Origin of the sequence: Salegentibacter tibetensis (assembly GCF_020164485.1) — a bacterium.
Classification (GTDB): Bacteria; Bacteroidota; Bacteroidia; order Flavobacteriales; family Flavobacteriaceae; genus Salegentibacter; species Salegentibacter tibetensis.
On record NZ_JAIQZA010000016.1, the window covers coordinates 1 to 57,671 of the forward strand.

The window sequence follows — 57,671 nt, forward strand, 5'->3', positions numbered from 1 at the left end:
TCCGGAATAGCTGTCCGCTTTGAAACGGAATCACTGTCCGTTTTGCCCCGGAATGGGTGTCCGCTTTAGTCCGGAATCACTGTCCGCTTTCCAGCGGAATGGGTGTCCGTTTTCACCGGATTGTGCAAATTAGAACTTGTGGGTGGGAATATGAGCCATAAACCATGGTAGCTATATAGCATCCTCCCGATTTTTTTGCGTGTTCACTGTCTAATATACTTTCATATTTTGCAACTTCCACTTTATTTTCTTCCGTTAAGGGTAAAGTATTCAAGTGAGAAAAAACTGATTTGATGGCATCGTAACGGGAATTGAAATCATTTGTTTGTGGTCTATTATTAAGCCAATCTTCATCCATTTTCAAAAAATGATGTGCCTGATTAGTCAGTTCTTTAGCAAAAAACACAGCATTTTGATTTATATACGTATCATAAACTTCATTCGAAACGCTGGGTTTTAGTTCTTTTGCTTTTTTAAAGACTTCTAACGCAATAAAATGATTATCATTTCCGCTTAGTTTCAATGTATCTATATGATTATTAATATTTTCTGAAAATTCATTATAATCCATACTTTTTATTTTAAGGTTAGCTGAATATAGAATTCAAATGTTCATTAAAAATTTTATCCATTAAGATTTCAAACTCAAAATTTGATAATCCTGCACTGTTCGCAATTCCTGCTAAATTCCCTTTTAATTTTACTTTATAATCTAAGAGCCCTTTTTTTATAAGCATTCCAAATATTGGAGAATTTTCACTATAACCTAAAGATTTAGCATCACTTACAATTAAAACTGTATACTCTTTAAAAGAAGTTTTTATTTGATTTTCCAAACGTTTAATTTTCAATTTTTTAAACATTACTCAATTTTTTTATTCAGGTTACTAATAAATACATCTAATCGCCTCCTTATTAATCTCTGAATGAATGGAAAAGGTTTTAAAATATTAATTAGACGAGGTGCTATTAAATAATAAATTCGAACACCTACAACACCGTATTTACTCCTCATTAGAACTTCATCCCTGTATTCCCTAAGTCGATTAACTTTGGGATGATATATATCGTTATAAACCAAAGTTGCTACATAACAATTATCATTACCTTCTGGATTTTTAGTTAAAGTTTCGAAACTTAATTTTTCCTGATATCCCGTTACAGAAAGGCAATTTTTATATACTTGAGTCAATCTTTGCCCCCTTCTAGTAAGGCTCACATTTACTTTAATTTCGGAATCTGTAATTGTAATTTTTTCACCAGCAATGGGATCCGCCCCTAATACTATAAACTTATCTATAACAAACTGGTCTTGATTCGCAAACGGCATATAGCCATCATCCACCACAAGAGCAAAAACAAACTTTGGCCCATCCCTAAAATAAAAACTTACATTTCCAATATAATTTTTCTGAATAAAGACTTTCCAAAATGATCTTTTACTAGGAAGATTCTTCATTTGAAAATTATCACCAATAAGAGTTGTTGTAAGTACCGAGAATTCTAATTCAAATGTTCTTAAATCAGGATTATTTAAAAAATCTATCAGGGAATTTAATACAGGAGGATTCATAAGAGGTCTAGCTAAAAATTATTATAAGTAGAGCAAAAACTGCTACTATATTTATGATATTATGGAGGATTTTCGCTGTATCAGAATCCCCTCTTTGGCTTGGAGGGGTATCAGAATATGCAATAAGATTTATCAACCCACCTAAAAGAAACCAACCTACTACAACTCCAATTATTGAAACAATCATATATTTAATTTGTAAGTTCTTCAACTTTTTTATCTGCTACCGAAGCCTCCATAAAAACCGAACCAACCTCCTTATACACCATCCTATCCCCACAAACATCTAGCGAATATGTAGCACCATGCAAACCCTTTACACTATCAATAATTTCAATATTCTCTTTTTCACATCCTTGTTCAACTGAAACTGTTTTAATTAAAGTTTTTTCAGTAGTTCCGAACATTGTTCTTTTAACTGATCCACAGGAAATAAAAAATAAGCCCACAAAAGCGGAAATAATAAGTTTTCTCATAATGATTTAGTTTATAATTATTGCTTGATTAAAATTGAATTCGCTACTTGATTCCAAGTTATCTCGTTATTGGAAATCTTTGTGAAGTCTAAATTTACCGTCTGTCCATAGGCTAATTCAAGGCGCAACGAATAACTATCATTAGATTTATTTTCCGTCACCACTACTTCTTGCCCTAATTCACGGCTATGATTAATTAAATCTCTTTGGCTAGTTTCTGCAAAACCCTGAATTAACACTAAATCATTTGATGTAAACTTTACACCACTATTCCCAGTTGTAGAGCCTTCAACTAACCAAGTACTTTGTATCCAATCTGGAGGGTTGATATCGTTAGATTTATTTTCATCATTAGTAGAACAGGATAAGAAAACAGCTATAATAAAAATTAGATATATCGGATATTTCATAAAAACAGGTGTATTCTCAAAGTTAGCATTACTGGATATATTAAAAATGTGGTTTTCCTCATATAAATTAAAATAGCGCATATATGCGTTGATTTTAAAATCTTGCATTTTTCACCTTTATCGGGTGCAAAAAATAAAAAATAAATCCTTCATTAATTCATTCGGCAATAAGCTTCGAGAAACAAGAAAACTCAAGAACTTTTCTCAAGAGCAACTTGCATTTGAAGCCGATATTCCCATTTCGCAGGTAGGGCGTATTGAAAGAGGGGAAGTAAATACTACAATAAGCACAGTTTCAGCCATAGCGAGAGCCTTAAAAGTATCTCCCAAAACCTTATTTGATTTTGAGTAAAATTTGAAATAATTTTTGGAATAAAAAAATAAAATTGTTCAAAGACATAAAAAAAGCCCCTTCCAAAATCTGAAAGAGGCGAATTTGTCAATAGTATTATAGCTTACATTTTCTCCTAAGCAGCTACCAGAATTTCTTTTAAAGAAGGATTATCAATGGTTATATTTGCGTTTAGTCCCTTATTCCGAAAAACATAATCAATAATATCCAGAACCATAGCAGAATCTTCCTCTCTACAAATAACTGAATCATGTATTGTTGTATGGGAAATACCATGATCCTTAAGAATCGGTTTAATTCCATCGATAAAGATATAAGATTCTTCTCTCTGAAGTTTTATAGAGAAAGCATTATCCCCGTATTGCCTTTTATACTTAGAAATATACTCAGCAACCGTAGGGAATAGCTTTTCAAATTTCGTTTTATTTTCAGATTTAAAGCCGTCAGAAGAAAAAAGCATTCTAAACATCACCTGTTTAGCTTCTCCTCTATTTTCTAAATTAAGCTCTGCCTGAATAAACTCATATAGATTTCCCTCTTCACTAGCTTTATAGAAATTCAAAGCATCTAAAGAATCAAATCCATCTTTTCTCATAACCATAGAAAGGATAGCAAACTGGCTGTTTGATAAATCTATATTTATAAGACCGTTATCTTTCATTACAACCTCTCTAAGCTCTTTAGGTAAGTTGGTTAGGTTAGTATCTAATCTGTAGTTAGTTTTGTTCCTGTAGGCTCTGAAATTACCTTCAGCAAGGTTATCAATACTAGAAGACCAGGAGGACTTTAGGCGGTTTTTCTTTAGCTCCTTATATTTGTCCTCGGTCATATAGTAATAGTCTAAACCATCTTGAATAAGAGAGCTATCTGTAGAAAATGACTGTTCTACTAACTTCCATATTTTAGCAGGAAAAGTTTTAGTTCCGTCATTCACTAAGATTACATCTTGCTCGTTAGCATCTACATTATAGTTATACTTATAGCTTTCTGAATCAACCAAATCTAAACAGTTGTTCATAGTAATATCAAGACTGTTTTTATTGATCTCCAAACCATTTACAAATAGCTCAAAATCCTCTGAGTGCTGTTTGTTTTCCTCCCCTAAATCTCTGGTCAAATCCATTTTGTAGAAAAATTTCCTACGCTCTAATTCTATCTGTCCTTTGAAATACTCAGGGTTAATTCTATAGTAGTGACATTTGGCAGTATCAGGACTGTAAAGACCGTCACACTCAATAATTCCTGCATTCTGAAGTGGAAGAATTACCTTAGTACTATAATAGGTAGTAAAAACCTTCTTTAAATACTTAGAAGAAACAAAAGTGTAATGACAAGAGATACCAAATCTTTTCTCACTCCCATTCTTTAGGAGGCTGAGAAGGTGCAGAAATTTATTATACATAATATTAGTACCCTCTAAAGCATCAACATCTGTAAAGATCTCACGAGGTAGTGAAATATTGCTATAAAATTTTTGTTTCCCGTCCTTTCCTGACTTCATTGGTATTTTAACTTTTATTTAACTTTTTATAGTTTGGTTTTTGTTTTTTATATTTGTATTTTTGCGATTCTAATTTTTTGCGAAATTAATAATAATTCTCCTGTTACGCAAATTTATTACCTGATTTTTTATTCATCTAAATACTAATGATCATAAGTATCTGAAACTAAATAAGTTTAGTAGGGTATTGATGCTGGGAATTCAAGGCGGAAGGAAGCTCAAACGCCCAAAACATCATTAGTTTATCTCTATTATACCAATCTTTTAGAAAATATTAATTTATCTAAAAATTAAAATAAAGACAAGAATACATTATGTGTTCAACTATTGGAAGGAGGGTAAGTATCAAATTCTGGTAGAAAACCAAAAATTCTGCGGATTGCTTTTCTAATAACTAAATTACAAAAGTAACTATATGTGATGTGATGTTTTCAACCTGTATTTAAGACTGTAAGAGCTTCTTTAGTCTGTGGTTTACATTAGCTACTGTGTCTTCTGAAATTGTATGATGAGGACTTCTAAATGGCCTCTGTGACATCAAACCCACGTGTTCCTTTACCCGCCCAACTACACTGTGAATTTTGGTAGTTTCCAGAGCTTCGTGCAGGGTCATTGGTGGTAAAATACTTGGCAGGCGTTTGGCCAACATCGTTTTCCCGGCTCCCGGCGGACCGATTAGAATAATATTATGACCGCCCGCTGCGGCAATTTCCATACAGCGTTTTATAGATTCCTGTCCCTTTACATCGGCAAAATCATGCTCGGGGTGGTCCAGGTTTTTGTAGAATTCTTCGCGGGTATTAATAATGGTAGGCTCTAAAGTTTCATTTTTATCAAAAAAATTGATCACTTCAGTAATGTTTTCAACTCCATAAACTTCAAGGCCGCTTACGATAGCGGCTTCTTTCGCATTTTGCTTCGAAAGAATAAATCCCTTAAAACCTTCTTCTTTAGCTTTAATGGCAATAGGCAAGGCACCTTTTATGGGTTGTAAGCTTCCGTCTAGCGAAAGCTCACCCATAATAAGATATTCTGAAATATTTTCTGCTTTAATTTGACCTGAAGCGGCCAGAATTCCCAGGCTTAAGCTAAGATCGTAAGCCGAACCTTCCTTTCTAAGATCGGCCGGCGCCATATTGACAATGATCTTTTTACCGGGAAATTTATAGCCGTTATTTTGAAGGGCGGCGGCAATTCTAAAACTACTTTCCCTTACCGCATTATCGGGAAGACCTACCAGATGATAACCAATGCCGGTTGCTACATTTACCTCAATAGTAATTGTAGTTGCCTCTACCCCAAATACGGCACTTCCATAAACTTTTGTTAACATCTAAGCGTTTAATTTCTTAAATGTACTAAAATTTATGAAAAATTGTAATTAATTATTGATAAGCACTTCTTTTCTATAGTATTCTATCAATGCATCAATTGGTCTACGTACAATATTGCCAATTTCTATTCCATAAGGCTGGGCAACTGCACGAATAATATCTTCGCTAAAATAAGCGATAGTACCAATAAAATGTACAGGTGTATTTTGCGCTTGTTTATAGCACATTACTCGGGAATGCATAAAATCTGTAATTCCCTCGTGTACCAATTTGTAGAAATAGCCATTGCGTTCGTTTGCAAAAATAAATTCAGCGAAAGAAGCGAGGTAAGTATTTGGATTCTCTTTGCGATAGAGATTTTTCTTAATCTCATCAGATTCCATATTGTATTTTTCACCAAATTCCTCGGCAAGTTCCGGGGGCATTCTTTTGTAGTAATAATCTCTTATTAATCTTTTTCCGAAGTAATTTCCACTAGCTTCATCCATTAGGATATACCCCAGGGAATGAACAGCCTGGTGTATGTTTTCACCATCAAAATAACAACTGTTAGAACCTGTACCAAGAATACAAACAATTCCGGGCTCTGTGGTAGCGGCATAAACTGCGGCAACCATATCTTCCAGAATCACTACTTCATCTACGTTGGTGAAGAAATTCGTAAAAATTCCTTCCAGTAATTTTTTAGGCGTTTCGGTACCACAACCTGCGCCATAAAAATGCACTCGTTCTACTTTGTCCTTTACTTCCTTTAAATCGGCGTTTTCTTCAATGCGTTGTTCCAGTACTACTTCAGGAAATACTGCTGGATTTAATCCTTTAGTGCGGGTTCTAAGTAATTCTTCTCCCGTTGCACTAAGTAAAATCCAATCACATTTTGTTGATCCACCGTCCGCTATTAATATCATTGTGTGTGAATATGGTTTAAATTTAAAAAGCCTGAGGAAAGCGCTAAAAGATTAAAATAATCCAAGCGTAACTTTCATCAGGCTCTAAAATAAAATATTAAATTGAATTAACGTGTACTGCCAATTTTATTATTGAGGCAGAATAACCATATTCGTTATCATACCACGCGATTAATTTGAAAAAATTATCGTTTAGTGCGATTCCAGCCTCAGCATCAAAATTACACGTATGTGCATCTGATACAAAATCCTGAGAAACCACTCCATCTTCCGTATAAGAGACTACCCCTTTGTAAGAACCTTCAGAAGCTTTTTTAAATGCAGCCTTAACCTGATCGTAACTTACAGACTTTTCAGTCCTAACCGTAAGGTCTACTACAGATACATCGGCAGTTGGCACTCTAAAAGCCATCCCGGTAAGTTTTCCGTCAAGTTTAGGAATTACTTTCCCAACAGCTACAGCTGCTCCGGTTGAAGATGGGATAATATTAAGAAGCGCACTTCTGCCGCCTCTAAAATCTTTTGCCGATGGGCCATCTACTGTAAGTTGAGTAGCCGTGGTTGCGTGAACAGTTGTCATTAAACCTTCAACAAGACCAAATTCATCGTCTACCACTTTAGCAAGTGGAGCAAGACAGTTTGTTGTACAGGAAGCATTAGAAACAATAGTGTCTTCCGGCTTAACATCCTCATGGTTAACACCCATTACAAACATAGGCACAGATTTAGATGGTGCTGAAACTACTACTTTTTTAGCCCCTGCTTTAATGTGTCCGTTTGCATCGTCTTTTTCTTTGAAAATTCCGGTACATTCCAATACAACATCTACTCCAACGTCTCCCCATTTGAGATCTGCCGGATTTTTTTCTGCAGTAATACGAATAGATTTTCCGTTAACCACAAGATTTCCGTCTTTTACATCAACATCTCCTTTAAATTTACCGTGAACAGAATCATATTTTAGCAAATATGCTAAATGATCCACGTCCAGTAAATCGTTGATTGCGACTACTTCTACGTCATTATTTTCAGCCGCAATTCTAAACGCGATACGTCCAATTCGGCCAAAACCATTAATTCCAATTTTTGTACTCATAATTTAAATTTTAAAAATTTACACTGAAGTGATGTTCGCCACCCTTCTTAATTCTTGATCAAATTCCCTGTCTTCTTTTAAAGCAGTTTCCAAAGGCACGTGTACCACTTTTTGATGGTGTACACCTACCATGATATTGGTTTTACCATCGGTTAATGCTTCAACCGCACCAACACCAAGTTTACTGGCCAGAACACGATCAAAACAACTTGGAGAACCTCCTCTTTGAATATGACCCAGCACAGAGACTCTAATGTCATATTCTTCGTGGCTTTGCGAAATAAATTCAGCTAACTGAAAAATGTTCTTTCCGCTCTTTTCACCTTCAGCCACCACGATAATGCTGGAGGTTTTTCCGGATTTTTTACTTTTTTCCAAAGAATCCATCATACGTTGAATTCCCTGGTCTTCTTCCGGAAGCAATATCTCTTCGGCTCCTGCACCAATACCGCTATTTAAAGCGATATCACCTGCATCCCGACCCATAACCTCGATTAAAAATAAGCGGTTATGAGAACTTGCGGTATCCCGAATCTTATCTATGGCTTCTACCACTGTGTTTAAAGCAGTGTCGTAACCTAAGGTATAATCGGTACCGTTAATGTCATTATCTATAGTTGCGGGAATTCCCACAATAGGAAAATCAAATTCTCTATTAAAATAAAGGCCACCGGTAAAGGTTCCATCTCCACCAATCACTACCAAAGCATCTACACCGGCATCGGTCAGATTCTTATGAGCTTTTGCCCTTCCTTCTTTGGTCTTAAATTCTTCAGAACGGGAAGATTTTAGAAAAGTCCCTCCTTTATTAATGATGTTTCTTACAGACCTTGCGGTAAGTGCTTCAAAATCTGCTTCTATAAGTCCCTGGTAGCCGCGGTAAACACCAACGCACTCCAGATTATAATATGAACAGGATCTTACAACCGCTCTTATAGCGGCATTCATTCCGGGTGCATCACCCCCCGATGTTAAAACTGCAATCTTATTAATTTTTTTCGCCATTAGGCCAAATCTATTTTAATTCTACAATATAACCTAATTTCCTAATAAACTAAAACGTTTTCGGTTAATAACTAACAAAAACAGCCCTCCGGGAGGGCTGTTTTTAGTTTTTTAGTAAATTTATTACTTATTTATTAAGATAAAGTACTGCCAGGGATCCAAATTCATATTTTTATCTTCGGAAATTTCTATCGTTTCACCCGATAAATAGTCTTCAAAATCCCCTTCTATTTTTATGCTGAAACTGGTACTCTCATCGCTCATATTCCCAATGTAAATTAACTCAGCTCCATCTTTTTCCCTTTTGAAAGCCAGAATTTTTTCTTCTTCTGATGTTTCAATATTCTCATAAGACGCTGCTTCTTTAGCGCCGTGCAGGGCTTTATTCTCGTTTTTCAACTTACCAAGTTTCTCCAGCAATGGCCAAACTTTACCTTTTTCTTTTGGGATAGTGTCTTTTTCGAAAAACAACAGCCTTTTATCCATATCATATTCCTGCCCACTATAAATAAGCGGCATTCCGGGTAAAGTATAAGTAAGTGCAAGCATAGTTTCTGAAGCATCACCCATTCTCTCCTTTACCGTCCCGTTCCAGGAATTCTCATCGTGGTTGGTTATAAAGCTCATCAAATAATCATCTTCCTGATAAGTGGTATCGATCTTCTGCATATAAGCATCCCAATCTTTGGCGGTTTTCTTGCCCTGAGCCATTTCATTCATAATATGGTGACCTTCCCAGTTGTATCCCATATCAAAAGCATTTTCAAAAAGGTCTTTGTCTTCTGATTCGGCCAGCATGAAAACTGGTTTTATTTCTTTTAATTGAGGAACAATGCTTTCCCAGAATTCGGTTGGCACTTCTCCTGCGACATCGGCTCTAAAACCGTCCACATCGTATTTTTCTACCCAAAACTTCATTTCTTCACCCATAGCTTCGTGAAGCTCTTCGTTTTCAAAGTTTAGATGAGCAACATCTGTCCATCCCCAGGATTCGCCGGTTGCAGGGTTTATAGGATCTGTAACTTGGCCTTCTTCATTCTTATGATAAAATTCAGGCTTCTCTTCAATCCACTTATGGTCCCATCCGGTATGGTTAGCCACCCAATCCAAAATTACATACATTCCGTTTTCGTGGGCGGTTTCTACCAGGTTTTCAAAATCTTCAAAATCCCCGAATTCAGGATTAATATCAGTATAATCTGAAATTGCGTAATAGCTACCCAGGTATTTTTTTCTTTCTTCCGGGTCTTCAATATCTTCCACTGAAAGATCTCCGGTGGCTTTTCTATTTTTCATCGAAATCGGATAAATAGGCATTAGCCAAATCACTTTTACACCAAGTTCCTTTAATTGCGGAATATCTTCTGTAAAAGCATCAAAAGTTCCTTCAGGGGAATACTGGCGAATATTCGCTTCGTAAATCACCGCCGATTCCAACGCATCGTTAGATACAGGCGCTATGGTTCGTTCTTCTTCTTGTTCCAGCTGCTCTTGCTTTTCGTTGTCTTTACAGGAAAACAAAGCCGTAAAGGCCAGCAGCATTATTAATGTTTTTTTCATTTGTTTTTATTTAGTTGATATTTCAAAGTTCATTTTTAAGCGTCATTCTGAATTTATTTCAGAGCCTGCTCCGAAAATTATTCGGAGATCTAACATGATTAAAACTACTCTCATATTAGAAGCTGAACCAGGTTCAGCTTGACGTAACCAGAAATTTCCCTTTTAATCCATTTTCGTAGTAAAGAAGTAAACGCCTTCTTCCGGTAACTCTAAAGAATCCTCCCACTTAAAGGTTTCTTCTGAAATTAAATTCTTAAAGCTTTTTCCTTCTAAATTTAATTCACTGAAACGTTCCAGATCCAGTGTTACAGATTTCTCATTTTTATTTAGAATTAGCACAATAATCTCATCGCCGGCTTTTCGGGTGATTAAATAAGTAGCATCTTCAGGTGCGAAATGTTTGGTTTCCCCAGAGTGGATAGCCTCACTGTTTTTACGATAATTCATTACTTTTTTAACGAATTCCTGCATATCTGATTTTTCTTCTGACAGACCTTCGCCGGTAAAAGCATTCACCTCACTATCGTCCCAACCACCCGGGAATTCGGTTCTAATTAGTCCGTGGTCGCCGGGATTTTCAGTATCATCCATTAAGATTTCGGTTCCGTAGTACATTTGGAAAATCCTTGGTAATACCGCCATGTAAGCAATCGTCATTTTAGTTTTGACAACATCTTCTCCAAGTTGCGTGTAAATTCGGCTTTTATCGTGATTATCAGGGAAGATCATAATATTTTCAGGATTGGCATAAGCGAAATCGTTAGCCAGAGCCTCATAGATTTCAACCAGGCCTGTGCCCCAGGTTTCTTCAGATTTTAAACCGGTTACAATTTTTTCCTGCATCGCGAAATCCATCGTAGATTTCAGGTTGGAGTCATAACCGTTATCCACACCATCCTGCCAGTAGCGAATAAGCAACGGATTCACACTCCACTCCTCACCTACTATATTGAAATTTGGGTATTCAGTCATAATCGCGCCGGCCCAGTCACTCATAAATTCCTTATCGGGATAAGGATAAGTATCCTGGCGAATTCCGCCCAAACCAAGGGTTTCAATCCACCAAATACTATTCTGAATAAGGTATTTGGCCATAAATGGATTTTCCTGATTTAAATCGGGCATGGTTTCTACAAACCAACCTTCTGTCAATCCTTTTTTATCGGTTTCTGAAGCATATAAATCCTGATTGGTAGTACGACGGTGATTCGAGTACACCAGGTCTTCTTCATTTTCAAATTTCTCCTGATAGTTGATCCAGTCTTCAAAAGGCAAATCGTCCATCCACCAGTGCTCTACCCCGGCGTGGTTCGCTACCTGGTCCATAACCAGTTTTATGCCGCGATCTGCTGCTTTATCGGCCAGCTCCCTGTAATCTTCCAGAGTTCCAAACCGCGGATCTACCCGGTAAAAATCGGTCATTGCATATCCGTGGTAAGAACCCGATTTCATATCGTTAATTACCAAAGGCGAAGGCCAAATTGCAGTGAAGCCCATTTCGTCTATATAATCCAGATGATCTATAATCCCACGAATATCTCCTCCGTGGCGCCCATAATCGTCTTCGCGATCTTTAACCTTTTCATTTAAAAAATCAAAGCTATCATTAGACTTGTCGCCGTTGGCAAATCGATCTGGAGTGATTAAATAAATAGCATCAGAATTATCAAAACCTACATATTCCGAAGCAGGTTTTTCGCGGTCTTTCAACTGGTATTCATACGCTTCTTCTGAACCGTCTTCAAGTTCAAAAGTAATATCAAAAGTCCCCGCCTTAGCCTGCTCAATTTGTAAATCTATAAACAGGTAATTCGGACTTTTAGCTTCTGTTACATTTTCAACGCTTACTCCGGGATAATCGATCTTTGGAGTGGCATTTCCAATATTTTCGCCGTAAACCATTAACTGGAGTCCGGTTTCTTCAAAACCTATCCACCAGTTTGGTGGCTCTACGCGTTCAATTTGCGCGAAACCGGTAAAACCGGTAAAGAGCATTAATGTGATTAGTATTTTTTTCATGATTCTTTATTTAAATAATGATCTGGTTGAACATTGTTCGTCGAGCTGAATTCGTTTCAGCTTCTAACATGGTTCAATAATTAACATCTTAGATTCTGAAACAAGTTCAGAATGACGATTAAAATTCAACAAATTAGATCTCCGAATATTTTTCGGAGCAGGCTCTGAAATAAATTCAGGATGACGTAATTACACAGCAAATTCCTGATTCGGATTTACCTCAACAGATTTTCCGTTTACATTGATTTCAATTGCATTTTCCCCTTCAAGTTGAAAAACCGTTTTTTCCGCAGAAACTTTTACTTTTAAAACCTGGTCTCTAAAATTCACTTTAAAGGAATAGGATTCCCAGTCTTCGGGGATTGTTGGATTAAAAGAAAGCTTATCATTTTTCACCCGCATTCCGCCAAAACCTTCTACAATGCTCATCCAGGTCCCGGCCATACTGGTAATATGGCAGCCTTGTTCTACTTCTTTATTATAATCGTCCAGATCCAATCTGGAAGTTCTTAGATAAAATTCATAAGCCTGCTTAGTTCTACCTAAAAGTGCCGCCTGGATACTGTGCACGCAAGGTGAAAGCGAAGATTCGTGAACGGTTATTGGCTCATAATAATCAAAATGCTTTTCCAGTTCGTTTTTGCTAAAATGATCTTCAAAAAAGTAGAATCCCTGCAAAACATCGGCCTGCTTAATGTAGCAGGAACGTAAAATCCTATCCCAACTCCACTTCTGGTTGATTGGACGCTGAGTTTTATCCAGTTCAGCGATTGGAAGGATTTCTTTGTCTAAAAATCCGTCTTGTTGAAGGAAAACTCCGTTCTCTTCAGAATATGGAAAATACATATTATCTGCAACTTCTTTCCATTTCGCCAATTCTCCTTCATTGAGTTTGGTTTTACCCATTACACGTTCGTAATCTTCAGGATAAGCGTCTTTAACCTTATCTATTGATTCCAAACAATACTCAATACACCATTTTGCGATATAATTAGTGTACCAGTTGTTATGCACGTTATTTTCGTATTCGTTTGGCCCGGTTACGCCCAGCATTACATATTTATTCTTGTTTTTGCTGAAATTCACTCGCTGTTGCCAGAATCTCGCAATAGCGATCATTACTTCCAGGCCTTTTTCAGGGATATATGTGAAATCGCCGGTATAACGGACGTAATTATAAATAGCATAAACCATCGCCCCGTTTCTATGAATTTCCTCGAAAGTAATTTCCCATTCGTTATGACTTTCTTCCCCATTCATAGTTACCATAGGGTAAAGCGCCGCACCATTGATAAAACCAAGTTTTTCGGCATTTTCTATGGCTTTATCCAAGTGGTTGTAACGGTAGGTCAGTAAATTCCTGGCTACCTGATGGTCTTTGGTCGCCATATAAAAAGGAATGCAATACGCCTCGGTATCCCAATAAGTACTTCCACCGTATTTTTCACCGGTAAAGCCTTTTGGGCCAATATTTAAACGCTCGTCTTTTCCTAAATAAGTTTGATTTAGCTGAAAAATATTAAAACGGATTCCCTGCTGGGCTTTTACATCTCCTTCAATAGTGATATCGGCCATTTCCCAGATTTTCGCCCAGGCTTCTTTTTGCTCCTGAAGCAATTTTGAAAATCCTGAATTTGTCGCATAATCCAAAACCTTACTCGCCGCAGTTACCAGATCTGAACGTTTATGGTTCATATCGGTTACGTAACCGGCGTATTTCCTCAGGCTTAGTTTTTGTCCTTTTTCAGCTTTAACTGAATACGAAAAAGTAAGCTTATCTTCGGTTTTGGTTTCAGTGAATTCAACATCCTGTTTTTCACCATTCAGCAAAACTTCAGATTGCATAAAGGTATTTACATGGAATTCGGTTTTTAGGGTTTTAGAAAGTACAAAACCTTTATTTCCTTCAGATTTCACTTCTAAAGTTTTCCAAAATCGCTCTTCCCAGTTGGCATCTGTATTGGTAATTCCCCCATCTAGATAAGGTTCAAAGCGAACTTCAACATCGCTGTTTAAAACTTCAATTTCAAAATCTATCGCGCCCAGTTCATCTTCTACTATAGAAAGAAAACGGGTAGCTGTTACCGAAATTTCAACATCGTTTGGCAGGGTTGCCACAAAACTACGGCGATGAAAACCTGCTTTCATATTAAGCTCACGCGTAAAATCTTCAACTTTTTTACAGGTAAAAAGATCTAAAGCTTCATCGTTTACAAATACATTTATCCCAATCCAATTGGGCGCGTTAAGTACTTTTGCAAAATATTCTGGATAGCCGTTTTTCCACCAGCCTACTTTGGTTTTATCGGGATAATAAACCCCGCCAATATAGCTTCCCTGGAAACTTGGCCCGGAATAATGTTCCTCAAAATTGGCTCGCTGACCCATCACGCCGTTACCGATGCTAAAAAGGCTTTCAGACGATTTTACGCGTTCTACATCAAATCCTTCTTCCAGAATGGACCACTCGTTAGGTTGTATATAATCTTGGTTCATTGCTTTATTTCTGTCTAGTTTCTTATTAATTTACCCCGGGATCAGCCCTGAAGGTTAAGTTGTAATAATTCAAAAATCTCACTTAGTGAGCAATTTCTTTATAAAATCTATGTCTATTTCAGTAAAGTCGTTAAACACATAATCGGCTTCGCCCAGTGTTTTTTCTTCGCCTATTCCAATGCTTATCATATTTGCATTATTGGCGGCCTGCACGCCGGCAACGGAATCTTCAAAAACAATACTGTTTTCTGGCTTGACATTTAATTTTTCGGCAGCTATTAGAAATACCTCGGGATCGGGTTTTGCTTTACTAACATCGGTACCGTCTACAATGGCATCAAACTCATCCAGTAAATTGATCTTTTTCAAAATAGTTCGCGCATTTTTACTCGCAGAACCCAGGGCAAACGGAATATTATTTTCAATTAAATAATCAATGACTTTTTGTACGCCGGGAAGAATTTCACTCTTATCCATTTTGGCTACATAAGAGAGGTAATTTTCATTTTTAAGCGCCATTTGCCGTTTAAATTCTGTTTTAGAAAGTTCCAGTTCCCCCCACTCCAGTATTTTCCTAAGGGATTCTACCCGGCTAACGCCTTTAAGTTGTTCATTTTGTTCTTTGGTGAAGTCGAAACCCAAATCGTTGGCCAGTTTTCTCCAGGCCAAAAAATGGAATTTAGCGGTATCTACAATAACCCCGTCTAGATCGAATATTATTCCTTTGTTTGTCTCCATAATTTTAAATTATCTCTCAATCTGTTTTTCTTAAAAACCTTATGCTTTTACGGGTTCATCTACATCGTCTATCCTAAAAGTTAGTATAGCCGCAATTAAAAAGGCTATTCCGCTAGTAACTAACGCGTAAATCGGGTTTCCATCGTAAAGATATTTCACCATCAATCCGCCAATAAGTGCATTTACAATTTGCGGAATCACGATGAAAAAATTAAAAATCCCCATATAAACCCCCATTTTTTTCGGTGGAATAGAGCCTGCAAGAATCGCATAAGGCATTGCTAGAATGCTGGCCCAGCCAATTCCAATCCCGAACATAGAAAGTAACAGCCAGTATTCGTTTGGCATTATATAAATGGAAAGCATACCTAAGGCACCAATAAATAAGGAAACGATATGTGTGCTTTTTCTTCCAATTTTTAAGGCAATAGCCGGAAGGAAAAATGCAAATACCGCTGAAACAGCATTATAAACTCCGAAAAGAACACCAACCCAATCACCTGCATCCTGATAGGTTTCACTGCTATTATCTGAAAGTGGTAGGCCATAAATATGATGGGCAATTGCGGGAGTAGAAAACACCCACATTCCAAAGAGCCCGAACCAGGAAAAGAATTGTACCCAACTAAGCTGCCGCATCGTATGGGGCATTTTGGCAAAATCTGAAAAGATATCCATCAAACTGGATTTTTCCTTTTCATCGACCGGTTCTTCAACGTGGTCGTCCATCTTTTCCAGTTCTTCAGGAGAATATTCTTTGGTAGTAATTACTGTTACCAGAATACTCCCCACTAAAATAATGGCCCCAATTACAAAAGAAAGCAACAGGTTAAGTGGAACTTCGCCCACAACCGTTCTATTACTAATATCAAACCAGTTGGTAAGTACATAAGGCAACCAGGAACCAATTACGGCCCCAATCCCAATTAAAACTGTTTGCACACTAAAACCAAGGGTTCTTTGATCGGATGGTAATTTATCGGCCACCAAAGCGCGGAAGGGTTCCATCGCTACATTAAAGGAAGCATCCATAATAAAGAGCATCCCGGCACCAACCCAAAGGGAAGGTAGAATAGCGATAAACCAATCGGCATTAGGCATTAAAATCAAGCCTATCGCAGCTAAAATAGCTCCCGTAAGAAAGAAAGGACGCCTACGGCCAAGACTGGTCCAGGTTTTATCGCTATAGTAGCCAATTATTGGCTGAACGATTAAACCGGTAACCGGCGCAACCAGCCAAAACCATGAAAGTTCATGAATATCGGCTCCAAAAATTTGTAAAATTCTACTTGCGTTGGCATTTTGGAGAGCAAACCCCATTTGAATTCCAAGAAAGCCGAAACTCATGTTCCAGATTTCCCAAAAACTTAATCTACGTTTTTGCATATCGTACAATTAACGTTTACGATAAGCGTAAGGCTTATCAAAACTTATTTTAGGTAGGAAGTAAAAATATAAGTTCTGATAATTAATTAAGCTGGGGTAAATATATATAAAATTTTAAAGATGAGCCTTAAAATTACGATTTGGTAGAATTTCTTTCTACCAAACTCGTTTCTACGATCACTGTTTTATAAGATTCTTCTTCTTCCGGTTTTCTTTCCAGTTTATCTATAAGTAAACGAGCGGCTTCAGCTCCCATCCTTTCCCCGTGCTGACTTACCGTGGTAAGACTCGGGATAAATCGTTTGGAAAGCTCACCATCGGTAAAGCCGATTACGGAGACATCTTCAGGAACTTTTAAACCTTTTTCCTGGAGGGCTTTTATGGCGTGAATTGCAAAGTGCTCATTTACAGCAAATACGGCATCAACGTCATTTTTATCAATAAATTCCTTTATCTCGGTTTCGCTATTATCCATATCCTCTATCTTAAGGATAAGATTTTCCTGTACTTCCACATTATTATTTCTAAGAACTTCAAGATAACCGCGGGTTCTTAGTTTACCTACACTAACATAATCTACGGTAGAAACAAGTCCGATTTTCTTTGCTCCATTATCAATTAAATACTGTACCGCTTTTTTAGCTCCAATTACATCATCTATAATCACTTTATCACAATGAATTTCATCTACAACCCTGTCAAACAAAACCACCGGCATTCCCTGGTTTATTACTTCTATAAGATGATGATAATCTTCTTTTTGCATAGTTTCTTTAGCTATAGAAAGAATAAAACCATCGGTACTACCGTTGGCCAGCAACTCAAGGTTTAATACTTCTTTATCAAAAGAATTGTTAGATAGGCATACAATTACATTATAACCCTTTTCATTGGCGACCTGCTCTACTCCACTAATTACGGTAGTAAAGAAATAATGAACTATTTCAGGAATGATTATTCCTATTGTTTTCGTCTTTCTATTTTTAAGGCTTAAAGCGATATTATTAGGCCGGTAGTTATATAATTTCGCAAAAGCCTTGATTTTCTTTCGGGTTTCCTCTCCAATTTCGGGACTGTCTCGTAAAGCTTTTGAAACAGTGGAAATTGATACATCCAATTCTCTCGCAATTTGTTTTAAAGTCAATTTTGGCCTCATAGAAATCTTTTATTTAGAAATAACCACAGCATTATTTTTAAGATATCGTAAAAATACTACAAAAATTAAGCTACACCCTTAAAATACAAAAGTTTTCAACACTCAAACGTTTTCGCAAAATAGTGCTAAGCGAGTTCCTATTTCTTCACATTCTATTTACATATATTTAACCTCAGGAAGTAGAAATATAAGCTTAATTTTTAGTAAAAATCAATAGAAAAATTTATGAAAACACTATTTAAAAGCACGTTGATGTTGCTCTTTATGCTGCCAATGAGCTTTTTTGCACAGGAAACCGTGAGCGGGGTTGTTAGCGAAAGCGCAACCGGTCTTCCGATTCCGGGCGCAAACGTTATTGTTAAAGGAACATCAAATGGTGCCGTTACAGACTTTGATGGTAATTATACCATTCAGGACGTAAGTGAAGGTGATATTCTTGTCTTCTCTTTCCTTGGTTTTGCCAGTACAGAGATTCCTTATGAAGGGCAGGCTACTCTTGATGTACAGTTAGACGAAGACCAGGCTACTTTAGAAGAAGTAGTTCTTATTGGTTACGGTAGTACCTCAGAGCAAGATGCAACCGGATCTGTAGAAAAGATTTCTTCAGAAAGTTTTAACCAGGGAGCTGTAGTTTCACCAGAACAATTAATTGCAGGTAAATCGGCCGGAGTTAGAATTACTCCCGGAAGCGGTGAACCAGGTGGCGGATCTGAAATCAGGATTCGTGGTGGTTCTTCCCTTTCTGGAAATAACTCTCCCCTTATTGTTGTTGATGGTATTCCATTAGATCAACGTGGAGTTCAGGGGGTAAGAAACCAGTTAAACTCTATTAACCCGAATGAAATTGAAGATTTCGTGATATTAAAAGATGCAGCTGCAACCTCTATTTATGGTTCCAGAGCTTCTAACGGGGTAATTTTAATTACTACTAAATCTGGTAAAAAAGATTCTCCTTTAGCTTTAACTTACGACCTTAAAGTTTCTGCTGGTAGAATTATAGATAAAGTAGATGTTCTGGATGCCGGTCAATTTCGAACTTTAATTGAAGAAACACCGGGTACAGACCCGTCTTTACTTGGAGATGTTAATACAGATTGGCAGGACCAAATTTATCAAACTTCTGTAGGGGCAATTCATAACTTCACGGCAACGCAAGGTTTCGAGAACTTTACTTACCGTATAAACTATAATCACACTTCACAAACAGGGGTTTTAAAAACCGATGTTTATGAAAGAAACGCGCTTAACATCTCGCTTAACCAGGATTTGTTTGACAATCACTTAAAGTTGAGCCTTTCATCTAAAAATATTGTAGATGAAAACCGCTTTGCAGACCAGGGTGCTATTGGATCAGCGGTAGCTTTTGACCCTACTCAACCCGTTTTTGATGAAGGAAGCTATTTTGACGGGTATTATGAACACACCCTTTCGCCACAACAACAACAAATTCAGGCAACTCGTAATCCGTTAGCACTTTTAAGACAATTAGATGCGCGTGGTACTACTAAGAGAAATATTACTAACCTGAATGCAGAATATAAGTTTCATTTTCTTCCGGAATTGAAATTTAATGTAAATGCTGGTATTGATTATTCAGAAAATGATGGTTACAACAGAAGGCCTTTAACTTCTGCAGCAAACAACCAGGATATTCCTTTTGCTGAAGATTATGGCGGATTAAATAGAAACACTTTGCTGGATTTCTACTTTAATTATAAAAACGATATCGATTTTTTAGACACTGAAGTAGATTTAACTGCCGGACATTCTTTCCAGGAATTTTATATCTCCAGCCAGAGAACAGCGACAGTAACTAATAATGTACAGGAATTCCCTAGAAATATTAATAGAAACGCACTGGAATCTTATTTTGCCAGAGCAAGTTTTGATATTGCCGATAAGTATTTAATTTCAGGAAGTATACGTAGAGATGGATCTTCAAGATTTGGAGGAGATAATAAATGGAGTTATTTCCCATCAGTCTCTGCAGGTTGGAAGTTACATAATGAAGCATTTTTATCAGATTCTAATGTTTTAAATCAATTAAAACTTAGGGCAGGTTTCGGTATTACCGGTAACCAGGAAATTGGGCCAAACTACGGCTACTTTGGAATTTACAGCCCAAGTGTTGGCGGTGCCAGGTATCAATTTGGAAACCAATTCTTTAATACCCTGAGACCCGAAGCTTTTGATTCTAACCTAAAATGGGAGGAATTAAAAACTTATAATGTTGGTATCGATTACGGATTCTTTAATAACAGAATTTCAGGTACTATAGAAGCTTATTATCGTGAAACTCAGGATCTTTTGGCTACAGTGCCTGTACCGGCAGGTGCTAACCTAACAGACCTTTTAGTAACTAACGTAGGTAATACGGTTAGTAAAGGACTGGAATTTGGAATTAACGGTGCTATTATCCAGCAAGAAGATTTTAACTGGGATGTAAACTACAATTTAACCTTCCAGGACCTGGAGATCACTAACCTTACTTTAGGGGATGATCCGGATTTTGAAATTCCACAAGGAGGAATTAGCGGTGGTGTTGGTAACAACATTCAACTATGGAAAGAAGGTTACGATCCTACAACCTTCAATGTTTTCCGCCAGGTATACAACGAAGCCGGCCAACCAATAGAAGGTGCTTATGTAGATGTAAATGGAGATAATGAAATCACAGAGGATGACAGGGTTCCTTATAAAAAAGCCACCCCGGATTACTTTATGGGATTAACCAATACTATGAGGTATAAAAATCTGGATTTTAGCTTTACTTTTAGAGGTAACTTCGGTCATTATATGTATAATAATACACAATCAAGTAATGGGTTTGTTGGAGCCGGTACAGTTACCCCACAACCTTACTATTCTAATTTTAACAGCAATGTTTTAGAAAGTAATTTTAGAAACAACCAGTTGTTTTCAGACTACTATATCCAGAGTGCCGATTTTGTAAAACTGGATAATATTTCTGTAGGATATTTATTTCCGGGAGAAGACATGGATATCAGAACTTCACTAACCGCTACCAATGTATGGACCATAACCAATTATGAAGGTTTGGATCCTGAAATTGCAGGTGGAATAGACAATAATTTTTATCCAAGATCTACAACAATTGTACTTGGTTTAAATCTTTCATTTTAAGAAATAATATTATAATAAATTTATTATGTTAAAAACACTAAAACCATTCTTAATCCTTTTTATAAGTGCCAGTTTCTTCTGGGCTTGTGAAGACGATTTAGATTTGCAGCCTGAAGATAACAGGCTCACGGCTGAAACCACTTTTGAAGATCCTGAATCTTACAAACAGTTTTTGGCTAAACTTTATGCCGGTCTTGCGGTGAGTGGCCAACAAGGTCCAGCCGGAGATCCTGACCTTATAGGGCTTGATGAGGGCTTCTCCCAGTATTTGAGATTGTACTGGTCCATGCAGGAACTTACCACAGATGAAGCAGTGATTGGTTGGAACGATGGAACTATAAAAGATCTGCACTCTCAAAACTGGACTGCAGGGAATGAATTTATAAGAACTATGTATTCCCGGATTATGTATCAGGTGGCCTTAACTAACGAGTTTCTTAGACAAAGTACTCCAGAACTTTTAGAATCCAGAGGAATTGCATCTGCAGAAAGAGAAAATATAGCCCGTTACCGTGCTGAAGCGAGGTTTCTAAGAGCTTTGCATTATTACCATGCTATAGATTTGTTTGGCAATGTTCCATTTGTGACCGAAGAAGATGCCATAGGAGCTTTTCTTCCGCAGCAAATTCAAAGACCTGAACTATTTGAATATGTAGAAAGCGAATTGTTAGCCATAGAAAGCGAGATTGTTAGCGCAAACTCTAATGAATATGGTCGTGCCGACCAGGCTGCAGTTTGGATGTTACTTTCAAAACTATATTTAAACGCTGAAGTCTATATAGATGAAGCCCATTATACTGAAGCCTTAGATTATACTGAAAGAATAATTAACGCTAACTATAGTTTAGCAGATGATTACCAAAAATTATTCCTTGCAGATAACAACTCTAACGGAGCACAATCTGAGGTTATTTTCCCTATCACTTTTGACGGGCTACAAACCCAATCTTATGGTGGGATGGCATTTATAATTCATGCATCAATTGGGGGCGATATGGAGCCTGCCGACTTTGGTGTAAGCAGTGGTTGGGCCGGTTTAAGAACCACCTCGGCACTGGTAGATAAATTCCCAGATGGAGCAGACTCTGAAGACCAAAGAGCGCTATTCTTTACAGAAGGACAAACAAAAGAAATTGATGATATTTCGAGCTTTAATGACGGGTTTGCTATCACTAAGTTTAAGAATATTACAGTAGATGGCGAATGGGGATCTGATGATACCGGTGAATTTCCAGATACAGATTTTCCAATGTTTAGACTTGCAGATGCTTATCTAATGTACGCTGAGGCACACTTAAGAGGTGGCGGTGGAAGCCAATCGGCAGCTTTAGGTTATGTTAACCAATTAAGAGAACGGGTAAATGCAGACCAGATTGGAGGTTCAGACCTAAATCTTAATTTCATCTTAGATGAACGTGCCCGTGAATTATATTGGGAAGCACATAGAAGAACAGATCTTATACGTTTTAATCAGTTTACTGAAAACGGAGTTTGGCCATGGAAAGGTGGCGTTCCTCAGGGAGCCACTACCCAAAGTTTTAGAGATCTAATGCCTATACCGGCTGCAGATTTAGGAACAAATACCAACTTAGAACAAAATCCAGGATATTAATTTTATAAAAGAATTAAAATGAAGAAATTTTCAATTTTATTTTTAGCATTTATCGCGTTACTTAGTTTTAACGCATGTACACAGGACGACGATATTGTTTTCGTTGCCCAACCAGATCCGGAAGGAATTCAATTTAGTAATTCCTTTCAAAGCACTTATGTGTTACCAGCCGGAAATCCAGGCAGTCTTGCCGAAAGATTTGTTTGGAACGAAGTAGATTTTGATGCTCCTACTACTATTACTTATGAACTTCAGGGTTCAGCAAATGAAACTTTTGATAGTTATATGGTAATAGGAAATACCGGTAGCAACAATCTTGGTGTAACTGTAGGCCAAATGAGAGAACTTGCTGAAGAGGCAGGTCTTGATAATGATCCTGAAACCGAAATGCCTAACACAGGTACGATCTATTTTAAAGTTCGTGCTTTCGCAGGTGAAGGAGAAGGAAATGCTTTAGAAGAATTTTCTGAGCCCGTAAGCATTAATGTGGAACTGCCGGAAGCTGAAGAAGAAGAAGAAGAAGGAGTAGAAACTAAAAGAAATCTTTACCTGGTTGGAGATGCTACTGAAGCTGGTTGGAATCCAGACAATAATAACACGCCAATGTTCCGTGATCCAGAAAATGACAATGTATTCTATTTTACAGGATATTTCGCTGCAGGATTTTTTAAATTTCTTGAAGGTCAAGCCTGGGCTCCACAATATGGTAGTGAAGATGGCAGCAACCTAATTTTTAGAGAAACCGAAGCTGACCCAGACCCACCAGCAATTGAAATTACCAGTGAAGGTTATTATTCGGTAACAGTAGACCTCGAAGCCATGACTTTTTCTTTTGAACCTTATGATGCCAGCGGAGCTGATACTTTTGAAACTATTGGTGTGATTGGTACTGCGACCACGGGTACTGATGAAGGATGGAACGCCGATATGGATTTAACACAATCTTCATTTAATCCTCATATCTGGTATAGTTCAGAAATGCAGTTATTTGATGGGGAAATGAAATTCAGAGCTAATGACGCTTGGGATGTAAATTGGGGTGGGGATACTGCCTTTAGTGGAGAAGCCACTACAGACGGTCCAAACATTCCTGTATCAGAAGGTACTTATCAAATATGGTTCAACGATCTTGATGGAAAATACATTCTTATTCCTGTTAGTGAGGAGTAAGAGACTTAATTAATTTTAAGGGCTGCCTGAAAAGTTATAAGATCGTCATTCTGAATTTACCTGCCCGTTCCGTTCGGGCGGGTTTCAGAGTCTAAGCTTTTGATAATCAAAACAAATTAGAAGCTGTAACCAGTTTAGCTTGACGCAATTAGACTTCTTAGACAGCCCTTTTTAATTCTAATAATATGAAAAAAACTAAATTTTTATTTCCATTTATCTTTAGCTTCCTGTTAGTGTTTTCGGGATGCTCTAAAGACGACGATGAAGTTGTTGATCCTACAGACGATATTACCGGTGGTGAAGAGGAAGAACCAACTCCACGAGAACCTGAAGCATTAGATCTATCTCAATATTCCAGCGGTCAAAAAGTAATGATGCAAACTTTTTACTGGGATGTGGAACCACGATTTGAGTGGTGGAACAACCTTTCAGATAAAGTTGAAGGCTGGGCAGATGCCGGGATAGACAGGTTATGGCTTCCGGTAGCTACAAAGGGACAATCGGGAGGTTATTCTATGGGTTATGACCCTTCAGATTATTTCGATTTTGGAGAATATGATCAGCACGGGACCGTACCAACCCGTTTTGGAACACGTGAAGAACTGGAAAACCTTATTGCCAAATCTCACGATTTAGGACTTGAGGTAATCGCAGATATCGTTCTAAACCACAATTCAGGTGGCGGATTACAATATAATCCTTATCGGGATAAAGAAACCTACACCCTTTTTAATGAGGAAAATGGGAATGCCTCAGGGATGTTTAATAGAAACTACGAGCATTTTCATCCAAATGATATAAGTCAAAGTGACGAAGGAGATCTTTTCTTTTCTGAACAGGATTTAGACCACGATGTTCCTTATGTACAGGATTGGTTTTGGAAAAAAGATAATTCCGTAGCAAAATATTATAAAAACGAAATGGGCTTTGACGGTTGGCGTTTTGATTATGTAAAAGGTTTTGGAACCTGGGTAATTGAAGCCTGGATGGATGAAGTTGGCGGATTTGCCGTTGGCGAAAATTTTGATGGCAATGCAGATGTCCTGGTAGATTGGGTTGACGCTACAGGAGTTTCAGCTTTCGATTTTGCCGCATTCTATAAAATGGAAGAAGCTTTTGATCGTTTTGAGGACTTAAATTATTTAGACGGAAACATGCTCCGGAAGGTTTATCCTGACAAAGCAGTGACATTTGTTGCCAATCATGACACAGAAAAGGACGAAAATGAGGACAACAGGATTGCTACTGAAAATAAAATGAAGGCCTATGCCTATATTTTAACACACGACGGATACCCAACAATTTTCTATTCCGACTACGAAAACGAAGCTTTTAACGAAGAAATCAAGCAGTTAATCGATATTCATAACAGTCTGGCGCTTGGAGATGTAGAAGTACTTCACGTAGACAGAGACGAATATGTTATGAAAAGAGAAGGTAATGCTGAAAACCCCGGATTAATTCTATATATTAGCACCGGAAGCACTACCAAGCGTAGAAACGTTCAAACTAATTGGAATAACGTTACCTTATTAGATTATAGTGGTAACACAACATACACCCCTACCTCCGATGAAAACGGAATGGTAACAATTGAAGCTCCGGCGAATGGATATTCAATATATTCCATCACGAAATAGGTTTTATTTTGAATTTTCATAGGTGTTAATTCAAAGACTGGCTGGTTGTTAATTCAACCAGCCTCTTTTTTTTCTACCAACCAGCTTTTATTCCTCAAGACAAATTTGTTAGTATCAAATAAATACTCCCTTCACACTTAATAAGCACTGCGATTTTTTGCCAGTTTTAATTGAAAATATTCGGGTATTCGTCGCTCAAATCAACAAAAACTTCTTCCTTCTCTTCACTTTCAGCTATTTACTCCTGCACAAACTTTAATTATCTTTTTTTACAAATTTGTCAACTTTTCATTGTTAATAAATTTATAGAATATTGATTGCTAGATTATTAACAATTTTTGTTTGATAACTTTTTTTAACAGGATTTTAAATTCTTGTTCTTCTTTGTCTATATTTACATTCCGCTTGAAACAATAACTAATCCAAATCTAAAATTAATATGGGTGTGAACACTACTACCGCCGCTCCTAAGACTTATAGCCAGGATGAGGCTTTTAAAGCTTCGCTGGACTATTTTAAAGGAGATGATTTAGCCGCACGGGTGTGGGTAAACAAGTATGCGCTTAAAGATTCCCAGGGGAATATTTATGAGCTTACGCCAAACGATATGCATCGTAGAATTGCAAAAGAAATTGCCCGTGTAGAACAACGCTACCCAAACCCAATGAGTGAAAATGAGGTTTTTGACCTTATTAAGGACTTTAAATATATCGTCCCTCAAGGTAGCCCAATGGCCGGTATTGGTAACCCCTACCAAATTGCTTCCCTTTCTAACTGTTTTGTTATTGGTAACGATGGCGATTCAGATTCCTATGGAGGGATTATGAAAATAGACCAGGAACAGGTACAGTTAATGAAACGCCGTGGCGGTGTTGGTCACGATCTTTCACACATTCGTCCAAAAGGTTCGCCGGTAAAAAACTCTGCCCTTACCTCTACCGGAATTGTTCCTTTTATGGAGCGTTACTCCAACTCTACTCGCGAAGTTGCGCAGGATGGCCGTCGTGGTGCGCTAATGCTTTCGGTTTCTATAAATCACCCAGATTCTGAAGATTTTATAGATGCTAAAATGGAGCAGGGAAAAGTGACCGGCGCTAATGTTTCAGTGAGGATAGACGACGAATTTATGCGTGCGGTGAAAGAAGATCGGAATTACGTTCAAAAATATCCGGTTTTTAGCGAAAACCCTAAGAACTCCAAGGAAATTGAAGCTAATAAGCTTTGGAAAAAAATAGTACACAACGCCTGGAAATCTGCAGAACCGGGAATTCTTTTCTGGGATACGGTGATAAACGAGTCGGTACCAGATTGTTATGCAGATCTTGGTTATAAAACCGTTTCTACCAATCCTTGTGGTGAGATTCCGCTTTGCCCTTACGATTCCTGTAGACTTCTGGCTATTAACTTATTTTCTTATGTTGAAGATCCTTTTACTGAAAATGCTTCTTTCAATTTTGAACTTTTCAAAAAACATATCGCTGCTGCACAGCGCATAATGGACGATATTATCGATCTTGAATTAGAAAAAATTGATGCGATCCTGGCTAAAATTGAAGCAGATCCTGAAGGTTCTGAAATTAAAGGTGTTGAATATAACCTTTGGAAAAATATTCAAACCAAAGCAAAAGAAGGAAGAAGAACTGGAATTGGCATCACTGCAGAAGGTGATATGCTCGCTGCTTTAGGTATTAAATACGGTAGCGATGAAGGTGTTGACTTTTCAGTAAAAATCCATAAGACCATCGCTTTAGAAGCTTATAGGGCTTCGGTTTATGCAGCCAAAGAAAGAGGCGCTTTCGGAATCTTTGATTCTGAAAGAGAAAAAGAAAACCCGTTTATCCTTCGACTTAAAGAAGCAGATGAGAAATTGTATTACGATATGCTGGAATACGGCCGCCGTAATATCGCTTTGCTAACCATTGCCCCAACAGGAACTACCAGTTTAATGACGCAGACCAGTTCTGGAATAGAGCCGGTGTTTATGCCGGTTTATAAGAGAAGAAGAAAAGTAAATCCTAACGATAAGGATTCCCGAGTAGACTTTGTAGATGAAGTTGGCGATTCCTGGGAAGAATACGTGGTTTTCCACCATCGCTTTAAAGAATGGATGAAGGTTAACGGCCACGAGATAACCGATGATTATACGCAGGCCGAATTAGATAAGCTTGTAAAAGCTTCTCCTTATTACAAAGCCACTTCCAACGATGTTGACTGGTTAAGTAAGGTAAGGATGCAGGGAGCAGTACAGAAATGGGTAGATCACTCTATTAGTGTGACCATAAACCTGCCTAACGATGCTACCGAAGATTTGGTAGGCCAGCTTTATTTGGAAGCCTGGCAAGCCGGTTGTAAAGGAGTTACCGTGTATCGTGATGGTTCTCGTTCCGGGGTTTTAATTTCTAATGAAGAGAAGAAAGAAGAAACCGAAGAAGAGAACAATACCCCATTCCCAACAACCCGACCACAAAGCTTAACCGCAGATGTGGTGCGTTTTCAAAATAACAAGGACAAATGGATCGCTTTTATAGGTTTAATAGATGACAGGCCTTATGAGATCTTTACCGGTTTTGCCGATGATGAAGAGGGAATTTTGCTTCCGCGTTGGGTTACCGAAGGAACAATTATAAAAGCCCGCAATGAAGATGGCACTTCCCGTTACGATTTTCAATATGAGAATAAACGAGGCTACAAAACCACTATTGAAGGCTTATCGCATAAATTCAACCCAGAATACTGGAATTATGCCAAACTGATTTCTACCACGCTTAGGCACGGGATGCCTATTGAAAAGGTAGTAGATTTAATAAGCAGTCTGCAATTAGACAGCGAATCTATAAACACCTGGAAAAACGGAGTTGCCAGGGCGCTAAAACGCTTTATCGCCGATGGTACCGTTGCCAAAAAACAAAAATGTAGCAATTGTAACTCATCTAATCTTATCTATCAGGAAGGCTGCCTTACCTGTCAGGATTGCGGCTCTTCCAAATGTGGATAGAATAGCTCTTGTTAGATTAGATAAAAAAGGTCTTTCGGTATATCCGAAAGACCTTTTTGTTTTTGTAGAGTTTTTAATGAAAGTGCCGCTCCGATGGAGCTCTGGCTTTTTATTATTAACTATGTGCTATAGATATGTAGCCTCTACGAGGCTGAATATTTTTTTTGTCATTATTCTTTAAATGAGATTCACATATTCCAGAGAAACCTACAAGGTTTTAAAAACCTTGCAGGAGAAACTAATTTTTAAATTGCTTTGGAGCTCCGTAGGAGCGTAATATTTTATAGGAAATGGAAAACGATAATTCAAAGAGCTTCAGCGGATCGGCATCCCATCTATCAAAAAAACCCACAGGTTTTTAAAACCTGTGGGTTTTAAACTTTAATCTATATTTTTTCTACTCCAAACTCACTGAAATAATCCCAACTCCGTGTGGGTTCTCCAGTTCGCTATCTTCTACTCCCGGGCCGATTGAAAACTGCAGGGCTTCTGCATTTTCGAACTTAAAATCCCCTTTGTAGGAATGCTCGAAATAATACGGTAAAAATGACGGATAAGGTCTTGGAAGACTCACCGTTTTAACCGGTTTTAATGAAGAAAGTTCAATCTCGTAAATTTCAGTTTCTGAATCTAAATCGATCATAGTTCCAAAAGCTGCACCGTTTTTCATTACGAAGGCAATTTGAAGTTTGTCGGTGCTTTCGGTTAACGCTCTGGCCTTGATTACAATTTTATCTTTAGAATTCAATTCTTTTTGACGTCCTTCAATTTTTCTGCTGAAATTATACCTAAATGAATAATCGTAAACAGGAGTTGCTTCAGGGTTTTCAACATCTTCTTCAAAGAGTTTTTTAACTTTTACCTGGTATTCTGCCTCGCCGGGCTTATTGGTTGGCACCAGCTTATTTTGCGGACTCCACTCCCCTACTATATAATCTTCATCTTCGGCAGCATTAAAAATATAAAGCGGTTTCTCTTCTTCTACCACGCGAGTCGTATACTTTTCTTCAGAATAAAAATCCCAATCTTCAGGGCTTCCGGAAACTTCCCCGGGAAATGTTTCTTTTTCTTTATCTGTAGTTACAATGATTCTATACTCCAAAAAGCCATTTTTCAGCATTTTTTCAGAAATTTGAGCTGAATAATTATAAGCACTGCTATTTTTTAGCTCAACAACTTCATAATTATTCCCGTTTTGCAACCAGGCTTCTACTTTTTCTATTTCTTTATTGGAAACAATTTCCGCTTTAATTTCGGCTAATGAATTTTCGGTAACCTCTTTAACTGGTTCGTGCAATACATAGGTTTTCTCTACAGTGGTTTCAGGAGCAGTAAATTCAGCTAAGTCAAAGCTTAAATCCAAATTCGAATTTTCATCAAATGCAGCACCATCATTTTTCAAAAGATAAGTTCCGGGGCGAATTTCAAAGGATTTTCCTTCAGTTTCGGGGTTAAATGAATTGCCTTCATTTAAAGCTTCCAGGCTAAAATTATCAGCTATTCCGGGAAGGTTTAAATCCATTTTCCACTCCTCCCAATTGATCACTCCTACAATTTTCTTGAGACTGTTGCTTCCAAAGGGATTATCGACCAAGACAGCATCAGGCATTACTTCTAAGCGCCAAACACCATCCCCTAATTTATCCAGAAAATAAGCGCCTTTTCCTTCATAGTTTACCACTTCTGAATTGCCAAATCCGGCAATATGTTTGAGTTTGTCTAACGATTTTGGCTGAATTTCGTTAGCGTTCGTATAAATAAATTTCTCTTCAGAATTTAATACCGCCAGGTCTTTTTCATAATCGATCGTAAAATCCTGAAATTCCAGGTTTTCGGGATAAACCCCAAAATCGCTGTTTACAGGAACCTGATGAAAAACCTCACCGGCAATCATTAAAGCCAGGGCTTTTTGCGGGGTGTAGGCAAGGTTCATATAATGCGTGTTGTACTCGGTATTTACGTGCGCCAAATAGATAGGCTCGTAAGCAAAGTGGGTTCCAATCTGAATCCCAGCTTCCCTAAAGCTTCTAGCCATTGCGGGATAAATATAAGATTTCATCACATCGGCCGCATCGAATTCGTAAACCAGTTTTGCTGCATTATTTTCTTCAATCACATCATCAAAAGGAATTTCATAATCGTTCACATTTGGCAATAAATTTCCCTCCAGTTCTTTTTGAAATCCGAGTCCGGTTGGATACCATTGGAATGTTCCGCCGTCTATTCCTGCATCAAAATAAGTCTCGGCAAGGTGAATGCTATGGCTTACATTATAGAAAATAGGTTTTTTAGTACCTGTACTTTTCATTGATCTCACCATTTTTTCAATAAACTCCTGCACTTCCTCCGGCTCTCCTTTATGGTGAGGCTCGTTGCTAATTTCAAAAGCTATCAGGTTTGGTTCATCTTTATAAGCCACACCCGTATGCGGATTCACGTGATTTAAAAATTGCGCCAAATAATTTTCCTGTGCTTTTATCGCACCGGGTTCGGTAAGACTTCCGGCTTTTCCATATTTATTGGAGAATCCGGGGGTATCCTCATCTGGCTCCGGCCAACCATTCCCCCAGTAAGCAATGGGGGTTATCACGAAATTTATATCGCGTTCCTTGAGCTTTTTCAGCAAATAATCAAACAATTCCAAATGTTCATTTTCGAGAAGGTTTCCTTCTTCATCGCTTATCTCTGTGTCCCAAACGTGAATTCTATAAAGGTCAAAACCCAATCGAGAAAAATGATAAACATCCTTATCTATAGCATCTTTTAAATCTACATCCAGTTTCTGGCCGCTACGATAGCCGTGTGCAAAAGGCACCGAATAATTTACCCCAAAGCCTTTGACCTCTTCATCATTATGCCCCCAACGCATCAAACCTTCATCGTCTACGTAAACATCTTGTTTTTCCTGGGCAAACCCTATAAAAGTTAAAAGACTAATTACAAAACTTAAAAAAATTCTCTTCTTCATAAGTTCATTTTAAACATCACAAATTTCAATGGCCTTTTTCAGAGATTCAATTCCATTAGGATTGGTAGGAATAAACTCCTGGGCAACGAAACCGTCAAAACCAGTTTCTACAATTGCTCGCATAATCGCAGGATAAAAAAGCTCCTGAGAATCGTCTATTTCGTTTCTTCCCGGCACCCCCGCGGTATGGTAATGATTTATGTACTTGTGGTGTTTTTTAATAGTGGCGATAATATCTCCTTCCATCACCTGCATATGGTAAATATCGTAGAGCAGTTTAAAGTTTCCGGCTCCCATTTCTTCAGCCAGGGCAACACCCCACTCGGTATGATCTGCCATATAATCTGGATGGTTTACTTTACTGTTGAGCAATTCCATAACCAGGGTGACATTTTTCTTTTTTGCGTATTTAAGGAGCGGCTTTAAACCTTTGGAACAATTTTTAATTCCGGTTTGCTCATCCATCCCGCGCCGATTTCCGGAAAATACAATCACATTTTTAATCCCATGCTCTGAAGCTTTATCGATTAAGCCTTTATATTTCTCCTGAAGATTTTTATGGTTTTTGGGTTCATTAAACCCGTTTTCGATATCGGCAAACTCATCAGTAGCCATTGAGCAAACCAATCCGTATTTCTCAACAGTATCCCATTCTGAAGGTTTTAAAAGATCTATTGCCTGAATTCCCATATTCGCACAAGATTTCGCGAACTCGTCTAAAGGAATATCCTGAAAACACCAACGACAAACCGAATGTTTTATATTGTTCTTTTTGCTATTTGGCAAAGTGTTATTATCAATATAATTCATAGCAGCAAAAGAAGATGCTACCCCTCCCAGGCTTAAGACTCCTGAGCCAATGGCTATACTCTTTAGCGCATCACGCCTTGAAAATTTCTTTTCCATATTTTTGGTTTTTAGTTGGTCTAATAAATTGAGGGATCAAAAAAGTCGAAAATCGAAAAAGTTACTAATCAAATGTTCTTTTTCCTCCAAAATATAATTTGCAATATCAAAATGATTAAAGAAAAAGTTTGTTTAGTTTCCCGCAAACAGCAATAAAATATAATTATAAACTCTGTTTTAACAAAAATAATTATAAACGTAAAATTTACAATTATTTTTTAAAAAACAAATTTTTTACCGGGAATTTTTTTAGTTTTTTCTTAACAAGAAAAGGATTCAGAAAAATTACTACTAAGCTATTTCAAAGTTATAGCCAGATTCCAATAACTTTTTGTAATTCGTATAATCAAATTTATAGAGGAAAGCACCTCTACGGGAAGTAGATTTGTCTTTTTCATCCAGTTTTATCAATACATTGAGCGAAAGCACTTTTTTCCTGAAATTTCTGGCATCGAGCTCTTTCTGGTAAATAGCCTCATAAAGTTGTTGAAGTTGGGGAATAGTAAATTTTTCTGGCAGTAATTCAAAACCAATTGGTTTAAATCGTGCCTTGCGTTTTAGGCGGTCTAAGGCATCATTTACCATCTGATCATGATCCAATACCAGGTCTGGTACTTCGTCTATCTCATACCAATGGGCTCCGTGTTTTTGCACCAGTTCTTTATCGTATTCATCCAGCCTGATTAGCGCATACTGCCCAATAGAAATTGAACGATAACCGGGATCCCTTTCAGACTTTCCGTAGCTTTTAAGCTCTTCCATAAACACGTTTTCAAGACCGGTAATTTCTTTAAGGACGCGCTTTGCTGCCTGATCTACATCTTCATCAAGCTTCACAAAACTCCCTATTAAAGACCAGGAATCTATAAGTGGCTCTACCCTTCTTTTAAATATAAGCAGTTTGAGTTTGCCTTTATCAAAACCAAAAATTATACAGTCGGTAGCGACATACATTTTATCGTTTTGAGCATAATAATCTAAAATGGGTGCAGGCATAAGGGTTTGGTAATTTCGGTATAAATATAATCAAAAGTAAAAACCCGGGACTAAGTCTACCAGTCATAAGGCTAAACAGTAAAATATTTGTGTCCAGCCTTTTTTATTATAATAGCCCCTGGTAAATAAATTATTATTCAAAAAACTTACTGTGCAAAGTATGCGTATATAAAAACGACAAGAACTACAATTCCCAGTCCAACTGGTTTTACCAATTTCCAGGGCTGAATATCCACCTGCCTTGTATAATCTAAAACAAAAGGTTTAATTCTAGGTTTCCATTTTCCGATAACGAACATAATGATCACGTTAAGCACAAATAAAATAGCCATTACATGGAGGTAATGCGGTAGGGAATCTTCTCCTACTACAAAATACTTAAGACCCAAATAGATTAAGTAGAAACCAACCCCACTAAAAATTGCGACTTTGGCAGCAATTGCCGGAATTCGTTTAGTCAGATAACCCACAATTACAATTGTTAAGATAGGAATACTGTAACTTCCATTTACTTCCTGCAAATAACCGAAAAGGCCTTGTGGTGCGTTGGCAATAAAGGGCGCGATAAGCATAGCTCCAATGGCCAGGAATATCCCGAAGCGTTTTCCCTGTTTTACCACTTTAGCTTCACTGGCTTCCTGATTGAAATACTGTTTGTAAATATCTATTCCGAAAAGGGTTACTGAACTGTTTAAAGCGGAATTAAAGGAACTCAAAATTGCACCAAAAAGAACGGCGGCGAAAAAACCTGTAAGCACCGGTGGAAGCACCGCGTTCACCAATGCTGGGTAAGCCTGATCGGCATTTTCTAAATCTCCCTGAAACATATGCCAGGCAATAATACCCGGTAAAACTACGATGATTGGCCCAAGGATCTTAATGAATGCAGCCAGCATTAATCCTTTTTGACCCTCTCTAAGGTTTTTAGCCGCGAGAGCCCGCTGAATAATCGCCTGATTGGTTCCCCAGTAGAATAATTGCACCAGCATCATCCCGGTAAATATCGTTGAAAATGGCACCGAAGCATCAGGCCCACCAATAGAGTTAAATTTCTCAGGATTAGAATCCACTAAAGTTTCCAGGCCATTAATAATACCGCCATCTCCAATGGCCATAAGTCCAAAAATGGGGATTAGCAAACCACCTATAAGTAAACCTACCGCATTAATAGTATCTGAAACGGCTACAGCCTTTAAACCTCCGAAAATGGCGTAAATAGAGCCGATTATTCCAATGCCCCAAACTGTTAGCCAGAGTGCGGCATTTGAACTTACCCCTAACATTTCAGGAATTCCAAACATCGTGCTAATCGCTAAAGCACCGGAATAAAGTACAATGGGTAAGAAAATGATCATATACCCCGATAGGAATAGCGCAGAAACCAGGGTTTTCGTTCCTCTATCAAATCGCTTTTCCAGAAATTGCGGTACGGTAGTTAGACCTCCTTTTAAATAGCGTGGTAATAAAAACAAAGCGGTTAACACTATGGCAATCGCTGCAAGGGTTTCCCAGGCCATAACTAAAATTCCTTCACTAAAAGCCTGGCCGTTTAAACCTACAATTTGCTCTGTAGATAAATTAGTAAGCAATACCGAACCAGCAATAACGCCCGCGGTAAGGCTTCTTCCTCCAAGAAAATATCCATCACTCGTATTTTCATCGGTTTTTCGGGTTGCCAGATAAGCGATAATAGCTACCAATAGCGTAAAACCAATGAATGATAAAATTCCAACCATAGCTTAATTTAAAATTTTGTTAAATATAAAATTTTAATTGAAAGTTATACTCTTCTTAGTCTTTAAACTTCTTAATATCCACTAACTGAAAATTTATAGGAAATCGAGTTATAATATTGCTCTCCCGGTTTTAAAACAGCTTTAGGAAAATTTCTAAAATTAGGAGCATCAGGGAAATTTTGTGCCTCGAGGCATAGCGAAGGATATTGTTCAGCAATTTCGGTATGGTAATTCAGATCTTCAGGAAGGTTTTCAGGCGCATAGGTTACCAGTGCCTTCTGATTGGTTCTTACCTCCATTTTTATTCCTGTTAAGGGAGCAAAAAGTCTGGCTGCAACCTGATCTTTTTCAGATTTCAAAACAAAAGTATCGTCAAGATTTCGATTTCCTATCAATTTACTTTCGCTAAAATTTTTAGGATTTTTTTTCAGCTTGGTTAGATTTCCGGTAGGTAATAAATTTTTATCCACTTCCAGGATTTTTTCTGCTGAAATCTTTAAAAAATGATCGCTTATACTGCCCCCTCCATTGAGATTAAAATATGTATGATTGGTTAGATTAACAACCGTTTTTTTATCGGTTTTTGCCGAATATTCTATTAGCAATTCATTATTCTCTGTAAGTATATACTTAACCTCAACTTCTAAATTCCCCGGGTAAGATTCTTCGCCGTCTTTACTGAAATAACTCAATTTCACCGAAGGATTAGGCGCGGATGTCTCTTCTACAATTTCCCATATTTTATACTGAAATCCATAATTGCCCCCGTGTAGATGCACATCATCCTGCTCAAATAATTTATAAGTGGTTTCATCAAGCTTGAATTGACCTTTAGAAATTCTCCCGGCATAACGGCCAACTGAAGCACCAAAACATTTATTATGCTCTTTGTAAGCGGAAGTAACAAAGTCTTCAGCCCTTGGGCTTACTACCACATTTATAATTTCCCCGCTTTTATCCTTTATCTTAAAGCTAAGCACCGCAGCACCGAAATTAAGAACCTCGAGCTCGCTACCTTTATTGTTCACAAGGCTTAATGTTTTAAGATCTTCTTTTCTTATAGCTTTCAAATTCTCTCTTTTTAGTTGTTTTTCCCCGAAATCCAGTCTTCAACTTTTTCTTCGAGAATATTCAAAGGTAAGGCTCCATCCAGAAGAATCACATCATGGAATTCCCTAATATCGAAATCTTCTCCCAGTTCTTCTTTGGCATTTTCCCTTATTTCCAGGATTTTATTCATTCCAATCTTATAAGCCGTTGCCTGGCCGGGCATTACTATATGCCGTTCCACCATCTTTACACAATCACTTTCAGCATTTGGAGTGTTTTCCTTATAATAGGCAATTCCCTCTTCACGTGTCCATTTTTTAGCGTGAATCCCGGTATCTACAACCAGCCTGCACGAACGCCAAAGTTCCATTGCCAGGCGGCCAAAATCTGAATAAGGATCTTCGTAAAATCCAATTTCCTTTGGCAACAGTTCGCTGTAAAGTCCCCAACCTTCTACATAAGCGGTATAAAAACTGAATTTCCTAAACTGCGGAATATCTTCTAATTCCTGGGCAATGGCGATTTGCATATGATGACCCGGGATCCCTTCGTGGTAAGCCAAAGCCTCCATTTGGTAAGTGGGCATCGCAGCCATATCGTATAAATTCGCATAATAAGTACCCGGTCTTGAACCATCGGTTGCAGGTTGCTGATAAAAAGCTTTTCCTGCACTTTTTTCCCTAAAGGGTTCCACGGCCTTCACTACCAGTTCTGCTTCAGGTTTGGTTAAAAATAAATCGTCTAACCTGCCCTTCATGGTGTTGATGATTGCAGTAGCTTCATTTAGATATTTTTTACGGCCTATAGAATCATTAGCATAATAGAACTGCTCATCGCTTCTCATAAATTCAAAGAAATCCTGAAGCGTGCCATCAAAGCCAACTTCATTCTTGATTTCTTCCATTTCAGTATGAATGCGCGCTACTTCTTTCAAGCCAATTTGATGAATTTCTTCTGCTGAAAGATTAGTAGTGGTGGTTCTTTTCAAGGCGTTCTTATAAAAATCATCTCCTTTTGGGAACTTCCAGGCACCTGCATCGTTATTTGCACGTTTTTGCTGAATTTCAAGAAATGAAATTAAATTCTCATAAGCAGGTTTTACATTTTTTACCAACGCATTTTCTGCAGCATTTATTAATTCCTTTTTCTTCTCCCCCGGGATCTCCAGGTTTTCGGTTTTGGTCTTAAAATCTTTTAGTAAAGCACTTTCATCGGTGGATTTACCAAAAGGCTTTCCTCTTAATACATTTCTACTGGCATCGAGGACTTTTTCAAAGACAAAAACCGGTGGAACAATCCCGTTTTGTTCCCTTATTTTAAGATTTCCAATAACCTCTTCCATCACCCCGGGAATTTTCTCCAATCTGGAAATATAAGCCTTAGCATCGCTAACTGAATCTATGCGGTGCATGTTGATTAAAAATGCAGGCAATTCAGCGTGATAACCAAACATCTGATTCACCGGATAATTATAAAACCGATAATCGTAATCGGCTATTTCATTTTCAATCTTCTGGCGATAGAGATCGTAGCTTAAACGGGTTTGCTCATTTAAAGCTTCTACCTCTACTTTTTTCAGATATTCAAGTCGGTTTTTGGCTTTTTTGAGGTCTTCGACATACTTCAAATGAGAAAAATCATCCCATTTCCCATAATCGGACTTCTGACCAAGACGGGTTTGCATCATTGGAGAATCAGCTACATCTTTCTGAAATTCGGCTTCAAAATATTCGTTTAATTTTTCTGAATGCTCTGCAATTTCTTCTTCAGAATAATCCCCGTTTTTATCGTTACAGGAAATCATAAGTACTAAAAGCGCTATAGCTAAGATTGAATTGATAAGCCTAAAGTTCATTTTCTATTCTTTTAATACTGAAAATTCTATTGCAGAATCTCCAAATACGGTGTGGGTTTGTTTTTGAAAATCTTCTTCTTCCGCTTGAAAAATATTAGGAACATAAGTCTGCGGATTTAAGTCTATAAGTGGAAACCAGGTACTTTGCACCTGAATTTGCAGTTTGTGCCCTTTTTTGAAAGTATGATTAATATCCTGAAGCGTGATATTTACCGAAGTTTTCTCATTAGGTTCAAATGGCTCAGGATTTTCAAAACTGTTTCTAAAACGTCCTCGCAGAACCTCGCTGCGAACCATCATATGGTAATTACCCATATCAAGGTGCTTCATTGTTTCTTCATAATTTTCGGCGTCAGGTGGGTAAACATCTATTACTTTCACCACCCAATCGGCTGCGCTTCCTGTGGTAGCCACATTTAAACGAGCCATAATCTCCCCGGTAAGTTTCATATCTTCTTCCAGTACCTCGGTTTCAAAAACCAAAACATCGGGTCTTCTGGCAGAAAAGCGCTGGTCGCCGGTCATATACTCTCTTGGAGTGAAAACCGCTTTAATTTCATCGTTATAAGAAACCGGTTTTTCAGGGTCGCTTACAAAGCTTTCCTCATTATCAGTCGCTTCATCAGTTAATTTCTGATCATCTCCCAGGTAAAAAACCTTTTCTTCGGTATTTTTTGGAGGCCATGCTTCATAAGAATTCCATTTTCTCGCACCGGTATCATAAACATAAGCTTCAGCAAGATCCAAGTCGCCATCTCCACCTTCTTTTAGGAAATGATTAAAGAATTTTGTTTCAATATTCCTTTGATAATCTTCAGAAAGATTATCACCGAAATAAACATTCCCTACTGCCTGCCTTTCAGTTTGTCTCGCCCAGTCGCCGTGGCTCCAGGGACCAAAAACCATAATATTATAATTATCGCTGGTTTCTTCAATTTTCTTATAAGTATTAAAAGGTCCGTAAAGATCTTCAGCATCAAACAATCCGCCTACGACCATTACTGCCGGCTCAATATCTTCTAAATGCTGAATAATCCCCCTACTCTGCCAGAATTCATCATAATTTGGATGCTCCTTTAATTGCTGCCAGAACAGATTGTCTTCGCCATAGTATTCATCCAGGTTACTTAGCGGACCAACATCTAAAAAGAATTGATACTGGTCTTGAGTCCCAAGATCTGGCAATTCGTACCAGGCCTCGGTAGTTGGCCCGGTTTTATCATATCCAAAAAGCGCAGTGGCTCTCCAGTAACTCAATAAATAAGCGCCATTATGATGAAAATCGTCAAAAAAGAAATCCCCGATTCCCGCTTGTGGCGAGGCTGCTTTTAGGGCAGGGTGTGCATCTACCAAAGAAGCAACAGCGTAGTGGCCGGGATAAGAAATTCCCCAGGTTGCCACCCTTCCGTTATTATTGTCTACATTGTTGATGAGCCACTCTATAGTATCGTAAGTATCGCTTGATTCATCGAATTCATCTCCAGATTTATTCGGAATAATCGCGCGCATATTATCATATTTCCCTTCACTCATCCAACGCCCGCGTACATCCTGGTAAACAACTATATTCCCTTCTTTCATCAAATATTCGTTAGGGCTGATAAGCGAACGAAATTGATCTTCACCATAAGGTCTGGAACTATATGGTGTACGCTGCATAAGAATAGGATATTCTTTAGAAGTATCTTTTGGGGAATAAATGGTGGTGTGAAGGTTTGTGCCGTCCCGCATCGGGATATCTACTTCTGTTTTGTTATAATGTTCTTTTACATCATATTCTGCCTGCGCAATAATATGAACAGGTAAAAAACTCAAAAACAGAAGGATAAAACTTAAACGGAGTAATTTCATAGTTTAGGGATATTTTAAGGCCCTAAGATAGAAATTACACCGATAAACCTAAAGGAATTTTACTCGATAATCGAGTTTTAAATGAATCAAGGCTTGTTTCTAAATTGGAAAACATTTTCTAATTAAGACCTTCTAAGCTTGACAAGAAGTAATTCACGTCGATAATCGAGAATTAAATACTCCAGGACTTAACTTATAATTCAAATATTATTCCATCTGTAAATGCCTCTCGAATATCGAGGTTGTTTATTTTTTCGCTGCTTCGCGAAATTTGGCAAGGCCTTCCTGTAGCCAGCTTAGATATTCAACCTCGTTTGGCGTGTAACCTACCGGCTCGTTTAGCAGGTTTACATCATTATCTAACAAGACGTAAAACGGCTGCGAATTATTCTGAAAATTAAGGGTTTGGAATGTGGCCCATTTATCGCCAATGGTTTCAATAGGTTTTATTCCACCCTTTGGTTTTAGATAGTTAAATTGCTCTTGTTCGGGCAATTCTTTTCTATCATCAACATAAAGGGAAATAAGGATATATTCATCGTTTAAAACGTCAAAAACATCGTGATTGCTCCATACCTGTTCTTCCATTTTACGGCAATTTATGCAGGCCCAGCCTGTAAAATCAAGGATTATGGGTTTATTTTGTTTCCGTGCAGCTTCCAGCCCTCTATCCCAGTCCTTATAGGCTTCCAGACCAAGAGGTGCTTCAGTTCCTTTATCGTAAATACTATAAAATAAGGGGGGTGGAAATCCACTTAACAATTTAAGGTTTGCTGCGGAAGTATTGGTTAAACCCGGGATTAAATAAAGCACGAAAAAGAACGTGATAACACCAACACCAAACCTGGCCTTACTGATCTTCTTTTTGGGCCCGTCATGTGGAAACCGGAGAAATCCGAATAAATAAGCCATTAGACCCAAACCTACGAGGATCCAAATTCCGAGGAAAATTTCACGTTTTAAAAGTCCCCAATGTTGTACAAGATCGGCATTAGAAAGGAATTTAAAGGCCAGACCTAATTCTATAAAACCTAAGGTTACTTTCACCGTATTTAGCCAACCCCCGCTTTTTGGTAAAGAATTAAGCCAGTTGGGGAATAAAGCAAAAAGCGCAAAAGGTAATGCCAGGGCAAGTCCAAAACCGCCCATTCCCATAGAAAGCTGCATTGCGCCACCATCACTGGTTAGCGACCCACCTAAGAGTGAACCTAAAATTGGCCCGGTACAGGAAAAAGAGACCAAAGCCAATGTAAGTGCCATAAAAAAGATGCCCACAAAACCGCCAACGCTGGAAGCTTTATCGTCCATTTTATTGCTCCATGAACTCGGCAAAGTGATCTCGTAGTAGCCAAAAAAGGAGAAGGCGAAAATGATAAAAATGATGAAGAAAATAATATTCAGCGCAACATTGGTTGAGATATTATTAAGGATTTCAGGATTTACGCTGTCCAATAGATGAAAAGGCAAACTGAGCAAAAGATAGATCGCAAAAATAAAAAAGCCGTAAAGAATGGCATTTACCAATCCTTTTTTACGGTTTTCAGCCCCTTTGGTGAAAAAGGAAACCGTAAGCGGAATCATAGGAAATACACAAGGCGTTAATAAGGCGATTAAACCTCCTATAAACCCAAGAAGGAAGATATTTAGAAAGTTACTGCCTTCCTCCTCTTCAGGTGCAAATTTTTCCATTCCAGAAACCTTGATATTCAAAGCTTCAGTAAGTTCTCTGTCCTTTTCTGAAATTTCCAGATCGGTAAAACCTTCGGTTACTTGATTTTCTTCAAGGGAAATCGTGAAACGTTCTGTTTCGGGAGGCAAACATTTTTCATCATCACAAACCGAAAAATATATTTCTGCAATAATCTCAGGCTTAGATTCAGCAAGTACTTTTATTTTCTGAGTAAAGACCGCTTCATCTTCAAAATAGGTAATATCTGCTTCAAAAACCTGATCGTAAATGGGTGCTATATCCGGCTCTGTGGTTTCACCAATAAGCTCAAAGTTTTCCTCCTCATTATTGTAAGAGAAAGTAGTGGCGATGGGCGCAATATCAATATCAGCTTCTTTTTGCGAGTATAAATGCCAGCCATCTTCAAGATTCGCAGTAAAAATCAGGGTAAAGATACTGTCGTTTTCCTTTTCTACGGAAGCCTCCCAGGTTATAGGATCTGCCATTTGGGAATCGCCGCTCCCATCGTCAAAATATTGTGCCTGTAACTGTAATAAAGGAATTATAAATAAGAGCAGACTCGCCAGGTATTTCATAAACTGAAAGTAATTTTTATAATTTTTTGATCGGGTGAAGTAATTGAAAAACGCCTATCGGCCCGCTGATTAATCACCCAAACAATTTTCTCTCCCGAACACAGCAACCAGCTGTTTTCTTTCTCGGGCAAAGATAATTTTTTGTCTTTAAAGAAGTCGCTTAACTTCTTCTTTCCTTTCATCCCAAAGGGATAAAATACATCACCCTCCTGCCATTTTCTCACAGTTAGCGGATAATCAAGTTTTTCCGGGTCTACATGGATACAATTTGGATTTTTTTCTATTATTTCTTCAACTTCTGAAAATGAAAAAGTTCCCATAGGCAGCATCGCAAAGTCTTCGTCTTTGGCGATCTTGTAAACCTTATCTTCCACCTGATTTTTATCGGTCAAAATCAAGTATTCCCGGTCTTTAACTAACCTGTGTGAAGTTGAAAAAACCATTTTTCCGGGTTGAGCGTCCAGTAATTTATACACATCGTTCCATTCGGTAAAACCGAAAGATTTAAGCAACTGGTATAACACCGCTGAAGTATTCGGAACCTTTTTTAGGTAATTTATATCCAGGCTATACCCATATTTTGTCTTATTGATAATTTTAGGATAAAGCAGGCTCATATAATCTTCAACAAGCTCTTCGTTTTCCTTTAAATGCGACTGGGTTTTTAAAAAAGTCTCTAAAAACTGCGGGTTTAATTCTTCAAAAATCGGCACGATATCATGCCTAATTTTATTCCGAAGATATTTTGTGGAAGCATTGCTGCTGTCTTCCCGCCAGGTAATATTGTTTTCTTTTGCGTAAGCTGCAATTTCCTTTCGGGAAAAATTCAGCAGTGGCCTGATTATTTTGTTGCTGTCAGAATTTATTCCGCTTAAACCTTCCAAACCGCTTCCTCGCAATAAATTGATAAAAAAAGTTTCCAGGCTATCGTTGGCATGATGAGCGGTTAGGGTATAATCAAACTTGTGTTTAAGTCGCAGTTCCTCAAACCATTCGTACCGGAGATCCCGGGCCGCCATTTGAATAGACAAACCGTTGTCTTTGGCGTATTGCTCGGTATCAAAATTCTCTATGAAAAGTTTCACTTTCAGCTTTTTTGCCAGGGTGGCAACAAAATCTTCATCGGCGTCACTTTCTTCGTCCCGAAGGTTGAAATTGCAATGCGCCAGGGCGAAATCCAGCTTGGCTACTCTGCACAAATGGGCAAGCACCACGCTGTCTACTCCACCGCTTACCGCGAGCAGAAGTTTGTTGTTGCACAGGTAAGGAAACTGCGATTTGATCTCGTTTTTGAAAGCTTTTTCCATAGAAATCAAAGATACGAAAACAGTTTACAGAGTTTCGTTTGGGAGTTTAGGAAATTTTTGTTCGAGAATTGAGTTCTGAAAAATCAACCCAGAGCCTGTCGCATTGCGCTTGCTTTTAGCAGGCATTCTTCATATTCCTTTTGTGGATCTGAGCCGGCAGTTATTGCTCCGCCCACCGAAAAAGAAACATATTTTTTTACTGAATTATAAAGGATACTACGTATCACTACATTAAAATCGAAATCCCCATTTGGAGTAAAATAGCCTACCGCGCCGCTGTAGAGTCCGCGTTTGGTTTCTTCCAGTTCTTCTATAATTTTCATCGCTGAAATTTTTGGAGCGCCCGTCATACTCCCCATCGGAAAAGTCGCCCGTAAAGCTTCTACCGGCGGAATGCCATCATCGATTTCTGCAGAAACCGTAGAGATCATCTGATGCACCTGTTTAAAGGAATAAACCTTACAAAGTTCATCTACATTTACGCTGCCCTTCTTGGCAATTTTAGAGAGGTCATTTCTTACCAGGTCTACGATCATCACGTTTTCTGATTGTTCTTTTGGGTCTTTGGAAAGCTGTTCAGCAATTTCTAGATCTTCTTCGGAATTGGGCGAACGCCTGTCTGTCCCCTTTATAGGTTGGGAAATTAATTTTGAACCTGATTTCTTTAAATACCGTTCGGGGGAAGCACAAAGTAAATGATGTTCTTCCAGTTTAAGAAAAGTAGCAAATGGAGGACCCGAAATATCATTAAGCTCCTGAAAAACTTCCATTGGCTCAATCTTCCTGTCTTCAGCAAAAAACTCCTGACAAAAATTGGCTTCGTAAATATCGCCACGTTGAATGTAAGCGAGCATTTTCTCTACTTTTTTCAGGTAATCTTCTTTTGAAATTCTGGCTTGGATCTTCGGTTCTCGGTTTTCTGTTGTGAGTTGTGAGTTCTCAGTTGTCGGTTGCGGGTTATCGGTTATTGGGAGTTTTGAAATTTCATTGAAATCTTCTTCAATTTCGTCATCCAGCATTCTTAAATAATGCATCTCCAACTGAATCCCTTTCAGTAAAAATAACTTCTGTGGCTGAAAAAAGTAAATATCCGGGAAATGGAGTTCGTCGTTATTTTTGGAGGAAAGTACTTCCACATCATTTTTAAGATCGTAAGAAAGGTATCCGAAAATCCAGTCTTTGGTAGTTTGCTGGTATTCCTGAAGTTTCGCAAAAGCCTGATGATAATCGGTTTTTATCGCGGTAAACGCACCCAGTGCGAGTAGCGCGTCAAACTCGCCGTGCTCCTGGTGATAATTATTGCTATCCAGCCAGGCAATTTCCTCAAACTGCCGGCTCCATTGCAACAATTGTTGTTTAAATTTTAAGGGATCTTCTAAAGTATAAGTCGATTTGGTGCGCACCTGGCTTTTAATTTGGAGCGCAAAGATAAGAACAATTAATGGTGGTTAAAACTGCGAATAATTAAAATTAGTTCAAGTTCTTTTTGGTTTTTAGCCATTCCTTTAAATTTGAAATAGCTTCTCCACTGGTAAGAAACTCATCTTTTTTATACTGCTCCCTGCTTTCTGTAACCGCTTGTTTTTTGTTCGCTGGTAAGCTGATAAAGATCTGCGGCTTCCATACTAAGCAATTTTTCAATAGCCTGTAGCAATTCAAGATTATCGGAAACTTTGATTTTTGTAATTAGGTGTTCCTTTGTTTGGGCAAGCGCATCCATTTACATCATTTTCATTAAATATACCGAATTATTCAAAATTCACTCTTCCAATTGATGCGAAAAAGTAGTTAAAACATCCTGAACTCCCATATCCAAAACTTCGTTTAGCATTTCTCCATCCTTAAAATTATCGTTAAAAGAAGGCAGGCTAAAACTTTCTATCACCTCGCCGCCAAACCTTGGTAGAATTCCTTTGGTATATTCTAACGCAGAAGCTGCTCCCCGTTTTCCGGGTGAAGTGCTAATCAATAGAATCTTTTTGCCCTCCAGGAAATTACGGTCTAAACGCGAAAGCCAGTCGATCATATTTTTAAAGTACGCCGAAACATTGCCATTATGTTCATTTACCGCGATTACCAGCGCATCATGCTCTTTAATGATGTTGTTGATAATTGTGGCACCTATAGGCATTCCCTTTTCTTTTTCCCTATCGGCACTGTAAATAGGTAAATCATATTGGGTAAAATCCTGAATTTTCACTTCGTGCCCCTGGATACGGTTGGCCACGTGTTTTAATAATTGAAAATTAATGGAGGTGCTGCTATTGGATCCGGCAAAGGCAAGGATTTTTTTCATCTTTAGATTGAATTTCGTCAAAAATACCGAAATAAATAAAAACTCTTAAACTATAAAATTGAGAAGTTCTTATTCAATTTTGGAAAGCTTTCTAGGATTTTGCCTGGTATCGAAAACAGTAGCAATATCGATTCTGTTTTTATCGTAATTAATCCAATAAATGATTTTATAATTTTTATAAGTTAAATACCGGAACTTTTGTGGTTTACCTTCTAAAAGAATTTCTTTCTGACCCGAAAACGGGCTTTTTTCCAAACCTATGGTTTTATCAATAATTCCATTTATTAATTTATCGGCAACTTGCAAACCTGCTTTGTTCAAATAATAACTTTTAATTTCTTCAAGTTTATTCTGAGCAAATTTAGTCCAGTAAATCCTTAATTCCATTCCTTCATCTTGCGCTTCAGTTCTTTGGCCTCAATAACACGATCATTTCTGGAATCCTCAAGAGATTTTTCAATACCAGCATCTAATTGTTCCTGGCTCATTGACTCAATATCTTCATTAAAGGATTCTTTTTCCCTTCTAAGCAACTTCTCAAATCTTGCTATCACTTTTTCATTCTGAATCTTTAGAAATTCATCTACAAATTCTTTCTTCCTGGTTTGTAAATCCATAACAATAGGTTTTATTCAAAAATACGAAATATATTTTTTTTTAAAATAGCTCGGACGCAGTTCCCATCATTAGTCGCGAGATTCTGCTCTTCCGCAGTATTAATTCAACTAGCTATTTTAAAAATTGCTATAACCAGATTTCAGCAGTTGGGGTTTGAAATCCCGCCCTGCGGCGGGATTAGTTCAACTAGCTATATTAAAATTGCCTCAACTACTTTCGGCAGTTTGGGCTCTTGAGATCCCGCCCTGCGGCGGGATTAGTTCAACTAGCTATATTAAAATTGCCTCAACTACTTTCGGCAGTTTAGGCTCTTGAGATCCCGCCCTGCGGCGGGATTAGTTCAACTAGCTATATTAAAATTGCCTACAGCAATTTTAATATAGAGTTTCACTAACTTTGCTGGCTCATAAAAACTTCATTTAGTGACTTTTCAGGACTTAAATATTACCACTCCTTTGCGCAATGCACTGGAAGATATTGGGATTAACACGCCCACACCTATTCAGGAAGAATCTTTTTCTACTATTATGTCTGGTAAAGATATGGTGGGAATCGCGCAAACAGGTACGGGGAAAACCTTCGCCTATATGCTTCCCATTTTACGAATGCTCAAATATTCGGAACAGAAAAATCCGCGGGTGCTGGTTTTAGTACCTACACGTGAGCTTGTTGTTCAGGTGGTGGAAGAGATTGAAAAGTTAACCGCTTATATGAACGTTCGCGTCACCGGCATTTACGGTGGCGTGAATATGAACACCCAGCACCAGGCACTTTTGCAGGGTTTGGATATTGTGGTGGCCACTCCGGGAAGGTTGTACGATCTTGTTCTTAGACGGGCGCTTCAGCTAAAATCTATCCAGAAACTGGTGATAGATGAAGTAGATGTCATGTTGGATCTGGGTTTTAAATTTCAGATCAATAATATCTTTGAATTGCTTCCCGAAAACCGACAGAATATTATGTTTTCGGCAACAATTACTGAAAATGTGGAGAATCTAATCGAAGCCAATTTTAAAAGTCCGGAAACCATTTCTGTAGCTGCCAGTGGGACCCCGCTAGATAATATTAAGCAAACAGGATATAAAATTCCGAATTTCTATACCAAGATAAATCTTTTGAAACACATTTTAAAAGATAAGGAAACCTATTCCAAAGTCTTGATTTTTGTGGCTTACAAACGTATGGCCGATCGGCTTTATACGGAATTACAACAGCATTTTCATGACGAATGTACAGTAATCCATTCCAATAAAACTCAAAACTACCGCCTGCGAAGTATCAAACAATTTGGCAGCGGATTTTGCCGAATTTTAGTCGCTACCGATGTAATGGCGCGCGGACTTGATATTGAATCGGTAAGCCACGTTATTAATTTTGATACGCCAAAATATCCAGAAAATTATATGCACCGAATTGGCCGAACCGGAAGGGCCGAGAAAGAGGGGAATTCGATTTTAATGACTACGGAAGCCGAAATGGAATCTCTCGATAAGATTGAAGCTTTGATGAAAATGGAAGTTCCACAGGAAGAACTACCGGCCGAAATTGACATTTCTTCAGAATTAATTCCGGAAGAGCAACCAAAAGCTTTTGAAATAAACAATCCCGGAAAAAATAAAGATGAAGATGCACCCGGTCCTGCATTTCACGAAAAGAAAGAGAAAAACAGAAAAGAAAACCTTGGTGGTTCTTACCGACGTGAAATCGCAAAAAAATATAAAAAGCCCCAGACAAAAGGCGATAAGCACGCCAACCGAAGAAGAAAAAAATAGTCAAAAATGCACGAATTACAGAACGAATTTTTAAGTATAAAGGTCAATCCTGTTGGTGCTGAATTATCCAGCCTTAAAAACCTGGAAACCGGTGTTGAATATTTATGGCAGGGGAACCCTGAATTTTGGGCAAGCCAGGCACCGAATTTATTTCCGGTAATTGGAGTTTTAAAAAATGGTGAATTCATTTTTGAAGGCAAAACCTATAAAATGCCAAAACATGGTTTTATAAGGTATAATGAGGAAATTCGGTTAAAAGAAAAAACCCCAAATTCATTGGTTTTTCAACTGGAATATTCAGAGAAAACTTTAGCTATCTATCCTTTTAAATTCAGGTTTGAAATTTCTTTTATTCTGAATGAAAAAAGCCTAGAAGTGCAGCATAGGATTCTCAATTTAGATCAAAAGCCTCTTTATTTTTCATTGGGCGGGCATCCGGCTTTTAATGCACCCATCAGTAAAAATGAAGTTTACGAAGATTATTATCTCGAGTTCGACCGAAAAATGGATCTCAGCACCCACGTTTTAAGCGAAAACGGGTTGGTAAGTGATAAAACAGAAGGAATTTTAGACAATGAAGATAAAATCAGATTACATAAGGAGCTTTTCGCCAAAGACGCGCTGATTTTCAAAAATATTCCTTCAAAGAAAGTAGCATTAAAAAGTAAAAATACGGGCACGGTATTAAGCGTGGAATATCCTGATTTTAAGAATTTAGGAATCTGGGCTAAACCGGGAGCGCCTTATGTATGTATAGAACCCTGGTTGGGAATTGCCGATACTGAAGGTGCCGATCAAAACTTACAAAACAAAGAAGGCATGGAAATGCTCGAAGCCGGCAAAGATTTTGAAGCTTCTTATAAAATCTCTGTCACCTAATATCTTGTGTTCATTTTTTAAATAATCCTTAACTTAAAATACTGATTAATAATCTCATTTTAGCTAAAATAAATCCTTATGAGCGAAAATGGGAAAAGAAAAAGGTACCGTAAGAAAAGGTATGTGCTACCAATTCTTATTGTTTCGCTGTTAATCATTGGGAGAATTGCCCTACCCTACATCCTTGAAAACTACGTAAATAAAACCCTGAATAATATTCCCGGTTATGAAGGAAGTGTTTCAGATATTAATATTTCCCTATGGCGTGGCGCTTACCAGATTGAAGGTTTGATACTTCGTGAAGAAAACTCGCAGGGAGAAAAACCACTTTTAGACTTTCCATCTTCAGATATTTCTATTGACTGGCCTTCCTTACTAAAAGGCAAAATTGTTAGTGAAATTGAAATGCAGGATCCAAAATTCAATTATATTTTTGAAAATCAGGAAAAAGCAAACGAAGCAGATGTAGAAGACTGGACAGATGCACTTACCAGTTTAGTACCCATAGATATCAATCACTTTGTGGTACACAATGGTACTGCCAATTTTGTTGAAGTATCGGCCGATCCCCAAATAAGCTTGTTCCTAGAAAAAATTAGCCTGGAAGCTCATAACCTGAGTAATGTTGTAGATACTGAAAAAGAACTGCCCTCCCATCTATGGGCTAACGCAGTTTCTATGGGTGGCGGAGATGTAGAAATGCACGGGAATTTAAATTTACTGAAGCAAATTCCTGATATAGATATGGAATTTAGCCTGGAAAAAGCCGAAGCAACCGCATTAAACGATCTTACCAGAAGATATGCCGGAGTCGATTTTGAAAGCGGAACCTTTGAATTATACAGCGAAGTTGCTATAGCCGACGGATTCCTGAAAGGTTACATAAAACCAATGTTGATCAATACGAAACTTATTTCAAAAGATGATGACGGTGGCTTCTTCAAAAAATTATGGGAAGGTTTTGTAGGTTTCTTTAAGTTCGTACTCAAAAACCAGGGTACCGATACTTTAGCGACAAGGGTTCCCTTAGAAGGAGACCTAAATAATGTGGAGTCTGGGGTTTGGACTACAGTTCTAAATATTTTTAAAAATGCCTGGATAGAAGCTTTTTCGGGATCGGTAGATCAAGATATTGAGTTTGAAGATGCCAAGCGGGAAAGTGAAAAAGGATAGTTTTTTGTTTAAGGACTAAAGAGACTGTCTAAAAAGTTTTTTAGGTCGTCATCCTGAATTTACCTGCCCGTTCCGTTCAGGCGGGTTTCAGAATCTAAGATATCGATAATCAAAAAAATGTTAGAATCCCGAATTAAATTCGGGATAAAGTCTGAAACAAGTTTAGCGTGACGAAATTGGACCTTTTCAGACAGCCTCTTTACTTTTTAAAATATAATATTAGGTTCTGTTCTTTTTCTTAGCGGCTTTAGCTGCACGCTTTTCTTTCAAACTCAAAACCGGTTCTTTTCTGGCCGAGTTCTTCGAAGGTGATTTTTCTTTTGGCATAATTTCTAAATATTTTAGTATTAACCCGATAAAGATAGTAAAAGAAAAGCTTTATAAATTATTTTTTATTTGAATCCTAAGTATTTTTCAGTTGAAAATTTCACCCTATTTCTTTCCTGATTATTGACATATAATACTTTATAAAAATGAGAGAAAATTTGTGAATATCTATTAAAAATTTTGTCTTAAAGGCCTGTTATAAATCATATTTTTGGATCCTTAAAATATAAAGATATGAGCGCAACTTGGTTTGAATGTAAGGTGAAATACAAAAAAACACACGAAACAGGAGAGCAAAAAATGACTACAGATACCTATCTCCTGGATGCAGTATCTTATACAGAGGCAGAAGCGAGGATTAGCGAAGAAATGACTGCTTATACCAGCGAGGATTTCAGGATTATGAATATAAAGGTTGCTAATTTCTCAGAGGTTCATCCTTTTGAAAATTCTGATCGCTGGTTTAAATCAAAGGTTTCCCTGGTGGCTTTAGATGAAGAAAGCGGAAAAGAGAAGAAAACCAATATTTATTTGCTTGTACAGGCCAATGATGTAAAGGAAGCTTTTGAAAATACCACCCAGGCGATGGAAGAAACCATGGGCGATTACAGTATCCCATCTATTACGGAGTCTCCAATTCTGGATGTATTCCCTTATTTTACTGGAGAAGAAGAGCAATTAGAGAAATTTAATGTTCTTGAATCGGCTGAAAATGAAGAAAAAGTTGTTAAAGAAACAGAAGAGGTGTAAATATAGTTGTTTATCTCTGGAAATAATTAAAACTAAGAAAGGGTTTGACTTTAAAAAGTTGACCCTTTTTTTATAAATATCAGGAGTAGTTCAACAAAAACATCAGCTTATCAATAAGCTGTTGATTTTAAATAGTATTAATAAATTGGCATAATACTTTTGAAAAGCCTGTCGGTGGTGAGGGAAAGGTACATAAAATCTGAAGGCCAGTTCTTGTATTAAAGAATCAAAAAGTCAATTTTCCCGAAAGAAAGACCACAAAACATGATTTATCAGCAGGTTAGTTTTGTCTACAGCTCCGAAATAGAAAGATGAAATCTCACTATTAGAGAATAGATTTAGCGCTACACTGAGTCTTTAATTTTATAAGAAAAAGCTTTCCATTAACCGGTAATCCCCAAGCCATATCAATTTTGGTAATAAGTTCCCCATAACGCCCGTCATTCCTTAAAAGCAATATAGCAATAATGCAAAATTTATACTGAAAAGGAGGGCCAGGTCTGTACACGCTCAAAAATTTAAAAAGCTTCATTAACCTTCCCTTCAAGCGCATAAAGCATTTTCAGTGGGAGCTATACTTTTAAATCTCTGCCCCTTTAGCAGAAATCCCTGTTTTTTATCCCCTAAAGTTTCCGCGGTAAATGCAAGAGCCGTTTAAACCACCAATTTAGTAGGTTTACTTTTGTTCGCGATCAAAGATGCCCGTAACAAAAAAATTGATCATTTTCAAACACATCGCTACTTCTGGTATCTGTGGAAATAGTATTGTAATTTGGATCAATATAAAGTAAAACAAGTATAAGGGGGGGATATGCAGTTCAGGGTAAATTCTCATTACGTCCGGCTTTTCATTTGCCAATTTTAAATTTTATTAAAAAATCATTAAATTATAGTTTAAAAAGCCAAAGCTTCTAAAATAACGGACTGTTAATATTCATAATAACTAAAACTAAAAACCATGACTAACAAAACCATCGTTGAAAAATTTGCAAAAGAATTGGAGGGACAACTAATACTTCCTGGAGATGACGCATATGATGAAGGGCGCCGGGTTTGGAATGGTTTGTATGACAAACATCCGGCAGGGATCGTACGCTGCAGGAAACCCTCAGAAGTGATCGCTGCGGTGAACTTTGCCAGAGAGCACAAGCTGGTTTTATCTGTAAGAGGCGGTGGTCATGATTATGCCGGGAATTCAGTTTGTAATGATGGTTTGGTCATAGATCTTTCTCTAATGAACAAGGTTGAAGTGGATCCTGAGAAAAAAACAGCCCGTGTTGAAGGAGGTGCTACTTTGGGTCAATTTGATGCCGTGGCACAGGAACACGGGCTTGCTACTACAACCGCAACAGTTTCATCGGTAGGAATAGGCGGGTCCACATTAGGTGGAGGATCAGGCTATTTACTGCGTAAGCATGGATTAACACTGGATAACCTGCTATCGGTGGAAATTATAACTGCAGATGGTAATTTGATTACTGCAGGGAAAGGGGAAAACGAAGATCTTTTCTGGGCAATTCGCGGAGGTGGCGGAAATTTTGGCGTAGTTACTTCTTTTATATTTCAGCTGCACAACGTGGGTCCGAAAGTACTTTCTTTCCAGGCTTATTTTCCATATGAACACAGCAAAGAAATTCTCCAGTTTTACCGGGAGTTTATGAAAAGCGCGCCCGAGGAGATCCAGTGTTATGCCTTTTTCCTGAATACTCCTCCCGTGGAACCTTTTCCGGAAGAATATCATGGAAAAACCACCTGTGCGCTTATCGGTTGTTATGCGGGCAATATTAAAGAAGGAGAGACTGCCTTTAAACCCCTGGAGGAATTTGGTGATCCTTTTGTTAAAGTGTTTCAGCCTGTTCCCTATACCGAAATTCAGAAATCTTTTGATCCCGGCATGCCAAAGGGTTTAAGATGGTACACCAAAGCCCATTATTTAAAGGAACTTAATGACAGCACGATTGATATTTTGCAGGAATTCACCGATCCGTTGCCAGGTCCTTTTACCACCGCTTATTTAGAGCCCATGGGAGGAGAAGTAAATAAAAAAGATTCCTCTGCCACAGCTTTTCCCCATCGGGAAGCGGCTTATTCGCTGCATATTTTCCCCGGCTGGGAGAATCCCGAAGATGACAACCAAAATATACACTGGGCAAAAACCTTTCACAAAGCATTGGAAAAGGAAACCTTAGGCGGAGTTTATGTAAATTTGCTAAGCCACGACGAGAAAGATCGGATAAAAGCTGCTTACGGAATAAATTATGAGAGGATGGTCCGAATTAAGAAAAAATGGGATCCTGAAAATTTATTCAGGATGAACCAAAATATTGAGCCTAAAAATTGATCCTATAAATCAAATATCGCTACTGCTTATAAAAGACTTTCAACTTCTGTTAATCCCCAGGCTTTATTTACCTGCGTGATAAGATCTTTGTAACGTTTGTCTTTCCGAAGAGGTGATAGAGCTTCAGGAAAAAAATAACGAATCGTTTCCGTAGAAAAAGATGACCAGTCCTGTACCCGTTCAAATGTTTTAAAAGCCTCATCTACTTGCCCAAACAGGGTCTGGAGCATGGCAAGAGGAAAAGGATCTATTCTCCCGTAGATCTCGTTCTTTAATTCCCGCCCCCAATTTTTATTACCTAAAGTATGATAGGTGAAAGCCAGTGCGGTATTTACCTCAGAACGGTTAGGGGTTCCCCTGGATGGAATGATGGATAAGGTCTTCTCAAAAGCGAAAACTGCTTCTTCAAAATTGCCGGTATGGTAAAGAACCAGGCCTTCCATATAATGAGCAAGGCCGTATTCAGGATTTATCTCACGTGCTCTCCTTGCTTCGGTCAAAGCTTCCTTCTGTAATTTGTTCCCAAGATAGATATCTGAAAGAAAGACCCGGAAAGCCGGTGATAAGGGATTTAATCTTACGGCCCGTTTGGCAGGTTCCAGTGCTTTTTTCGGCCTGCCAAGTACGAGGTTTACCCACCCCAGCCAGATTAAAGCTTCTGCATATCCCGGCGAAAGATCTACCGCAATCTCAAGTTCCCGGAGAGCAGCAGAACCTTGCTGATTAATTGAATAAAAAATACCAAGAGAGGTATGGGCCTCGCTAAGATTCTTATGAAGTTCTACTGCACGGGTGGCTGCTTCAATAGGGTCAGGACTGTTCCTGGGTATAGGAAAACCGTAAAACTGAAGAAGCGAAATGGCATCAGCAAGTCCGGACCAGGCAAGGGCGTAACCGGGGTCCAGTTCTATGGAACCCTGGAAACAATCCAACCCCTGGTAAATACCGGTTTCTGTTCGTTGGCCCAGGCAACTTCGGCCCTGGGCATATAAGCGGTAAGCTTCAAGGTTGGTTGTGGAACTACGGGGCACCCGCTTTTTTTCTTTACCGGATAGCTGGACCTTTAAAACCTCAAGTAAATCCTTTGTAACCTCCTCTTCGATAAGAAAGATATTTTCAGCTGACAATTTCCGGTGGTAGTTTTTTTTCCAGACTTTGGAACCGTTCGCAGTTTTAGTGAGATATAAGTTTAAATGTATGTCCTCACTGGTCTGCTTTACTTCACCTTCCAGTAAATAAGATACCTGTAGTTCTTCTCCTATCTTTCCCGGTTTTTTTCCTGTTCTATCATATTGGCAAACAGAAGTGCGGGAAATAACCGGCAGATCCTTTATTCGGGAAAGAGAAGCTAAAATATCCCCGTGAATTCCATCTGTAAACCGGGGTTCCGGGGAATCGAGGTCTTTAAAGGGAAGTATTGCTATAGCATTGTACGATCCACTTTCTATTCCTGTTTGTTGCTTTCCGGGTTTCGGAACGGTTTCAGAGGTACCTTTCTTTTTTATTTTCGCCAGTTCCTTATGATCTGTTAGTCCCCAGTTGCTGTTTACTGTTTGGAGTATTTGCTGAAAACGCGTATTCTCACGAACAGGATCGAGAAGGTCAGGATAGAGGTGGTAGATGGAGAGCATTTCCCAATAATTCCAGCGTTCAATTTTTTCGAATTTTTCAAGAGCCAGGTCCGGCTCTCCATTGGTCGCGTGTATAAGTCCGCGTGCAAATTCATCTTTTTTGATGCCTTCTGAAAGTCTTTCAGCTTTCTGATATTCTCCGGATCTGATGCAGCTTAAAATTCTGGTTGCGAGAGGTCCGTTACCGGCCCAGGGCACCAACAAATCTTTCAGGACCTTATCGGCTTCCCTGTACATTTCCAGATGATAAAGAGCCAGGCCTTCCTGGAACTGAGCTGAGGTGAAGTCAGGCTGGATTTGCAGTAAACGTTCGGCTTCATGAACAGATTTAGTATACTCACCGTTAATGAGCCATGACAGGGATAAATTACTGATGGCTTCCTGGGACAGCGGATTTACTTTAACCGCCTTCAATGCATTTTCGAGGGCTTCTTCAGGATTCCCTGTCAATGAGAAGATCCAGCTTAACCAGGCATGAGCCTCGGCATGACCCGGTCGTAATTCTACAGCTTTGTTCAGGTTGTAAACAGCAGATTTTGCATCTCTTATAGTGGTATAGTACAGTCCGAGCGAGGCATAAGCTTCAGCCATTTCCGGATCTAGTTCCAGAGCTCGATGAGCAGCTTTTCGGGCTTCTGAAAGTATATTTTGACCATCCTTTTCATGCCCATAATCATGTCGAAGGCTAAGAGCGTCTGCCAGTCCCATCCAGGCCTGGGCGTAATTTGGATCATGAGAGATAGCCTGCCTGAAATATTTTTCGGCCATTCTCATTGCTTTTTCGGTACGCTGGTCCAGGTTCCATCGGCCATAGGCGTGAAGACGAAAAGCTTCAAGATCTTCAGTAGGAATTTGTCTTATCGCAGTTCGTTCCTTGCGGGTTAATTGCATCTTCAGTGATTCGCTGATCTTTCGGGTGATCTCTGCCTGGATATCGAACAGCTCTCCTGCAGTTAATTTTCTTTGATAGATCTCGGCCCACACCTGCCGGTCTTCCTGGGATTTCACCAGTCTTACACTTACTTTTACATGTTTGTCAATTTCCTGTACTTCACCTGTTAAGATCCAGCCTACGTTTAATTCCCTCGCAATATCCGGTAGTAATTTTCTCGTACTTCTAAAGCTTTGAACAGATGTTCTGGAGATCACGAAAAGATCGGAAACCTGCGAGAGCCTGGTAAGTATATCCCCATGAATGGCATCTGTAAAGGCTGAAGCTTTTTCAGAGCCCAAAGTTTCGAAGGGCAATACAGCAATGGAAAACTGATACAGATCCTTGCCTGGCTGTTCTCTGCTGCCTGCACGTTCTGGTATATGTCTTCTTCGGGTCTTAATTTTTTCAACCAGTGCTTTTAACTCCTTACCGGGCTCTTCCTCAAATTCTTTTTTTATCAGTTCTGTGTAGGTATTGTAGGTCTCCAGGGCAGCAGCCGGTTCCCCAGCTTTATCCAACAGGCTGATGACCCGCAACTGAATATCTTCTGACAAAGGATTTAATTCGGCTGCCATTTGTGCCCAGCGCTTTACATTTCGATGTTCTTTTCTGGAAACGGCTTTCCCGGCTAGATCAAGACCGGCATTTGTGGCAATGCTATGGAATCTGTTTCTTTCCTGCTCCAGCCACTGATCAAATTCAGGAGAGATATCGCTTACATGAAAACCCTTTAAGAGATCGCTGCGGTAAAGCTTGAGGGCCTCTGCAGGCTTTTTTTCCTCGATCGCTTGCTCAAAAGCCAGGGCATCACTCCAAAATGTTTCAACATTAATGGTGATCTCCTCAGATCCGCGGTTCTCGATAGCCTCTTTTCCCAGGGTTTTCCGAATATGATACAGCATATTACTAAGGGAGTTTCTGGCGCTTTTTTGATCCTGATAGGGCCAGAACAAGAGAAGGAGGCTATCCCGGCGATGAAAGCCGCGAGGCCTGTTAAGCAACAAATAAGTAAGTAAGGCCAGTCGCTTGGGACCGGCAAGAAAAGAATGCTCCAATTCTCCTTCTGAATTTCTTATTTCTGCCGGTCCTAATACATATAACTGTGTCATGATCCTCCTTTTTACATCCCTTAGATTCTAATCTAAGACATAAAACGGACCTAACAAAGAAACTCCGATAGATTTACTAAAAATTAGAGAATCAGTACAATAGATTTTTCTGAAAAAGAGGAAAACAAAACAAACAACCTTAAAATTTAAAAAAATGAAAACACAACAAAGCAAATTCCGAATCATGATTTTCCTGTGGATCCCACTATTACTAATCGGATCCCTGGTCTCCTGTAAGAACGGAGAAAAGTCTGATTTTTCCCATCAAATGGATATTGAGGAAAGAGTAGTGGTAGAGCATGTTACATTACCGGTTTTTGGTAATCTTGTGGAGGT

42 protein-coding genes and 1 pseudogene (1 of these 43 running past the window's edge) are annotated in these 57,671 nt (G+C 38.3%); 12 read left to right on the top strand and 31 right to left on the bottom strand.

The annotated features are described in order from the left end of the window. Window positions 1-112: 112 nt before the first annotated feature. The 5 genes from LB467_RS09885 to LB467_RS09905 form a co-directional block, all read right to left on the bottom strand. Entirely contained in the window at window positions 113-571 is a 459-nt protein-coding gene (locus tag LB467_RS09885) for a hypothetical protein (protein ID WP_224473873.1), read from the bottom strand. A gap of 16 nt (window positions 572-587) precedes the next feature. Next, window positions 588-863, bottom strand: coding sequence for a hypothetical protein (locus LB467_RS09890; protein ID WP_224473874.1), 276 nt, complete (start codon window positions 861-863; stop codon window positions 588-590). Further along, on the bottom strand, window positions 863-1,573 hold the full coding sequence (locus tag LB467_RS09895) for a CFI-box-CTERM domain-containing protein (RefSeq protein ID WP_224473875.1): 711 nt from the start codon (window positions 1,571-1,573) through the stop codon (window positions 863-865). Before LB467_RS09895 ends, LB467_RS09890 begins: the two co-directional genes overlap by 1 nt. 191 nt (window positions 1,574-1,764) lie before the next feature. Further along, complete coding sequence (locus LB467_RS09900; RefSeq protein WP_224473876.1) at window positions 1,765-2,049, bottom strand: hypothetical protein; 285 nt, start codon at window positions 2,047-2,049, stop codon at window positions 1,765-1,767. 17 nt (window positions 2,050-2,066) lie between these two features. After that, on the bottom strand, window positions 2,067-2,540 hold the full coding sequence (locus LB467_RS09905; RefSeq protein ID WP_224473877.1) for a hypothetical protein: 474 nt from the start codon (window positions 2,538-2,540) through the stop codon (window positions 2,067-2,069). A gap of 43 nt (window positions 2,541-2,583) precedes the next feature. Here LB467_RS09905 and LB467_RS09910 point away from each other — a divergent pair, with 43 nt between their 5' ends. After that, window positions 2,584-2,811, top strand: coding sequence for a helix-turn-helix domain-containing protein (locus tag LB467_RS09910; protein ID WP_224473878.1), 228 nt, complete (start codon window positions 2,584-2,586; stop codon window positions 2,809-2,811). Window positions 2,812-2,926: 115 nt separating this feature from the next. Here the strand turns inward: LB467_RS09910 and LB467_RS09915 are convergent, their stop codons facing one another. The 11 genes and pseudogenes from LB467_RS09915 to LB467_RS09965 form a co-directional block, all read right to left on the bottom strand. Beyond that, window positions 2,927-4,312: a hypothetical protein gene (locus LB467_RS09915; protein ID WP_224473879.1), complete on the bottom strand. Its 1,386-nt coding sequence runs from the start codon at window positions 4,310-4,312 to the stop codon at window positions 2,927-2,929. 493 nt (window positions 4,313-4,805) lie between these two features. Beyond that, window positions 4,806-5,645: pseudogene (locus tag LB467_RS09920) on the bottom strand (YifB family Mg chelatase-like AAA ATPase); the annotation flags it as partial. 48 nt (window positions 5,646-5,693) lie between these two features. Then, window positions 5,694-6,554, bottom strand: coding sequence for an N-acetylglucosamine kinase (locus tag LB467_RS09925; RefSeq protein ID WP_224473880.1), 861 nt, complete (start codon window positions 6,552-6,554; stop codon window positions 5,694-5,696). 97 nt (window positions 6,555-6,651) lie between these two features. Then, window positions 6,652-7,650, bottom strand: coding sequence for a type I glyceraldehyde-3-phosphate dehydrogenase (gene gap / locus LB467_RS09930; protein WP_224473881.1), 999 nt, complete (start codon window positions 7,648-7,650; stop codon window positions 6,652-6,654). 18 nt (window positions 7,651-7,668) lie between these two features. Beyond that, window positions 7,669-8,655, bottom strand: coding sequence for a 6-phosphofructokinase (gene pfkA / locus LB467_RS09935; RefSeq protein WP_224473882.1), 987 nt, complete (start codon window positions 8,653-8,655; stop codon window positions 7,669-7,671). A 123-nt stretch (window positions 8,656-8,778) separates the two neighbouring features. Beyond that, window positions 8,779-10,215, bottom strand: coding sequence for an alpha-amylase family glycosyl hydrolase (locus LB467_RS09940; RefSeq protein WP_224473883.1), 1,437 nt, complete (start codon window positions 10,213-10,215; stop codon window positions 8,779-8,781). 162 nt (window positions 10,216-10,377) lie between these two features. Further along, window positions 10,378-12,234: a glycoside hydrolase family 13 protein gene (locus LB467_RS09945; protein ID WP_224473884.1), complete on the bottom strand. Its 1,857-nt coding sequence runs from the start codon at window positions 12,232-12,234 to the stop codon at window positions 10,378-10,380. Between the two features lie 189 nt (window positions 12,235-12,423). Next, window positions 12,424-14,730, bottom strand: coding sequence for a glycoside hydrolase family 65 protein (locus tag LB467_RS09950; RefSeq protein WP_224473885.1), 2,307 nt, complete (start codon window positions 14,728-14,730; stop codon window positions 12,424-12,426). Window positions 14,731-14,808: 78 nt separating this feature from the next. Then, window positions 14,809-15,468 carry a beta-phosphoglucomutase gene (pgmB, locus tag LB467_RS09955; RefSeq protein WP_224473886.1) on the bottom strand — a complete coding sequence of 220 codons (660 nt, stop codon included), beginning with the start codon at window positions 15,466-15,468 and terminating at the stop codon, window positions 14,809-14,811. A 39-nt stretch (window positions 15,469-15,507) separates the two neighbouring features. After that, window positions 15,508-16,854: an MFS transporter gene (locus tag LB467_RS09960; RefSeq protein WP_224473887.1), complete on the bottom strand. Its 1,347-nt coding sequence runs from the start codon at window positions 16,852-16,854 to the stop codon at window positions 15,508-15,510. 133 nt (window positions 16,855-16,987) lie between these two features. After that, window positions 16,988-18,010, bottom strand: a complete 1,023-nt coding sequence (locus LB467_RS09965) for a LacI family DNA-binding transcriptional regulator (RefSeq protein WP_224473888.1) — start codon at window positions 18,008-18,010, stop codon at window positions 16,988-16,990. A 225-nt stretch (window positions 18,011-18,235) separates the two neighbouring features. Here LB467_RS09965 and LB467_RS09970 point away from each other — a divergent pair, with 225 nt between their 5' ends. From LB467_RS09970 to LB467_RS09990, 5 genes are all read left to right on the top strand, one after another. Further along, window positions 18,236-21,154, top strand: a complete 2,919-nt coding sequence (locus LB467_RS09970) for a SusC/RagA family TonB-linked outer membrane protein (protein WP_224473889.1) — start codon at window positions 18,236-18,238, stop codon at window positions 21,152-21,154. Between the two features lie 25 nt (window positions 21,155-21,179). Beyond that, window positions 21,180-22,766, top strand: a complete 1,587-nt coding sequence (locus LB467_RS09975) for a RagB/SusD family nutrient uptake outer membrane protein (protein ID WP_224473890.1) — start codon at window positions 21,180-21,182, stop codon at window positions 22,764-22,766. A gap of 18 nt (window positions 22,767-22,784) precedes the next feature. After that, a complete protein-coding gene (locus LB467_RS09980; protein ID WP_224473891.1) occupies window positions 22,785-23,936 on the top strand; it encodes a SusF/SusE family outer membrane protein in 1,152 nt (383 codons plus the stop codon). 185 nt (window positions 23,937-24,121) lie between these two features. Continuing rightward, the gene (locus LB467_RS09985; RefSeq protein WP_224473892.1) at window positions 24,122-25,576 is read left to right on the top strand and encodes an alpha-amylase; all 1,455 of its coding nucleotides are present in this window, start codon (window positions 24,122-24,124) and stop codon (window positions 25,574-25,576) included. A gap of 439 nt (window positions 25,577-26,015) precedes the next feature. Next, window positions 26,016-28,571 carry an adenosylcobalamin-dependent ribonucleoside-diphosphate reductase gene (locus LB467_RS09990; protein WP_224473893.1) on the top strand — a complete coding sequence of 852 codons (2,556 nt, stop codon included), beginning with the start codon at window positions 26,016-26,018 and terminating at the stop codon, window positions 28,569-28,571. A 397-nt stretch (window positions 28,572-28,968) separates the two neighbouring features. On the opposite strand, the gene LB467_RS09995 is transcribed toward LB467_RS09990, so the two are convergent. The 14 genes from LB467_RS09995 to LB467_RS10060 form a co-directional block, all read right to left on the bottom strand. Then, window positions 28,969-31,539, bottom strand: a complete 2,571-nt coding sequence (locus tag LB467_RS09995; protein WP_224473894.1) for a glycoside hydrolase 5 family protein — start codon at window positions 31,537-31,539, stop codon at window positions 28,969-28,971. Window positions 31,540-31,548: 9 nt separating this feature from the next. Then, entirely contained in the window at window positions 31,549-32,445 is an 897-nt protein-coding gene (locus tag LB467_RS10000; RefSeq protein ID WP_224473895.1) for a hydroxypyruvate isomerase family protein, read from the bottom strand. 291 nt (window positions 32,446-32,736) lie between these two features. Beyond that, window positions 32,737-33,441 carry an NUDIX hydrolase gene (locus LB467_RS10005; protein ID WP_224473896.1) on the bottom strand — a complete coding sequence of 235 codons (705 nt, stop codon included), beginning with the start codon at window positions 33,439-33,441 and terminating at the stop codon, window positions 32,737-32,739. Between the two features lie 146 nt (window positions 33,442-33,587). Continuing rightward, on the bottom strand, window positions 33,588-35,177 hold the full coding sequence (locus LB467_RS10010) for a solute:sodium symporter family transporter (protein ID WP_224473897.1): 1,590 nt from the start codon (window positions 35,175-35,177) through the stop codon (window positions 33,588-33,590). 71 nt (window positions 35,178-35,248) lie between these two features. After that, window positions 35,249-36,247 carry an aldose epimerase family protein gene (locus LB467_RS10015; RefSeq protein WP_224473898.1) on the bottom strand — a complete coding sequence of 333 codons (999 nt, stop codon included), beginning with the start codon at window positions 36,245-36,247 and terminating at the stop codon, window positions 35,249-35,251. An 11-nt stretch (window positions 36,248-36,258) separates the two neighbouring features. Then, window positions 36,259-38,082 carry a DUF885 domain-containing protein gene (locus LB467_RS10020; RefSeq protein WP_224473899.1) on the bottom strand — a complete coding sequence of 608 codons (1,824 nt, stop codon included), beginning with the start codon at window positions 38,080-38,082 and terminating at the stop codon, window positions 36,259-36,261. 3 nt (window positions 38,083-38,085) lie between these two features. Further along, on the bottom strand, window positions 38,086-39,933 hold the full coding sequence (locus LB467_RS10025) for a CocE/NonD family hydrolase (protein ID WP_224473900.1): 1,848 nt from the start codon (window positions 39,931-39,933) through the stop codon (window positions 38,086-38,088). Between the two features lie 246 nt (window positions 39,934-40,179). Further along, complete coding sequence (locus LB467_RS10030; protein WP_224473901.1) at window positions 40,180-42,198, bottom strand: protein-disulfide reductase DsbD family protein; 2,019 nt, start codon at window positions 42,196-42,198, stop codon at window positions 40,180-40,182. Further along, window positions 42,195-43,505: a tRNA lysidine(34) synthetase TilS gene (tilS, locus tag LB467_RS10035; protein ID WP_224473902.1), complete on the bottom strand. Its 1,311-nt coding sequence runs from the start codon at window positions 43,503-43,505 to the stop codon at window positions 42,195-42,197. The genes LB467_RS10030 and tilS overlap by 4 nt, the downstream gene beginning before the upstream one ends. Window positions 43,506-43,588: 83 nt before the next feature. Continuing rightward, entirely contained in the window at window positions 43,589-44,908 is a 1,320-nt protein-coding gene (locus LB467_RS10040; RefSeq protein WP_224473903.1) for an anthranilate synthase component I family protein, read from the bottom strand. 146 nt (window positions 44,909-45,054) lie between these two features. Further along, on the bottom strand, window positions 45,055-45,225 hold the full coding sequence (locus LB467_RS10045; protein WP_224473904.1) for a hypothetical protein: 171 nt from the start codon (window positions 45,223-45,225) through the stop codon (window positions 45,055-45,057). 39 nt (window positions 45,226-45,264) lie between these two features. Then, window positions 45,265-45,801, bottom strand: a complete 537-nt coding sequence (locus LB467_RS10050; RefSeq protein WP_224473905.1) for an NADPH-dependent FMN reductase — start codon at window positions 45,799-45,801, stop codon at window positions 45,265-45,267. A 69-nt stretch (window positions 45,802-45,870) separates the two neighbouring features. Continuing rightward, window positions 45,871-46,188: a type II toxin-antitoxin system RelE/ParE family toxin gene (locus LB467_RS10055; protein WP_224473906.1), complete on the bottom strand. Its 318-nt coding sequence runs from the start codon at window positions 46,186-46,188 to the stop codon at window positions 45,871-45,873. Then, window positions 46,179-46,418, bottom strand: coding sequence for a hypothetical protein (locus tag LB467_RS10060; RefSeq protein WP_224473907.1), 240 nt, complete (start codon window positions 46,416-46,418; stop codon window positions 46,179-46,181). The genes LB467_RS10055 and LB467_RS10060 overlap by 10 nt, the downstream gene beginning before the upstream one ends. 423 nt (window positions 46,419-46,841) lie before the next feature. Between LB467_RS10060 and LB467_RS10065 the strand changes: the two genes are divergently transcribed. The 5 genes from LB467_RS10065 to LB467_RS10085 all read left to right on the top strand — a co-directional run bounded on the left by LB467_RS10065 (window position 46,842) and on the right by LB467_RS10085 (window position 53,661). After that, complete coding sequence (locus LB467_RS10065) at window positions 46,842-48,191, top strand: DEAD/DEAH box helicase (protein ID WP_224473908.1); 1,350 nt, start codon at window positions 46,842-46,844, stop codon at window positions 48,189-48,191. Between the two features lie 6 nt (window positions 48,192-48,197). Next, a complete protein-coding gene (locus LB467_RS10070) occupies window positions 48,198-49,070 on the top strand; it encodes an aldose 1-epimerase family protein (RefSeq protein ID WP_224473909.1) in 873 nt (290 codons plus the stop codon). Window positions 49,071-49,148: 78 nt separating this feature from the next. After that, on the top strand, window positions 49,149-50,243 hold the full coding sequence (locus LB467_RS10075; protein ID WP_224473910.1) for a DUF748 domain-containing protein: 1,095 nt from the start codon (window positions 49,149-49,151) through the stop codon (window positions 50,241-50,243). A gap of 561 nt (window positions 50,244-50,804) precedes the next feature. Beyond that, complete coding sequence (locus tag LB467_RS10080; RefSeq protein ID WP_224473911.1) at window positions 50,805-51,320, top strand: DUF4494 domain-containing protein; 516 nt, start codon at window positions 50,805-50,807, stop codon at window positions 51,318-51,320. Between the two features lie 958 nt (window positions 51,321-52,278). Then, window positions 52,279-53,661, top strand: coding sequence for an FAD-binding oxidoreductase (locus tag LB467_RS10085; RefSeq protein WP_224473912.1), 1,383 nt, complete (start codon window positions 52,279-52,281; stop codon window positions 53,659-53,661). A 26-nt stretch (window positions 53,662-53,687) separates the two neighbouring features. On the opposite strand, the gene LB467_RS10090 is transcribed toward LB467_RS10085, so the two are convergent. Continuing rightward, window positions 53,688-57,335 (bottom strand): tetratricopeptide repeat protein, encoded by a 3,648-nt coding sequence (locus tag LB467_RS10090; RefSeq protein ID WP_224473913.1) that lies wholly within the window; start codon window positions 57,333-57,335, stop codon window positions 53,688-53,690. Window positions 57,336-57,489: 154 nt separating this feature from the next. Here LB467_RS10090 and LB467_RS10095 point away from each other — a divergent pair, with 154 nt between their 5' ends. After that, a protein-coding gene (locus tag LB467_RS10095) for a hypothetical protein (RefSeq protein WP_224473914.1) crosses the window boundary here: on the top strand, window positions 57,490-57,671 show its beginning. 841 nt of this gene lie beyond the right edge of the window; the window shows 182 of its 1,023 coding nt (coding positions 1-182); the start codon lies at window positions 57,490-57,492; its stop codon lies off the right edge, out of view.

Bases quoted from the DNA above. Each gene is read 5' to 3' on its own strand.
- LB467_RS09885 (WP_224473873.1), bottom strand. From the start codon at position 571: ATGGATTATAATGAATTTTCAGAAAATATTAATAATCATATAGATACA.
- LB467_RS09890 (WP_224473874.1), bottom strand. From the start codon at position 863: ATGTTTAAAAAATTGAAAATTAAACGTTTGGAAAATCAAATAAAAACT.
- LB467_RS09895 (WP_224473875.1), bottom strand. From the start codon at position 1,573: ATGAATCCTCCTGTATTAAATTCCCTGATAGATTTTTTAAATAATCCT.
- LB467_RS09900 (WP_224473876.1), bottom strand. From the start codon at position 2,049: ATGAGAAAACTTATTATTTCCGCTTTTGTGGGCTTATTTTTTATTTCC.
- LB467_RS09905 (WP_224473877.1), bottom strand. From the start codon at position 2,540: ATGCGCTATTTTAATTTATATGAGGAAAACCACATTTTTAATATATCC.
- LB467_RS09915 (WP_224473879.1), bottom strand. From the start codon at position 4,312: ATGAAGTCAGGAAAGGACGGGAAACAAAAATTTTATAGCAATATTTCA.
- LB467_RS09925 (WP_224473880.1), bottom strand. From the start codon at position 6,554: ATGATATTAATAGCGGACGGTGGATCAACAAAATGTGATTGGATTTTA.
- gap (WP_224473881.1), bottom strand. From the start codon at position 7,650: ATGAGTACAAAAATTGGAATTAATGGTTTTGGCCGAATTGGACGTATC.
- pfkA (WP_224473882.1), bottom strand. From the start codon at position 8,655: ATGGCGAAAAAAATTAATAAGATTGCAGTTTTAACATCGGGGGGTGAT.
- LB467_RS09940 (WP_224473883.1), bottom strand. From the start codon at position 10,215: ATGAAAAAAACATTAATAATGCTGCTGGCCTTTACGGCTTTGTTTTCC.
- LB467_RS09945 (WP_224473884.1), bottom strand. From the start codon at position 12,234: ATGAAAAAAATACTAATCACATTAATGCTCTTTACCGGTTTTACCGGT.
- LB467_RS09950 (WP_224473885.1), bottom strand. From the start codon at position 14,730: ATGAACCAAGATTATATACAACCTAACGAGTGGTCCATTCTGGAAGAA.
- pgmB (WP_224473886.1), bottom strand. From the start codon at position 15,468: ATGGAGACAAACAAAGGAATAATATTCGATCTAGACGGGGTTATTGTA.
- LB467_RS09960 (WP_224473887.1), bottom strand. From the start codon at position 16,854: ATGCAAAAACGTAGATTAAGTTTTTGGGAAATCTGGAACATGAGTTTC.
- LB467_RS09965 (WP_224473888.1), bottom strand. From the start codon at position 18,010: ATGAGGCCAAAATTGACTTTAAAACAAATTGCGAGAGAATTGGATGTA.
- LB467_RS09970 (WP_224473889.1), top strand. From the start codon at position 18,236: ATGAAAACACTATTTAAAAGCACGTTGATGTTGCTCTTTATGCTGCCA.
- LB467_RS09975 (WP_224473890.1), top strand. From the start codon at position 21,180: ATGTTAAAAACACTAAAACCATTCTTAATCCTTTTTATAAGTGCCAGT.
- LB467_RS09980 (WP_224473891.1), top strand. From the start codon at position 22,785: ATGAAGAAATTTTCAATTTTATTTTTAGCATTTATCGCGTTACTTAGT.
- LB467_RS09985 (WP_224473892.1), top strand. From the start codon at position 24,122: ATGAAAAAAACTAAATTTTTATTTCCATTTATCTTTAGCTTCCTGTTA.
- LB467_RS09990 (WP_224473893.1), top strand. From the start codon at position 26,016: ATGGGTGTGAACACTACTACCGCCGCTCCTAAGACTTATAGCCAGGAT.
- LB467_RS09995 (WP_224473894.1), bottom strand. From the start codon at position 31,539: ATGAAGAAGAGAATTTTTTTAAGTTTTGTAATTAGTCTTTTAACTTTT.
- LB467_RS10000 (WP_224473895.1), bottom strand. From the start codon at position 32,445: ATGGAAAAGAAATTTTCAAGGCGTGATGCGCTAAAGAGTATAGCCATT.
- LB467_RS10005 (WP_224473896.1), bottom strand. From the start codon at position 33,441: ATGCCTGCACCCATTTTAGATTATTATGCTCAAAACGATAAAATGTAT.
- LB467_RS10010 (WP_224473897.1), bottom strand. From the start codon at position 35,177: ATGGTTGGAATTTTATCATTCATTGGTTTTACGCTATTGGTAGCTATT.
- LB467_RS10020 (WP_224473899.1), bottom strand. From the start codon at position 38,082: ATGAACTTTAGGCTTATCAATTCAATCTTAGCTATAGCGCTTTTAGTA.
- LB467_RS10025 (WP_224473900.1), bottom strand. From the start codon at position 39,933: ATGAAATTACTCCGTTTAAGTTTTATCCTTCTGTTTTTGAGTTTTTTA.
- LB467_RS10030 (WP_224473901.1), bottom strand. From the start codon at position 42,198: ATGAAATACCTGGCGAGTCTGCTCTTATTTATAATTCCTTTATTACAG.
- tilS (WP_224473902.1), bottom strand. From the start codon at position 43,505: ATGGAAAAAGCTTTCAAAAACGAGATCAAATCGCAGTTTCCTTACCTG.
- LB467_RS10045 (WP_224473904.1), bottom strand. From the start codon at position 45,225: ATGGATGCGCTTGCCCAAACAAAGGAACACCTAATTACAAAAATCAAA.
- LB467_RS10050 (WP_224473905.1), bottom strand. From the start codon at position 45,801: ATGAAAAAAATCCTTGCCTTTGCCGGATCCAATAGCAGCACCTCCATT.
- LB467_RS10055 (WP_224473906.1), bottom strand. From the start codon at position 46,188: ATGGAATTAAGGATTTACTGGACTAAATTTGCTCAGAATAAACTTGAA.
- LB467_RS10060 (WP_224473907.1), bottom strand. From the start codon at position 46,418: ATGGATTTACAAACCAGGAAGAAAGAATTTGTAGATGAATTTCTAAAG.
- LB467_RS10070 (WP_224473909.1), top strand. From the start codon at position 48,198: ATGCACGAATTACAGAACGAATTTTTAAGTATAAAGGTCAATCCTGTT.
- LB467_RS10075 (WP_224473910.1), top strand. From the start codon at position 49,149: ATGAGCGAAAATGGGAAAAGAAAAAGGTACCGTAAGAAAAGGTATGTG.
- LB467_RS10080 (WP_224473911.1), top strand. From the start codon at position 50,805: ATGAGCGCAACTTGGTTTGAATGTAAGGTGAAATACAAAAAAACACAC.
- LB467_RS10085 (WP_224473912.1), top strand. From the start codon at position 52,279: ATGACTAACAAAACCATCGTTGAAAAATTTGCAAAAGAATTGGAGGGA.
- LB467_RS10090 (WP_224473913.1), bottom strand. From the start codon at position 57,335: ATGACACAGTTATATGTATTAGGACCGGCAGAAATAAGAAATTCAGAA.